Source organism: Streptomyces sp. TAA040, from assembly GCF_000424845.1.
Genome location: NZ_AUKR01000009.1, coordinates 171,369 through 222,664 on the forward strand (window position 1 = coordinate 171,369; position 51,296 = coordinate 222,664).

At 72.5% G+C, this 51,296-nt stretch carries 44 protein-coding genes and 4 pseudogenes (1 of these 48 only partly in view); 31 read left to right on the forward strand and 17 right to left on the reverse strand.

The features are described from left to right. The 4 genes from H300_RS0109935 to H300_RS0109950 form a co-directional block, all read left to right on the forward strand. Positions 1 to 597, forward strand: the 3' portion of a protein-coding gene (locus H300_RS0109935) for a 5-(carboxyamino)imidazole ribonucleotide synthase (protein ID WP_028427317.1). The gene continues 594 nt to the left of window position 1, outside the view; the window shows 597 of its 1,191 coding nt (coding positions 595–1,191); the start codon falls outside the window, past its left edge; it ends in the stop codon at positions 595 to 597. Further along, the gene (gene purE / locus H300_RS0109940; RefSeq protein WP_028427318.1) at positions 594 to 1,130 is read left to right on the forward strand and encodes a 5-(carboxyamino)imidazole ribonucleotide mutase; all 537 of its coding nucleotides are present in this window, start codon (positions 594 to 596) and stop codon (positions 1,128 to 1,130) included. The genes H300_RS0109935 and purE overlap by 4 nt, the downstream gene beginning before the upstream one ends. A 5-nt stretch (positions 1,131 to 1,135) precedes the next feature. Further along, positions 1,136 to 2,326 (forward strand): dipeptidase, encoded by a 1,191-nt coding sequence (locus H300_RS0109945; protein ID WP_028427319.1) that lies wholly within the window; start codon positions 1,136 to 1,138, stop codon positions 2,324 to 2,326. 148 nt (positions 2,327 to 2,474) lie between these two features. Continuing rightward, a complete protein-coding gene (locus H300_RS0109950) occupies positions 2,475 to 3,365 on the forward strand; it encodes a serine hydrolase (RefSeq protein WP_051269854.1) in 891 nt (296 codons plus the stop codon). A gap of 66 nt (positions 3,366 to 3,431) precedes the next feature. Here H300_RS0109950 and H300_RS30005 read toward each other — a convergent pair. Beyond that, a pseudogene (locus H300_RS30005) lies at positions 3,432 to 3,684 on the reverse strand (multicopper oxidase domain-containing protein); the annotation flags it as partial. Between H300_RS30005 and H300_RS26040 the strand changes: the two are divergent. The 4 genes and pseudogenes from H300_RS26040 (at position 3,674) to H300_RS26050 (ending at position 6,336) form a co-directional block, all read left to right on the forward strand. Further along, positions 3,674 to 4,120 (forward strand): hypothetical protein, encoded by a 447-nt coding sequence (locus tag H300_RS26040; RefSeq protein ID WP_199779166.1) that lies wholly within the window; start codon positions 3,674 to 3,676, stop codon positions 4,118 to 4,120. The pseudogene H300_RS30005 and the gene H300_RS26040 overlap by 11 nt on opposite strands. After that, a pseudogene (locus H300_RS26045) lies at positions 4,117 to 4,850 on the forward strand (ABC transporter ATP-binding protein). The gene H300_RS26040 and the pseudogene H300_RS26045 overlap by 4 nt, the downstream one beginning before the upstream one ends. A gap of 160 nt (positions 4,851 to 5,010) precedes the next feature. Then, positions 5,011 to 5,139: a hypothetical protein gene (locus tag H300_RS32330; protein WP_486583681.1), complete on the forward strand. Its 129-nt coding sequence runs from the start codon at positions 5,011 to 5,013 to the stop codon at positions 5,137 to 5,139. 6 nt (positions 5,140 to 5,145) lie between these two features. Then, entirely contained in the window at positions 5,146 to 6,336 is a 1,191-nt protein-coding gene (locus H300_RS26050; protein ID WP_078515862.1) for a methyltransferase domain-containing protein, read from the forward strand. 214 nt (positions 6,337 to 6,550) lie between these two features. On the opposite strand, the gene H300_RS0109975 is transcribed toward H300_RS26050, so the two are convergent. Then, the gene (locus H300_RS0109975; RefSeq protein WP_028427321.1) at positions 6,551 to 7,723 is read right to left on the reverse strand and encodes an acyl-CoA dehydrogenase family protein; all 1,173 of its coding nucleotides are present in this window, start codon (positions 7,721 to 7,723) and stop codon (positions 6,551 to 6,553) included. Between the two features lie 185 nt (positions 7,724 to 7,908). Here H300_RS0109975 and H300_RS0109980 point away from each other — a divergent pair, with 185 nt between their 5' ends. Next, positions 7,909 to 9,249: a UDP-glucose dehydrogenase family protein gene (locus tag H300_RS0109980; protein ID WP_028427322.1), complete on the forward strand. Its 1,341-nt coding sequence runs from the start codon at positions 7,909 to 7,911 to the stop codon at positions 9,247 to 9,249. Positions 9,250 to 9,380: 131 nt separating this feature from the next. On the opposite strand, the gene H300_RS26055 is transcribed toward H300_RS0109980, so the two are convergent. Then, a complete protein-coding gene (locus H300_RS26055) occupies positions 9,381 to 9,770 on the reverse strand; it encodes a hypothetical protein (protein WP_037979744.1) in 390 nt (129 codons plus the stop codon). 201 nt (positions 9,771 to 9,971) lie between these two features. Further along, positions 9,972 to 10,163 (reverse strand): annotated as a pseudogene (locus H300_RS32335) (hypothetical protein); the annotation flags it as partial. 178 nt (positions 10,164 to 10,341) lie between these two features. Here H300_RS32335 and H300_RS0109990 point away from each other — a divergent pair. The 4 genes and pseudogenes from H300_RS0109990 to H300_RS30015 form a co-directional block, all read left to right on the forward strand. Continuing rightward, the gene (locus H300_RS0109990) at positions 10,342 to 10,743 is read left to right on the forward strand and encodes a VOC family protein (protein WP_028427323.1); all 402 of its coding nucleotides are present in this window, start codon (positions 10,342 to 10,344) and stop codon (positions 10,741 to 10,743) included. Positions 10,744 to 11,021: 278 nt separating this feature from the next. Next, positions 11,022 to 11,240 (forward strand): hypothetical protein, encoded by a 219-nt coding sequence (locus tag H300_RS0109995; protein ID WP_028427324.1) that lies wholly within the window; start codon positions 11,022 to 11,024, stop codon positions 11,238 to 11,240. Between the two features lie 360 nt (positions 11,241 to 11,600). Further along, entirely contained in the window at positions 11,601 to 11,981 is a 381-nt protein-coding gene (locus H300_RS26060; RefSeq protein ID WP_051269858.1) for a peptidase inhibitor family I36 protein, read from the forward strand. A 171-nt stretch (positions 11,982 to 12,152) separates the two neighbouring features. Continuing rightward, positions 12,153 to 12,311: pseudogene (locus H300_RS30015) on the forward strand (IS5/IS1182 family transposase); the annotation flags it as partial. A gap of 52 nt (positions 12,312 to 12,363) precedes the next feature. Here the strand turns inward: H300_RS30015 and H300_RS0110010 are convergent. The 3 genes from H300_RS0110010 to H300_RS0110020 form a co-directional block, all read right to left on the reverse strand. Continuing rightward, positions 12,364 to 13,101 carry a class I SAM-dependent methyltransferase gene (locus H300_RS0110010; RefSeq protein WP_028427325.1) on the reverse strand — a complete coding sequence of 246 codons (738 nt, stop codon included), beginning with the start codon at positions 13,099 to 13,101 and terminating at the stop codon, positions 12,364 to 12,366. Between the two features lie 162 nt (positions 13,102 to 13,263). Next, positions 13,264 to 13,572: a hypothetical protein gene (locus tag H300_RS0110015; RefSeq protein ID WP_028427326.1), complete on the reverse strand. Its 309-nt coding sequence runs from the start codon at positions 13,570 to 13,572 to the stop codon at positions 13,264 to 13,266. Between the two features lie 212 nt (positions 13,573 to 13,784). Continuing rightward, positions 13,785 to 15,047 (reverse strand): LCP family protein, encoded by a 1,263-nt coding sequence (locus tag H300_RS0110020; protein ID WP_199779161.1) that lies wholly within the window; start codon positions 15,045 to 15,047, stop codon positions 13,785 to 13,787. Between the two features lie 126 nt (positions 15,048 to 15,173). On the opposite strand from H300_RS0110020, the gene H300_RS0110025 reads away from it, so the two are divergent. Together H300_RS0110025 and H300_RS0110035 are read left to right on the forward strand one after the other, a co-directional pair. Continuing rightward, on the forward strand, positions 15,174 to 15,713 hold the full coding sequence (locus tag H300_RS0110025) for an acyl-CoA thioesterase (protein ID WP_028427328.1): 540 nt from the start codon (positions 15,174 to 15,176) through the stop codon (positions 15,711 to 15,713). Positions 15,714 to 15,947: 234 nt separating this feature from the next. Next, entirely contained in the window at positions 15,948 to 17,150 is a 1,203-nt protein-coding gene (locus tag H300_RS0110035) for a methyltransferase domain-containing protein (protein WP_486583682.1), read from the forward strand. A 51-nt stretch (positions 17,151 to 17,201) separates the two neighbouring features. Here the strand turns inward: H300_RS0110035 and H300_RS0110040 are convergent, their stop codons facing one another. Further along, positions 17,202 to 18,743, reverse strand: a complete 1,542-nt coding sequence (locus H300_RS0110040; protein ID WP_078515874.1) for an LCP family protein — start codon at positions 18,741 to 18,743, stop codon at positions 17,202 to 17,204. Between the two features lie 165 nt (positions 18,744 to 18,908). On the opposite strand from H300_RS0110040, the gene H300_RS0110045 reads away from it, so the two are divergent. Next, positions 18,909 to 19,904 carry a glycosyltransferase family 2 protein gene (locus H300_RS0110045; protein ID WP_028427331.1) on the forward strand — a complete coding sequence of 332 codons (996 nt, stop codon included), beginning with the start codon at positions 18,909 to 18,911 and terminating at the stop codon, positions 19,902 to 19,904. A 54-nt stretch (positions 19,905 to 19,958) separates the two neighbouring features. Here H300_RS0110045 and H300_RS0110050 read toward each other — a convergent pair whose 3' ends face one another. From H300_RS0110050 to H300_RS0110065, 4 genes are all read right to left on the reverse strand, one after another. Beyond that, positions 19,959 to 21,425 carry an LCP family protein gene (locus H300_RS0110050; protein WP_486583683.1) on the reverse strand — a complete coding sequence of 489 codons (1,467 nt, stop codon included), beginning with the start codon at positions 21,423 to 21,425 and terminating at the stop codon, positions 19,959 to 19,961. Positions 21,426 to 21,638: 213 nt separating this feature from the next. Continuing rightward, entirely contained in the window at positions 21,639 to 23,369 is a 1,731-nt protein-coding gene (locus H300_RS0110055) for an LCP family protein (RefSeq protein ID WP_028427333.1), read from the reverse strand. A gap of 207 nt (positions 23,370 to 23,576) precedes the next feature. Then, a complete protein-coding gene (locus H300_RS26065; RefSeq protein ID WP_051269861.1) occupies positions 23,577 to 24,827 on the reverse strand; it encodes an LCP family protein in 1,251 nt (416 codons plus the stop codon). 192 nt (positions 24,828 to 25,019) lie between these two features. Then, entirely contained in the window at positions 25,020 to 25,772 is a 753-nt protein-coding gene (locus H300_RS0110065) for a TIGR03089 family protein (protein ID WP_028427334.1), read from the reverse strand. Positions 25,773 to 25,910: 138 nt separating this feature from the next. On the opposite strand from H300_RS0110065, the gene H300_RS0110070 reads away from it, so the two are divergent. The 3 genes from H300_RS0110070 to H300_RS0110080 all read left to right on the forward strand — a co-directional run bounded on the left by H300_RS0110070 (position 25,911) and on the right by H300_RS0110080 (position 29,605). After that, positions 25,911 to 27,362, forward strand: a complete 1,452-nt coding sequence (locus tag H300_RS0110070; protein WP_028427335.1) for a peptidoglycan recognition protein family protein — start codon at positions 25,911 to 25,913, stop codon at positions 27,360 to 27,362. Between the two features lie 204 nt (positions 27,363 to 27,566). After that, positions 27,567 to 28,646 carry a mannose-1-phosphate guanylyltransferase gene (manB, locus tag H300_RS0110075; RefSeq protein WP_028427336.1) on the forward strand — a complete coding sequence of 360 codons (1,080 nt, stop codon included), beginning with the start codon at positions 27,567 to 27,569 and terminating at the stop codon, positions 28,644 to 28,646. A gap of 50 nt (positions 28,647 to 28,696) precedes the next feature. Beyond that, positions 28,697 to 29,605 (forward strand): DNA-3-methyladenine glycosylase, encoded by a 909-nt coding sequence (locus tag H300_RS0110080; protein WP_028427337.1) that lies wholly within the window; start codon positions 28,697 to 28,699, stop codon positions 29,603 to 29,605. Positions 29,606 to 29,668: 63 nt separating this feature from the next. On the opposite strand, the gene H300_RS0110085 is transcribed toward H300_RS0110080, so the two are convergent. Genes H300_RS0110085 through H300_RS26070 form a run of 3 tightly spaced genes read right to left on the reverse strand, consistent with a single transcriptional unit; the run spans position 29,669 to position 32,593 of the window. After that, positions 29,669 to 31,072, reverse strand: coding sequence for a coenzyme F420-0:L-glutamate ligase (locus tag H300_RS0110085; protein ID WP_028427338.1), 1,404 nt, complete (start codon positions 31,070 to 31,072; stop codon positions 29,669 to 29,671). Continuing rightward, a complete protein-coding gene (cofD, locus tag H300_RS0110090) occupies positions 31,069 to 32,034 on the reverse strand; it encodes a 2-phospho-L-lactate transferase (RefSeq protein WP_028427339.1) in 966 nt (321 codons plus the stop codon). Before cofD ends, H300_RS0110085 begins: the two co-directional genes overlap by 4 nt. Before the next feature lie 13 nt (positions 32,035 to 32,047). Then, positions 32,048 to 32,593, reverse strand: coding sequence for a cysteine dioxygenase (locus H300_RS26070; protein ID WP_051269863.1), 546 nt, complete (start codon positions 32,591 to 32,593; stop codon positions 32,048 to 32,050). Between the two features lie 744 nt (positions 32,594 to 33,337). Between H300_RS26070 and H300_RS0110100 the strand changes: the two genes are divergently transcribed. From H300_RS0110100 to H300_RS0110110, 3 genes are all read left to right on the forward strand, one after another. Next, positions 33,338 to 33,601 (forward strand): WhiB family transcriptional regulator, encoded by a 264-nt coding sequence (locus H300_RS0110100; RefSeq protein ID WP_028427340.1) that lies wholly within the window; start codon positions 33,338 to 33,340, stop codon positions 33,599 to 33,601. Positions 33,602 to 33,919: 318 nt separating this feature from the next. Further along, entirely contained in the window at positions 33,920 to 37,690 is a 3,771-nt protein-coding gene (locus H300_RS26075) for a glycosyltransferase family 2 protein (protein WP_051269865.1), read from the forward strand. A 2-nt stretch (positions 37,691 to 37,692) separates the two neighbouring features. Then, entirely contained in the window at positions 37,693 to 39,225 is a 1,533-nt protein-coding gene (locus H300_RS0110110; protein WP_028427341.1) for a DUF5719 family protein, read from the forward strand. 113 nt (positions 39,226 to 39,338) lie between these two features. Here the strand turns inward: H300_RS0110110 and H300_RS0110115 are convergent, their stop codons facing one another. Further along, entirely contained in the window at positions 39,339 to 39,812 is a 474-nt protein-coding gene (locus H300_RS0110115) for a metallopeptidase family protein (RefSeq protein ID WP_078515865.1), read from the reverse strand. Between the two features lie 310 nt (positions 39,813 to 40,122). Here H300_RS0110115 and H300_RS0110120 point away from each other — a divergent pair, with 310 nt between their 5' ends. From H300_RS0110120 to H300_RS0110155, 8 genes are all read left to right on the forward strand, one after another. Beyond that, positions 40,123 to 40,506: a DUF3499 domain-containing protein gene (locus tag H300_RS0110120; RefSeq protein WP_028427343.1), complete on the forward strand. Its 384-nt coding sequence runs from the start codon at positions 40,123 to 40,125 to the stop codon at positions 40,504 to 40,506. 81 nt (positions 40,507 to 40,587) lie between these two features. Next, entirely contained in the window at positions 40,588 to 41,946 is a 1,359-nt protein-coding gene (locus tag H300_RS0110125; protein WP_028427344.1) for a phosphomannomutase/phosphoglucomutase, read from the forward strand. 135 nt (positions 41,947 to 42,081) lie between these two features. Then, complete coding sequence (locus H300_RS0110130; RefSeq protein ID WP_028427345.1) at positions 42,082 to 42,279, forward strand: Trm112 family protein; 198 nt, start codon at positions 42,082 to 42,084, stop codon at positions 42,277 to 42,279. 28 nt (positions 42,280 to 42,307) lie between these two features. Next, positions 42,308 to 43,462, forward strand: coding sequence for an SIS domain-containing protein (locus H300_RS0110135; protein WP_028427346.1), 1,155 nt, complete (start codon positions 42,308 to 42,310; stop codon positions 43,460 to 43,462). A gap of 114 nt (positions 43,463 to 43,576) precedes the next feature. Continuing rightward, on the forward strand, positions 43,577 to 44,776 hold the full coding sequence (manA, locus tag H300_RS0110140; protein WP_028427347.1) for a mannose-6-phosphate isomerase, class I: 1,200 nt from the start codon (positions 43,577 to 43,579) through the stop codon (positions 44,774 to 44,776). Positions 44,777 to 44,839: 63 nt separating this feature from the next. Next, complete coding sequence (locus tag H300_RS0110145; RefSeq protein WP_028427348.1) at positions 44,840 to 45,766, forward strand: cation diffusion facilitator family transporter; 927 nt, start codon at positions 44,840 to 44,842, stop codon at positions 45,764 to 45,766. A gap of 476 nt (positions 45,767 to 46,242) precedes the next feature. Next, a complete protein-coding gene (ahcY, locus tag H300_RS0110150; RefSeq protein WP_028427349.1) occupies positions 46,243 to 47,700 on the forward strand; it encodes an adenosylhomocysteinase in 1,458 nt (485 codons plus the stop codon). A 169-nt stretch (positions 47,701 to 47,869) separates the two neighbouring features. Further along, a complete protein-coding gene (locus H300_RS0110155; protein WP_028427350.1) occupies positions 47,870 to 48,484 on the forward strand; it encodes a hypothetical protein in 615 nt (204 codons plus the stop codon). A gap of 138 nt (positions 48,485 to 48,622) precedes the next feature. Here the strand turns inward: H300_RS0110155 and H300_RS0110160 are convergent, their stop codons facing one another. Then, the gene (locus tag H300_RS0110160; RefSeq protein ID WP_028427351.1) at positions 48,623 to 49,555 is read right to left on the reverse strand and encodes an RDD family protein; all 933 of its coding nucleotides are present in this window, start codon (positions 49,553 to 49,555) and stop codon (positions 48,623 to 48,625) included. 172 nt (positions 49,556 to 49,727) lie between these two features. On the opposite strand from H300_RS0110160, the gene H300_RS0110165 reads away from it, so the two are divergent. Continuing rightward, a complete protein-coding gene (locus H300_RS0110165; protein ID WP_028427352.1) occupies positions 49,728 to 50,735 on the forward strand; it encodes a stage II sporulation protein M in 1,008 nt (335 codons plus the stop codon). Positions 50,736 to 51,296 lie beyond the last annotated feature (561 nt).

The following is a 51,296-nucleotide window of genomic DNA, read 5'->3' on the forward strand; positions in this document are numbered from 1 at the left end:
TTCGTCCGCGAGCTGGCCGCCAACGTCGTCCGCTCTCCGCACGGCCAGGCCGTCGCCTACCCGGTGGTGGAGTCGGTCCAGGTCGACGGCGTCTGTGACACGGTGATCGCCCCCGCGCCCGGACTCGACCCGGAGCGCGCCGCCGCCGCCCAGCAACTGGCGCTGCGGATCGCCGAAGAACTCGACGTCGTCGGCCACCTCGCCGTCGAGTTGTTCGAGACCCGCGAGGGACGGGTGCTGGTCAACGAACTCGCGATGCGCCCGCACAACTCCGGGCACTGGACCCAGGACGGCGCCGTCACCTCGCAGTTCGCCAATCACCTGCGCGCCGTGCTCGACCTGCCGCTCGGCGACCCGCGCCCTCGCGCCCGCTGGACGGTCATGGCCAACGTGCTCGGCGGCGACTACCCCAACATGTACGCCGCGTACCTGCACTGCATGGCCCGCGACCCGGCACTGAAGATCCACATGTACGGCAAGGACGTGAAGCCCGGCCGCAAGGTGGGCCACGTCAACACGTGCGGCGACGACCTGGACGAGGTGCGCGAGCGCGCCCGGCACGCCGCCGACTACCTGCGAGGGACGATCACCGTATGACCGCTGCCGACTCCGCGCCCCTGGTGGGCATCGTGATGGGCTCCGACTCCGACTGGCCCGTGATGGAGGCGGCTGCCCAGGCGCTGGACGAGTTCGAGATCCCCTACGAGGTGGACGTGGTCTCCGCCCACCGGATGCCGCGGGAGATGCTCGCCTACGGTGAGGAGGCCACCGGACGCGGCCTCCGGTCGATCGTCGCCGGCGCGGGCGGCGCGGCCCACCTGCCGGGGATGCTCGCCTCCGTGACGCCGCTGCCGGTGATCGGCGTGCCCGTGCCGCTCAAGCACCTCGACGGCATGGACTCGCTGCTGTCCATCGTGCAGATGCCGGCCGGTGTCCCGGTGGCCACCGTCTCGGTGGGCGGCGCCCGCAACGCGGGCCTGCTGGCCGCCCGGATGCTCGCCGCCCACGACGAGGCGCTCGGCGAGCGGATGCGGCTGTTCCAGGAAGAGCTCAAGGACCAGGCGGGCGAGAAGGGCAAGCGGCTGCGGAACAAGGTGACCGGCGGGGCCGGGTTCGGGTTCGGGGGCTGACGGGCATGGCCGACCGACTCGACGAGGCCCGCCGGCTGCTCGCCGCCCACCCGGTGGTGGACGGCCACAACGACCTGCCCTGGGCGCTGCGGGAGCAGGTCCGCTACGACCTGGACCGGCGCGACATCGCCACCGACCAGTCCGCCCACCTGCACACCGACCTCCCCCGGCTGCGGGCCGGTGGTGTCGGTGCGCAGTTCTGGTCGGTGTACGTGCGCACCGACCTCACCGGGGACGCGGCCGTCAGCGCCTGCCTGGAGCAGATCGACGTGGTGCGCGAACTGGCCGCCCGCTACCCGCAGGACCTCGAACTCGCCTTCACCGCCGATGACATGACCGGCGCCCGGGAGCGCGGCCGGATCGCCTCGCTGATGGGGGCCGAGGGCGGCCACTCCATCAACAACTCCCTGGCCACCCTGCGCGCGCTGCACCGGCTGGGCGTCCGCTACATGACGCTCACCCACAACGACACCATCGACTGGGCCGACTCCGCGACCGACGAGCCGCGGCACGGCGGACTCAGCCCGTTCGGCGTCGAGGTCGTCCGGGAGATGAACCGGGTCGGCATGCTCGTGGACCTCTCGCACGTCGCCGCGACGACCATGCGCGACGCCCTGCGGGCGACCGAGGCGCCGGTGGTGTTCTCGCACTCTTCCTCCCGCGCGGTCTGCGACCATCCGCGCAACATCCCGGACGACGTCCTGGCGGAGCTGCCCGCCAACGGCGGGATCGCGATGGCCACCTTCGTCCCGAAGTTCATCCTGCCCGCGGCCGTGGAGTGGACCCGGCGGGCGGACGAGAACATGCGCGCCCACGGACTGCACCACCTCGACACCACCGAGGCCGCGAGGAAGGTCCACGCCGCCTTCGAGGCGGAGCACCCCCGCCCGGTCGCCACCGCCGCCACCGTCGCCGACCACCTGGACCACATGCGGGAGGTCGCCGGCATCGACCACCTGGGCATCGGCGGCGATTTCGACGGCACCGCGTTCCTGCCCGCCGACCTGGACAGCGTGGCGGGGTACCCGCACCTGATCGCCGAACTGCTCGACCGGCGCTGGTCCGAGGCCGACCTGGCGAAGCTGACCTGGCACAACGCCGTCCGCGTCCTCCGGGACGCCGAGTCGGTCGCCGCCGGGCTCCGGCCGCTGCGCGCCCCCTCGCACGCCACTCTCGACAGCACCGCTTCCGCCTAGCTCTCCCGGCGGCGGACGCCGACCCGCGGGCTCCGGCCGCCGCCGCGCAAGTCGGCGGTTCCGGCGTACATCCTTCGGGCCGCTTCGGGTGTCCTACTCTCCAGCGGCGCTCCGCCGGACCGCGCCACCGGGCAGTGGGGGACACCACGTGCACATCGCCATCAACGACGTTCTGCGTATTCCTCTGGTCGTGGTCACCGCGGGGGCGGTGGTCGCGGTCGGGGCCGTCACCGGCCCCGCGCACGCCGCCGCACTGCCCAAGCCGAAGATCGCGGCCAAGGGCGGTTTCACGATGGACAGCGGCACCGGGCGGACCCTGTTCACCAAGGCCGCGGACACCCGCCGTTCCACCGGTTCCACCACCAAGATCATGACGGCTCGGGTGGTGCTGGGGCGGAAGAACCTCGACCTGAAAGCCAAGGTCACCGTCCAGAAGGCCTACAGCGACTACATCGTCGCGAAGACGGCGTCCTCGGCTCGGCTGATCGTCGGCGACAAGGTGACGGTGCGCCAACTGCTGTACGGACTGATGCTTCCCTCCGGTTGCGACGCGGCGTACGCGCTGGCCGACACATTCGGCAGCGGCTCGACCCGGGCCGCCCGGGTGAAGTCCTTCATCGGCAAGATGAACAGCACGGCCAAGAGCCTCGGGCTGAAGAACACCCGCTTCGACTCGTTCGACGGCATCGGCAACGGCTCCAACTACTCGACGCCGCGCGACCTCACCAGGCTTGCTGCCGACGCCATGAAGTACTCCACCTTCCGCACCGTCGTGAAGACGAAGTCGACCAAGCAGAAAGTCACCACGAAGAGCGGCGGCTACCGGTACATGGCGTGGAAGAACACCAACACACTGCTCGGCGGCTACTCCGGCGCGACCGGCGTCAAGACCGGCTCCGGACCGACCTCCAAGTACTGCCTGGTGTTCGCCGCGACCCGCAAAGGCCGCACGGTCGTCGGCACCGTGCTCGCCTCCACGTCGGCGGGCAACCGGACGGCGGACGCGAAGAAGCTCCTGGACCACGGCTTCAGGAAGTGACCCACCGTACGCGGGCGGGCTGTTCGCCCGGCCCGCTTACGGTGCGGCGTGCTCACGCCGTCCCGCTCACCCGTGGTCGTGGTGCGCGGGGTCGGCGGCCGGGTCGGCGTCACCGTCCCCGCTGCCGCCGTGCGAGTGGTGGGGTTCGTAGCCGGGAACGGTGCCGTCCTCGCGGGCCACCAGCAAGAGACCGGCCATGCCCATGTCGGAGTGGCTCTGCACATGGCAGTGGACATCCAGGCCCGGCGCCCACCCCCTCCCCGGCGACGATCTGGAAGCCGAACGAGTCGGCCGGGCCGGTGATCTTGTTGTCCACGACGTGGCCGTTGCTCGTCGTCGGAGTCCTGGCGCACTGCCTGGACTCGCGACTGGCGGCGGCCGAGGTCTCCGGCATCCGTCCCGTCCGGCTCCTCGACGCCGGGATGGTCTGCGGCACCCTGTGCGAGGTCCTGCCTGTCACGCTGACGGCGGGCGCCGTACTGGACTCCGGGACCATCGAGCAGGCCGGACGGAACACTCTCTTCCTCAGTGGGCTGATGCTGTGCGGCCGGGCCTTCGTGGGACGCTCCGCCGTCGTCCTGCCGACGGCCTGGGTCTTCCTCGTCATCTTCCTGGGTCGCCGCACCGGCACCGACTACCACCCGTGGGCCGTCACCGGCGAGCCCGCGGCGGCGCCGCACGCCCTGCTCGCCGCTCTCCTCGTCTTCGCCGCCGGTCTGCTGCTCCAAGCCCGCACAGCAAGGAACGACCCGTGACCATCGAACTGACCTCCTGCACCTACCGTTACAAGCGCAAGCACCTGCCCGTCCTCGACGACTTCTCCTACGCGCTGCCCGAAGGGCTGACGATCCTCCTCGGCCCCAACGGGGCGGGGAAGTCGACACTGCTGAAGATCGCCGCCTCCGTCCTCGAACCCCGGTCGGGGACAGTCCGGTTCGGGAGCCTCCCGCCCTCCTCGTCGGAGTACCGCAGGCAGATCGCCTGGATGCCGCAGCACATCACCGCCATGCCCTCCCTCACGGTGCGCGAGTACGTGGCGTACGTCGGCTGGCTCAAGGGGATGCCGCGCAGGGACGCCTGGGAGCGGTCCGCACGTGCGCTGGAGCGGCTGGAGCTGACGGACAAGGCGAACGTCCGCACCCACCGGGTCTCCGGCGCCAGTTGCGCCGGGTCGGGGTGGCCGCCGCGCTCGTCCACGACGCGGAGGTGCTGCTGCTGGACGAACCGACTGCCGGGATGGATCCCCGACAGCGACGCCTTTTCCGGGACATCCTCACCGGCCTCAGGGACGAGGTGCGCATCCTGCTCGCCACGCACGACGTCGCCGACCTGGCCGAGGAGGCGGACCACGTGAGCGTCCTGGACGCCGGCCGCCTCCTGTACTCGGGCGACACCGCGGGCTTCCTCGCCCACGCCCCCGCGGGGACTGCCCCGGGCCGGACTGCCGAAGGCGCCCACGCCGCCCTCCTGGAGACCGCGGGCTGACAGGCCGGAAGGGGGTTGCTCTCGGAGGAAGGGGCGTGGTGCCCCGTGGAGGCGCCCCTTGACGACGCGACCACCCTGAGTGAATATAGTGTCACGCAGTGCAGTTCATCGCGTTCGTCGGGAGCGGCCATCAACGCTGCCCCGCACCCACCACAGGAAGGTGAGTGAGCTCGGCATGAGCAAGAAGGGCGGAGGCCACTCGGGCAAGCCCGACACCTCCAGCAGCGACGGCCACCGGGAGAAGCCACCGGCGCAGACGAAGCCGTACGAGCCGCCCCCGGAGAAGTGAGAACGGATGACCACCCAGCAGCACCTCCTTCGCACCCTGCTGGCGAAGGGCGCGCTGCCGGCCGAGTGGCGGGACACCGTGGCGGCGGTGGACCGCGCCCTGTTCATCCCCGGGCTGACCGAGCACGCCGACCTCGCCCAGGATCCGGAAGCGTGGAGGCGGAGCGTCTACGCGGACAGCCCGGTGGTGACCCAGGTCAACGACGGCCAGCCCGTCGCCGGCAACGCGTTCCGGCTCCGCACGTCCTCCTCGTCGATGCCCTCGATCATGCTCGACATGCTCGGTTTGCTCGACGTCCGGGAAGGGCACCGCGTTCTGGAGGTCGGGACCGGGACGGGGTACAACGCGGCGTGGCTCTCCCACCGGCTGGGCGAGACCCGTGTGGCCAGCGTGGAAGTGGACGCAGCGGTGCTGGCGGCCGCGAACGGGAGCCTGGCCCGAGCGGGTTACCACCCCACGACGATCCTCGGCAACGGACGCGACGGACACGCGCCTGGTGCACCGTACGACCGGATCATCTGCACCTGCACCATGCGGGACATCCCGCAGGCGTGGTTGGCGCAGTGCCCGAACGGTCGGATCGTGACGCCCTGGGGGAGCAGCTTCCACAGCGGGTCGTTCGTGACCCTCGACGTGGCGGACGGGGAGGCGCGGGGCGGATTCTCCGGTTCTCCGGCCTTCATGTGGGACCGCACGCACCGCGGTGGGGCCGGACGCATCTCGGACCTTTACCACGGGGAGCAGGGGCGGAAGGGGGCCACGGACATCGCACCCCAGAACGTCATCCAGGACGATCCGGCGTTCTTCACCGGCCTGACCCTCACCGACGTGTGGTTCCGGTGGTGCGAGGCGGATGACGACAGCGGAGAGGCCACCCTGTGGTTGTTCGCCGACGAGGGGACGTCCTGGGCGACGGTGGAGTACGTCCCGGACGCGGACAGCTACGAGGTGGAGCAGTACGGGCCGCGCTCGCTGTGGGACGAGGTGCGTTCCGCGTTCCTGCGGTGGCACGCGTCGGGGAGGCCGGAACGGTCCCGCTGCGAACTCTCGGTCGACAGCACGGGGCAGCGGGTGCGAGTGCTCGGCACCCGAGGCCCCACTGAGCGCCCGGCGTCCGGATCGAGCCGCAACACCCCCGGCCCGAGCGGTGGCCCGTGCCTGCCTGTGCCGAGTCCCGGTGTCGGATCCCGCGGATAGCGTCTCTGGTGGTGGCGCGCTTCCGGACCGGACGGCGCCCCGCCGCCGAACACGCCCACGGAGAGATCCCCATGAAGACCCTGCCGGACACGAATCCGCCGGCAACGGCGTCTTCCGGTGCTTCTGACCCGGGTGGCAGCCGTTGCAGGCGCGCCACCGTCCCCGCGTGCGCAGAGAACGCCCCTGCCGGGTGCGGCAGGGGCGTTCTGCGTGCTCACGGCAGGTTGCGTGCCATGACGATGCGCTGGACCTGGTTGGTGCCCTCGTAGATCTGCGTGATCTTCGCGTCCCGCATCATCCGCTCGACCGGGTAGTCGCGGGTGTAGCCGTAGCCGCCGAGGAGCTGGACGGCGTCGGTGGTGATCTCCATCGCCGCGTCCGAGGCGTAGCACTTGGCCGCCGCGCCGAAGAAGGTCAGGTCCTCCTTGCCGCCGCCGAGCGTGATCCGCTCGGACTTCGCGGCGGCGGAGTAGGTGAGCTGACGGGCGGCCTCCAGCTTCATCGCCATGTCGGCGAGCATGAACTGGACGCCCTGGAAGTCGCCGATCGGCTTCCCGAACTGCTTGCGCTCTGTCACGTAGCCCTTGGCGTAGTCGAGCGCCCCCTGGGCGATGCCGAGGGCCTGGGCCGCGATGGTGATCCGGGTGTGGTCCAGGGTCAGCATGGCGGTGGCGAAGCCGCTGCCCTCTGCACCGATCATGCGGTCGGCCGGGATGCGGACGTTGTCAAGGTAGACCTCGCGGGTGGGGGACCCCTTGATGCCGAGCTTCTTCTCCGGGGCGCCGAAGGAGACGCCCTCGTCGCCCTTCTCCACCACGAAGGCGCTGATGCCCTTCGTGCGGGCGTCCGGGTCGGTGACGGCCATCACCGTGTAGTACTCCGAGACGCCGGCGTTGGTGATCCAGCGCTTGACGCCGTTGAGGACCCAGGAGTCGCCGTCGCGCACCGCGCGGGTCTTCATGCCGCCCGCGTCGGAACCGGCGTCCGGCTCGCTGAGGCAGTAGGAGAACATCCCCTGGCCCTTGGCCAGCGGGCCCAGGTAGCGCTTCTTCAGCTCCTCGTTCCCGGACAGGATCACCGGCAGCGAGCCCAGCTTGTTGACGGCCGGGATCAGGGAGGAGGACGCGCAGACCCGGGCGACCTCCTCGATGAGGATGCAGGTGGCCAGGGCGTCCGCGCCTGCGCCGCCGTAGGCCTCGGGCACGTGCACGGCGTGCAGGTCGTTGGCGGTCAGCGCGTCCAGGGCCTCCTGGGGGAAGCGTGCCTCCTCGTCCACCTCCGCGGCGTGCGGCGCGATCTTCGCCTCGGCGAGCGCACGCACCGACTCCCGGAGCATGTCGTGCTCCTCGGACGGCCGGTACAGGTCGAATTCTGCGGCTCCCGCCACGGTGGCTCACTCCCCTGAAGTGGTTCCGTTGCTGACTTCCCTGCTAACTACCGTTAAGTAACCCAATTCTAGGGGTTGCCGGCCGCGCAGGATACGTGAGCTTGCCGACAGCCGCCGGATTCCTTCGCCGACCGGCCCGGATATGCTGCGCGGGCAGCAGCCCGACACCCCCAGGAGTGCTCTCGATGGCCCCCAAGATCACCGTGATCGGCACCGGATACCTCGGCGCCACCCACGCCGCGGCGATGGCCGAGCTGGGGTTCGAGGTGCTCGGCCTGGACGTCGTCCCGGAGAAAGTCGAGGTGCTCTCCCACGGCCGGGTCCCGATGTACGAGCCGGGGCTGGAGGAGCTGCTCGGGCGGCACGTCGCCGGTCTGCCCGGTGCCTCCGGCCGGCTGCGCTTCACCACCTCCTACGCCGAGGTCGCCGCCTTCGGCGACGTGCACTTCGTCTGCGTGAACACCCCGCAGCGGCACGGCGAGTACGCCTGCGACATGAGCTACGTCGAGTCCGCCGTCGACTCACTGGCCCCGCTGCTGGAGCGTCCGGCGCTGGTCGTCGGCAAATCCACCGTCCCCGTCGGCAGCGCCGACCGGCTGGCCGCCCGGATCGCCGAGCTGGCCCCGGTCGGCGCGGACGCGGAGCTGGCCTGGAACCCGGAGTTCCTGCGCGAGGGCTTCGCCGTCAAGGACACCCTGCACCCGGACCGGATCGTCGCCGGGGTGCGCTCGGACCACGCCGAGAAGCTGCTCCGCGAGGTCTACGCGACGCCGCTCGCCGAGGGCTCCCCGTTCGTCGTCACCGACTTCCCGACCGCCGAACTGGTCAAGACCGCCGCCAATTCCTTCCTGGCCACCAAGATCTCGTTCATCAACGCGATGGCCGAGGTCTGCGAGGCCGCCGACGGGGACGTGGTGAAGCTGGCCGAGGCGATCGGGCACGACGACCGGATCGGCCGCAAGTTCCTGCGCGCCGGGATCGGCTTCGGCGGCGGCTGCCTACCGAAGGACATCCGCGCGTTCATGGCCCGGGCCGGTGAACTCGGCGCGGACCAGGCGCTCACCTTCCTCCGCGAGGTCGACTCCATCAACATGCGCCGCCGCGCGCACATGGTCGAGCTGACCCGGAACGCCGTCGGAGGCGGACTGCTGGGCAAGCGCGTCGCCGTCCTCGGTGCCACCTTCAAGCCCGACTCGGATGACGTACGGGACTCGCCCGCGCTGAACGTCGCCGGGCAACTCCACCTCCAGGGCGCCCAGGTCACCGTGTACGACCCCAAGGGCATGGACAACGCCCGCGCACTCTTCCCCACCCTCGGCTACGCCGACTCGGTGGCGGAGGCGCTGCGCGGGGCCGACGTCGTGCTCCATCTGACCGAGTGGGCCGAGTTCCGTGAGCTGGACGCCGAGGTGCTGGGCGAGGTGGTCGCCGAGCGTCACCTCCTGGACGGCCGCAACGTCCTGGACCCGGAGTTGTGGCGCAAGGCCGGCTGGAGGTTCCGCGCCCTGGGCCGCCCCACCGCCTGAGCCTGGGACCGGAGGCGTCGAGGCCGAGGCCGGGGCCAGCGCAAGCCGACGGGACGGCACGACGGCCTCGGCCAGCGTGACGGTTGTCGCACCATCGCCCCCGAACGCCTCGACGACGTACCGCCCGCGGCTCACCGGCCGCACGGGCCCTCCTCCGGGCCCAGTAGGTGGCGCAACCGCTCAGCCGCCGTGTCCACGGCGGCCGGCTCGCCCGCGCGTACCCGCTCACCGGCGGCGAGCGCCGAGTCCAGCGCGGCGAAGAACCGCGCGCGGCGCGCCGGGTCCTTCTCGATCGCCTGCAACTCGGCGAAGGGCGAGGGCCGCGAGGCCGGTGGGGGAGCCTGTCGGGAGGCAGGCCGGGAGGTGGGTCGGGAAGCACGACGGTCGAGGGCAGCCCCGGACGCGCCGGGCGGGCGGACCAGCCACAGAACCGCCGCGACGCCGGTCGCGGCACTGACCAGCGCTCCCGCTCCGGCACCAAGCCCGAACGCGAGGACGAGCGCCGCGTCCCGCCGACTCACGAGGTCCTCCGGATCGCACGGCGCATCGTGTTCGGCTCGTTGACCCGCTCACGCAGACGCCGCAACGCAGCGGAATCCTCGTCGTCCCCGGCGCCCTCCGGCGAGCGGCGGCACCAAGGGCACGCGCAGGGCGGGTAGCGCAGCGGGTTGAACCCGGGGAACCCCGGCTCCGACTCGTTCGCACCGGCCCCCGCACGTGCCCGTGCACCCGAGCGCCTGTTGATGGCGCCGGAGCAGCACCCGGCAGTCGGCGGCCTTGCTGTAGTCAGGCTCGGAGTTGGCGACGGCTTCGGCCAACTCCAGTTCCCAGCACCGCCGGCACGCGGCCGGTGCGTCGGGCTCCGGAACCGTCGTCCGCCCCTGCCCTGCGGAGGGATCGCTCTTCTCGGCCACGGATACTGCCTCTCTGTAGTCATTCCACTACGCAGGCGGCTCGGCGTGGCTTACGGTCGAGAGGTTCGTGGCGGGCGTCAAGGCGGGGGAGTTCGGGGCCGCTTGACGGGGCGGCCCAGGCCAACCCGGGCCGGGCTAACCTGCGCAGGACCGCACCGTCTTCGGAAGGACCCCTGCCATGGCCCGGATCACGATGGGTCTCACCGTGCTGGACTGCCCCGACCCCCATGCGCTCGCCGCCTTCTATGCCGCCGTGCTGGACTGGCCGGTGACGCCGCCGCCCGAGACGCTCGAAGCGGGCCCGGACTCGCCGGACTGGGTGGAACTGAGCGGTCCGCACGGCCGTACGCTCGCCTTTCAGCGCTGCGAGGGCCACCGGCCGCCGGACTGGCCGTCCACCGAGGTCCCGCAGCAGTTGCACCTGGACCTCAATGTCGCTCCCGAGGAGATGGACGAGGCCGAGCGGCAGGTGCTGGGGCTCGGTGCCCGGCTGCTGGAGGGCGACGACGGCGGAAAGCGCGACTTCCGGGTCTACGCGGACCCTGCCGGGCACCCGTTCTGCCTCTGTACCTGCCCCTGAGGGCGTACACCTTCGCCCTGGCCCTCCGCCGGTCCTGTTGTTCCGAGGCAAAGGGCGGAGTTTCCCGGCGAACAAGGGGGAAATCGCCATGAAAGCGCCGCGTGTGATCCTCGTACTTCTCATGCTGGCCGCCGCATGCGTCATTCTGGCTCAACTCCTGGAAGGTCTGGCCCCCTTCCTCTGGTTGGGCTCTCTGGTGTGTCTGGTTGCCGCACTTTCACTAGGCTTCCCAGGTGACTGGTCACGACGGCGTGTGACCTGTGACGATGCGGTGCGGAGTGATCTCCACGATCCGCTGGATTGATCTTGCCACTCCCGCTCTGCCGCCGCAGCCCTCGTACGAGGAGCTGGCCGGGCTGGTCGTGGAGCTCAGGCTGCTGGTGACCGCGCAGGCGGCGGCGATCGAGCGGCTTGAGGCGCGGATCGTCGAGCAGGACGCCGAGATCGCGGAGTTGAAGCGACGACTTGCCGCCGACTCGCACAACTCCTCGCGGTAGTGGCCCTCAGACAGGCGCAGGGAAAGCCACTGGTGAACGGGGCGGCCCCAGGGTCTGACGGGGATGGGTCGCACGATCGGGGTCGGGCGCAGTCCGGCGCTCACGGTGCGCATGTCCTCGCTCTCGCGCACCGGCGCAGCGCCGGTGCGCGAGAGGCGCTGTTCGGGGCGTGACGTCACCCGTTCAGGTCGAGTGCCGGTTTTCCCTTTGTATCCTGCACGCCCTGTTTGCAGGGGGAGAAAGCTTTTTCCGCGAACTGGGACACTCTGGGGCGGTATGGCCCAAAAGTGAATGACGCTTCTATTCTTCCGTCGGGCCCGTGGAACCGAATGCGCGGGCAACCGAAAGACGGAGAAGAGCATGTCGCACATCAGAAGTGCCGCCTCGCGCCTGTGGAGCGCCGCGGCTGTCCTGGCAGTCGTCGTGGGGACGGCCTCGCTGACCGCGCAGCCGGTGGTCGCCGACCCGAACCAGTGCCCGTCCGGATCGTTCTGTGTCTGGGAGCAGTCCAGCTACCGGGGCGACTTCCGGCACTACACCGGGTCGAACCCCAACGTCGGCAACTACATGAACGACCGTATGACCTCGTACTGGAACCGCACCGGTAAGACGGTCGCCGTCTACGAGCACGGCAACTACGTCGGATGCATGTTCTCGATCCGTCCGGGCAGGTCCGACGCGGCGGTGCCCTCGCACTTCAACGACAAGATGACCTCCCTCCGCGTCGGCCGGGGCTGCTGAAACTCCCGGGAAAAGCGGTGATCACCCGCCCCCTACGGCGGTTCAGCCGTAGGGGCGCCCATGAGGCCTCTGAGAACTCCTCATGACATGACCTTCAAGGTGGTGGGGTCACTCCGAGGCCGACTGCCCACCGGGATCGCCGGAAAGCATGTGCCGTAGGAACTCGGCTTCGGCTCGGGTCTGTGCGCGCAACGCTGGGTCGTGGAGCGAGCATTCGCCCGCCTGCACTGGTTCCGCCGCCTGCGGATCCGCTGGGAGATCCGCGACGACCTCCACGAAGCCTTCCTCGCCCTCGGATGCACACTGATCTGCTGGCGGCGCCTGAACTCCCGAGAGGAGTCCAAGACAGGCACGGTCAACGTCGACGGGCCGGTGGCCGGCCTCAGGCCGGCTTGCGCCACACGGAGACGTGCTTCGCGGAGTCCTGGGTGAACGGAGACCCGTCCCATCCCGCGACACGACGTTCCAGCTCGAGCCCGGCGATCCGCGCCGTCAGGTCGAGCTCCGCCGGCCAGGCGTACCGGTGCCGGGAGTTCTCGCGGCGGTAGAGGTCGCCGTCGTCGCGGGTGAAGTGGTGCGAGACGAGCATCTGCTCGACCAGGTCGAAGGTGTCGAAGCCGAGATGCCGCTGGGACACGTCGAACGGCACCGCGACCTGGCCGGGCGGCAGGAGCCGCAACGGCGGCACACCCAACTCGATGACGAACCGGCCGCCGGGCTCCAGATGCCGTGCGGCGTTGCGGAAGCACTCGACCTGCTCGTCCTGCGTGAGCAGGTTCGTCATGGTGTTGTAGACGAGGTAGACCAGAGTGAACTCGCCCGAGACGACGGTGGTGGACATGTCCCCGATGACTACCGGGAGGGTGCTCTCGTCCACCTTGCGCCGCAGCACCGCTGCCATGTGCTCGGACAGTTCGATGCCCACCACCGGCACGCCGCGTTCCCGGAGCGGGACCCCCACCCGTCCGGTTCCGATGGCGAACTCCAGCGCCCGGCCGTCTCCGGCGAACTCGGCGAGGAAGGCGAGGGTCGGTCCGAGAACGGCAGCCGAGGACGCTTCGGCTGCCTCGGCGTCGTAGCGGTCGGCGGTCGCGCGGGTCCACAGTTCACTGGTCGTCACGGGTGGCTACTGTGCCGGGTGCCGAGGGGCGCTGTCGACGCGCTTGGGTCTCCGCGACACAGCATGAACCGCCCACGACTCGTCGTCGCCTTGCCGAGGCGTCGGCCGAACCGCCCCGCACCCCGGATCATCAGCCCCGGACCGGTCCGACCACCTTGAAGATCATTTCGTCAGGAGTTCCAAGGGCTGTCCAGCTGCTTTGCCGCGTGCCGCGTGCCGCGGAATCGGGAGTCTCGCGGAGGCGAACACCGCGGCACCCGCCGCGATGCCGTGCCAGAGGCCGATCAGGGAGACGGCCCCGCCGGCTGCCGCCCCGGCGGCGGGGGCCAGCACTGTCGGGTGCCGGAGCGCCGCCCGGTCGAGGGCCTGCGGATCGGACGCGAACCGGCGCCAGGCGAGCGGCACCAGGTACGCCAGCCACGCGCCGAGGACGATCGCGTACAGAGCGTTCGACAGCACGTCCTCCATCATTCTGCTTCCCCCTCCTCGTGGCCCGCCCCCCGTGTGTCTCTATCCGGCCTGCCCTGCCCGGCTCTCCCGCCGCCCCCCCCGCACGCACCGATGCCCGCCACCGCGCGGTGCGGTGACGGGCATCGGCCCGGCTCGGACGGGCGCGCCGGCGTCCCGGTGGTCCCGCGACGGGCGCGGGCGGTCGGCGGGTGACGGTAGCCGTGGGCAGGCGGTCAGTTGCCCTTGACGGTGACCTTCTCGTCGTTCCTGAGTTCCTTCATGAGCTGCTCGACCTTCGGCATGTCCCACTTGAGCGCGCTCTGCCCGCCGGGCGCGGCGAACGGCCCGGAGATCGGCATGTTCATCTGGGTGCCGTCGCCGCCGGTCAGGCCCTTCATCGCCCAGAACATCGAGGCCAGGTTGAACAGGCCCATGTCCTCGTCGACGATCAGCGAGTCCAGGCCGGAGCCCAGCGTCGGGTAGAGCTTGAAGGGGTTCAGGATCGTGCCCGGGGTGGCGCTCTCGTTGGCCAGCGCGGCGAGGAACTTCTGCTGGTTCTGGGTCCGGCCCAGGTCGCCGCCCTCGGCGTTGTACCGGTTGCGCACGAAGGCCAGCGACTCGGCGCCGTCCAGGTCGTGGCAGCCCTCGGCGAAGTCGGCGCCGGAGTTCTTGTCCTTGATCGCCTTGTCGAAGCACATCTCCACGCCGCCCAGGGAGTCCACCAGGTTGGCGAAGCCGCCGAAACCGATCTCGGCGTAGTGGTCGATCTTGAGGCCGGTGTTGAACTCGATCGTCCGCACCAGCAGCTCCGGGCCCTGGATGGAGAAGGCGGCGTTCAGTTTCTGCTGCTGGGCCGGGATGCGGTTGCCCGACTCGGAGCCGGTGAACTCCGGGATCGTCACCCACGAGTCGCGGGGGAGGCTGATCATGGAGTTCCCGTTGGACCCGACGTGCAGGATCATCATCGAGTCGGTGCGCTTGCCGCCGGTGGAGCCGGTGCGCAGCCGGTCCTGGTCCTCGTCGGAGAGGCCCTCGCGGCTGTCGGATCCCACGATCAGGTAGTTCGTGCCCTCGCCGGCCTCGGGGCGTTCCTCGACCTTGCTGAGGTCCACCTCGCGGCGCATCTTCGAGTCGGCCCAGAAGTACGTGCCGACCAGGGTGGTCAGCAGCACCACGACGAGGACGATGACGCCGGTCTTGAACCGGCCTCCTCGGCTCCGTCCGGGACGTCCGCCCTGCCCGGCGACCGGTGGCGGACCGCTGTAACCGCCGCCGCCCCGGCCGTAGCCGTCGTCGTAGCCGTTCCCGCCGGGGTGCCGGCCGTAGGCGTCGGCGTGCGGGTCGTACCCGCCCCTGGACTGCGCGGGCACCGGGGCGCCGCCCCGGTCCACGGTGGGCATGACGCGGGCGCTCTCCGGGCGCGGGGCGCCGGCGCCACGTCCGTAGCGGTCCCCGCCCCTGCCGTTGTCGGTCCACCCATCGGGCCAGTCAGTCATGAAGGCAGTGTGCCTGGTGGAGGGGGCGGGCTGACAGAGCAGGCGGGGAAGCGCAGCAGGGCTGTTGCAGAGCTGAAGCATTTCGGCGCCGCTCACGGGCTTCGGGGCGGACCTTAAGGTGGGGCTATGACCGATCTCGTCACCCCTGCCCGGATAAGCGAGCCGCAGGGAAAGCCCACCGCGGCCTCGCGCACCACGCTCAGCCACATCATGAACCACGGCGACACCAACCTGCTCGGCACCGTCCACGGCGGGGTGATCATGAAGCTGGTGGACGACGCGGCGGGGGCGGTCGCGGGCCGGCACTCCGGCGGACCGGCCGTCACGGCCTCGATGGACGAGATGGCGTTCCTCTCCCCGGTCCGGGTGGGCGACCTCGTCCACGTGCACGCGCAGTGCAACTGGACGGGGCGCACGTCGCTGGAGATCGGCGTACGCGTCATGGCGGAGCGCTGGAACGAGTCGACGCCCGCGCAGCAGGTCGGCTCGGCGTACCTGGTGTTCGCCGCCGTGGACGAGGACGGGAAACCGCGCAGCGTGCCGCCGGTGATCCCGGAGACGGAGCGGGACCGGCGGCGGTTCCAGGAGGCGCAGATCAGGCGGACGCACCGGCTCGCCCGTCGTCGCGCCATCCGGGACCTGCGCGAGCGGCGCCAGGCGGACTGACCCCGCCGCACCCGTGTCTGAGGGGTGGCCCAGATCTCGGTCTTTACTGTGTGTCGCTACTCTGTCACACTTGGTGCATGGCATCAGGTGCCGGGTACCGACTCACGAGGGGGCTCTCATGGGGACCGAGGGCGGAAATCCGCAGGACGACAGCGACTCCGGCAACAAGCACGGGGGCGGCGGCTCCGACGAGGGCGGCAACACCTCGGACGGGCGGGGCCCGGCGGACGGCGGGTGACCGCGTCCCACCCACTCTGCGACGCGGAGGAGACCGGTCCGGAACGACTGGCCTCTGAACTGGCCTCCGAACTGCTGGCCAAGGGCGCGCTGTCCTCCGACTGGCTGGCGGCCTGCAGAGCCGTCCGGCGGGATGCCTTCGTTCCCGACAGGCTGTGGCCGGGAACGGCGGGCGGAAATCGTCAGGGCGAGCTGATCGACCGGCACACGGACCCGGCGCTGTGGTGGGAGAAGGTCTACAGCGACATCCCCCTCACGACGCAGTGGGACGACGGTGCGTACACGGGCACCGGCAGGGGCCGGGCACCGACCTCGTCCAGTTCGATGCCGACGATGGTGTTCTCGATGCTGGACGCCCTGGCTGCGGAGCCCGGGAACCGGGTGTTGGAGGTCGGCACGGGAACGGGGTGGAATGCCGCCCTGCTCGCGCACCGGCTCGGTCCGGAGAACGTCGTGACGGTCGAGGTCGACCCGGCCGTCGCGGAGGAGGCCCGGCGCCGCTTCTCCGCGCGCGGGACCGCCCCGCTGTCCGTCGTCCGTGACGGTGCGCAGGGGCACCCGGAGGAGGCGCCGTACGACCGGGTCGTCGCGACGTGCGGGATCACGCGTTTCCCCTGGGCGTGGGTCGAGCAGTGCCGCCCCGGCGGGATCGTCGTCGCTCCCTGGGGGCCGCTCTACGGCGGGCAGGCCCTCGCCCGGCTGACCGTGGGCGAGGACGGTGTCGCGTCCGGTCCGTTCGTGAGGTCGTCGGCGTTCATGCGCCTGCGGGATCAGCGCAACGCGCTCCCGCCGACGGACTCCTTTCCGGGCGCCGACCGGTGGCCGGCCGACGGTGACAGGAGCATGTCCGGGCTCTCACCCGAGGACATCGGTGACTGGCACCACATGTTCACGCTCGGCGTGCAGGTGCCCGACCTGTTCTGCCGCGTCACACGGGGCACGGGCGGTGCGTACCGGCTGTGGCTGTTCGCCGCCGGCGGATCGTCGTGGGCGACGGCCGACTTCGAGGAGGACCGCACCGCTTTCGCGGTCGTGCAGCGCGGGCCGCGCCGTCTGTGGGCCGAGGCCGAGGCCGTCATGTCCTGGTGGCGCGAGCAGGGCGAGCCGCGGTTCGCGCGGTACGGGCTGACGGTCACGCCGCGGGGCGAACGGGTCTGGCTCGACTCCCCGGACAATCCGGTGCCCGTCCGTCTGCCGTAGGCCTGCGCGGGGTCCCTCCCACCGCCCCGCCGAGGGACAGGAGGAGGCGGGTCAGGAGGAGCCGGGGCAGGTGACCTCGTCGCCGGTGACGGCCGGGGCGCCGCCCTCCAGGGCCTGCGCGTCGAGCGCCGGCGCTCCCTCGCGCACCGGCTGCACCCGGCGGAAGTCCTCACCGAGGACGATCTTCATCAGCGGTCCCTGCCCCTCCACCTTCCGGAGCTTCGCCCGGGGGAGTGCGGCGGCCAGCGAGTGGGCCGAGCGGTCCCAGCGCGGGTCGTACGAGATCACGGTCCGCTCGACGTCGCTCTGCTCGGCGTTGCCCGGGATGCCCGTGGTGTCGAAGCCGGTGGCGCGCAACTGCTTGTCGGCGCGGTGGCCGAGGCCCGCGGTCCCGGTGCCGTTGTCGACCTGGACCCTGATGTTCCGCGGCGCCACCTCCACGGGTGTGCCGCGGCGCTTCCCCGGCTCCCCGTCCGGCTTCCCGCCGCTGCCGTCGCCGCCCTCGTCCCCGTCGCCGGAGCCCGCCTTCTCCGCCGCCAGGGGGCGGTCCTCCCGCAGCTTGGTGAAGAGCTTCTCCGCGGCCCCGCGGTCCCACGTCACCGTCTCGCCCACTCCGGGCACCTCGTGTTCGGCCTTCGCGATCGGCACCGTGGTGAACTCCGAGGACGACGGGCGGAAGCCCTGCATCGCCCGGCCGAGCGCCATCAGTTCGTCGTTGCCGAAGCCCTGGTCAGCGCGTACCGATCCGAGCGCGGCGCTGCTGACCTGCTGGAGCTTGGCGGGGTTCATCAGCACACCGCTGCTGGTGGCCCGGTCGATCAGCGAGGCGACGAAGCGCTGCTGGCGCTGCATGCGCCCCAGGTCGGCGGCGCCGTCCACGTAGCGGGCGCGGACGTACTGGAGCGCCTCACCGCCGTTCAGCCGGGTGGTGCCGGCGGGCAGGTCGAGGCCGGAGTAGCTGTCCTTGAGCGGGCGCACGGTGCACACCGGGACGCCGCCCAGGGCGTCCACCGTGCCCATGAAGCTGGTGAAGTCCACCTCCAGGTAGTGGTGGATGTGCACGCCCGTCATCTGCTCCACCGTCCGGACGGTGAGCTTCGGGCCGCCGTGTGCGTAGGCCGCGTTCAGCTTCTGCTTCGAGGCCTTGTGCAGTTCGCCGGTCGGCCCGTCGGTGTGCGCGGGCAGGGTGGTCAGCGAGTCCCGGGGCAGGCTCACCACGCTCGCCCGGTCGGCGCCCTCCGACAGGTGCACCAGCATCAGGGTGTCGGTGCACCGGCAGGGTGCGCCGCCGAGGTGGTACGCCTCCTTGTCCGCGGCCGAGAGAGCGTCCCGGTTGTCGACCCCGGCCACCAGGAAGTTGCGTCCCTTTCCCGCGTCCGGGCGGTCCCCGAGGCCTTCGAACGGGTCCACGCGGTCGATGCCGGAGCCCGCCGTGCTCAGCGCCACGTGCCCGAATCCGCTTACCGCGAGCACCACCGCCGCCGTCGCGGTGCTCACCCGCAGTCCCCATCTCGGGGACCGACGGGCGGAGCGGCGCGGGGGTGCGCCGGGTCGCGACTGCTGCCGTGGTGCCGGGCGGGAGGGTCGGGGCAAGGAGAACACCTCTGCACGTGGGTGCACGGACGGGGCACGTTCCTGGCACCGTAGGCCGGTAGGATCGGCTGCCCGCGGCCGCCGTGCGGAGTTGTCCCCCGTTCGCGGTAACGTGATCGGGTGACCCCTGCCGCAGACCCGTTCCCCTCGGTGCCCGACGTCTCCGTGATCATGCCGGTCCTCAACGAGGAGCGCTATCTGCGGACCTCGGTCCGGCACATCCTGGAACAGGACTACTCCGGTGAGCTGGAGGTGGTGATCGCGCTCGGACCGTCCACCGACGACACCGACCGCATCGCCGCCGAACTCGTCGCGGAGACCGCGTCCGGCAGCCGCCGGGTGCGGACGGTCGCCAACCCGACGGGCCGGACGCCGGCCGGACTGAACGCGGCGATCGAGGCGTCCTCGCACCCGGTGGTCGTCCGGGTCGACGGCCACGGGATGCTCTCGCCGGGCTACATCGCCACCGCAGTCCGGTTGCTGGCCGAGACCGGCGCCGCGAACGTCGGCGGCATCATGCACGCCGAGGGCGAGAACGACTGGGAGCGCGCGGTCGCCGCCGCCATGACCTCGCGGATCGGGGTGGGCAACGCCGCCTTCCACACCGGTGGCGCGGCCGGTGAGGCGGAGACCGTCTACCTCGGGGTCTTCCGGCGCGAGGTCCTGGAGCAGCAGGGCGGTTACAACGAGGAGTTCATCCGCGCGCAGGACTGGGAGCTGAACTTCCGGATTCGCGGCGCCGGAGGGCGCATCTGGTTCTCGCCGGAGCTGCTGGTGTCCTACCGGCCGCGCCCGAGCGTCGCCGCGCTCGCCACCCAGTACCGCAACTACGGGCGGTGGCGGCACGTTGTCGCCCGCTACCACGCGGGCTCGATCAACCTGCGCTATCTGGCGCCGCCGACGGCGGTGGTGGCGCTCGCCGCCGGTGCGGTGGCGGGGGTGACGCTGACACCGTGGGCCTTCCTGCTGCCCGGCGGCTACCTGGCCGCGATCACCGTCGGATCGCTGCCGGCCGGTAGGGGCCTGTCGCTGGCCGCCCGGGTCCGTATCCCCCTGGCGCTGGCGACGATGCACATGTCCTGGGGCTGGGGGTACCTGACCAGCCCACGCAAGCTGGCTGGTCAGGTCATCGCCAGCCGACGGGAGCCCGTCGCCCGCTGAGCCGCCCGCGACGGACCGCCGTGCCGCCCGCCTCCGGGAGGCGGGAGCGGCCGTTCACCAGGTGTGGGCGGGGTTCACGTTCATGCAGGCCGAGTCGTCCTCGCCGTTGAGGCCCTCCAGGCTCTCCGGGGGCTTGTTGCCGCCCGAGCTGCCGCCTTCCGTGTCCTCGGCGGCGGCACCCCCGGTGCCGCTCTCGGCATCGGGGTAGTCCGTGCCCTGCCGCCAGTCCGCTCCGACCACGAGTGTGATGCCGGTCTCGTCGCCCGCCTGATTGACGAGCCGCTCCGGCAGGCCCAGCGACTCGGCGACCGCCAGTGCGTCGCCGCGCAGGTCGGGACGGGCGTACGTCACCTCGGTGTCCCACTGCGAACGCGGGGTCGCGTCGGCGGCTGCCCGGGTGAAGCCGTCCTGCTGGAGCCGGGCACTGATCGCCGCGGCCCTTCCGCTGACGGGGGCCTGGACGGAGGTGCCGGTGCCGTTCATCACGTGCAGGTCGATCTCCGCCTTCGCGGCGGGCGGATCGCTGGGTTCGCCGCTCTCCCCCGCGTCCTTCTCCTCGTCCTCGCCGTCGAGCGCGACGTCGTGCCGGAGGAGGGAGAAGACCTGCTCGGCGTCGCCCTCCTTGGGCAGCACATACGCCCCGTCCTGGCTGTACACCCAGGGCATCGTCGCCATCGTGATCCGCTTCGCGGGGACCTGGTTGAGGTCGGCGGTGAGGTCGTAGAGCTTCTTGACGGTGTCCAGCCCGTTGTCCACGGTGAGCGCCTCGGTGGCCTCCTCGGCCAGGGAGCGCAGCTTGTTCGGGTTGCTCAGCTTGGTGCCGGCCTTGAGCTCCCGGACCATCGCGTTCATGTACATGTGCTGGGCCTTGGCCCGGCCCAGGTCGCTGCCGTCCTCGAAGCCGTGCCGGGTGCGCAGCCACTGCAGGGCCTGCTCGCCGGTGACCTTGTGCTCTCCCTCGGTGAGCCGGAGGCCGGACCGTTCGTCGTACACGTTGGCGTCCACACAGACCGGTACGCCGCCGACGGCGTCGGCCATCGAGACGACGCCGGCGAAGTCGACCATCATGAAGTGGTCGATGGGCACCCCGGTGAGTTCCTCCCAGGTGGCGACGGTGCAGCCGGGGCCGCCGTTCTGCAGGCTCGCGTTGATCTTGTCGGTGCGCTGCTCGTACACGTCGCCGGAGTCCGGGTCCGTGCACTTGGGGATCGTCACCCGGGTGTCCCGGGGTATGGAGAGCACGGAGAGACTGCTGCGGTCGGCCGCGACGTGCACCAGCATCTGCACGTCCGCCAGCGGCGGCCTGCCCCGGTCGGTCCGTGAGCCGCCCAGATCGACGTTGGCATCCGAGTTCCGGCTGTCCGATCCCAGCAGCAGGATGTTCATCGGGCGCTGGCCGGCCGCGTTGGGCTTGCTCTGGTCGAGCTTGGTGTCGCCGAGGTGCAGTTCGTCCTTGGTGAGTTTTCCGTTGAGGTGTTCGTAGTACAGGTAGCCCGCGGCAGCGGTGCCGAGTATCAGCACCGCCAGGACGAGGGCGCCCCAGCGCAGTGGTCGCCGCCGTTTCGGTGCCGGGTCCGAGGTCTCGCCCCCGCCCCCCGACGGATTTCCGGGCGTGCGGTCCTCGGAGGCCCGCTGCCCCGGGGCCCGCCGTGCGCCCGGCGACGGGCGCCCCTCGGCACCGTCAATGGTCTGAGGTCGCACAGGACCCTCCCCCGTGTGCCGTAGCGGTCCGTCTCACTCGGCGCACACGTTCTTGTCTCCACCGTTGATGTTCTGCACGTCGTCGGGCAGCTTGTCCGGGGCCTCGACCGGCGTCCCGGGTGCGGCGAAGTCAGAGCCCAGGACCAGCCTCATCGGCGTGTCCCCCGCGTCCTGCGACTGCTTCTTCAGTGCCGACTCCGGCAGCCCCATCATCTCCGTGAGGGTCGCGGCCTGGTCGGCCTGGTCGGCCCCGTACTCCAGTGTGGTCTGCTCCTGCTCCTGGTCCGCGTTGCCGGCGTTGGTGGAAAGCGGCACGCTCTCCTCGTTCTGGAGCCAGGTGACGGTCGACTGTGCCGCGCCGATCGGGCCGCCGCCGTTGAGGACGTCGACGCGTACCTCGGAGGCCGGGGCGTCGGCGACCTGCTCGGTCTCCTTCTTCTCGTCCTTGCCGTCCTCGGCGAGCGACTTGTCGGCCTGCAGCATCCTCAGCATCGGCTGGGCCTTGGCCTCGTCCAGGACGACGGTCGCCCGCACCGCCTCGTTCGGGTTGTCGACCACCGGGAGGGTCGCGAAGGTGATGTCGGACGGGTTGACCGCCTGCAGGTCCCGCGCCAGGTTGGCCAGCTTCGACACCTCGCCGATACCGGTGTCCACGGTCAGCGCCTGGGTGGCCGCCTGCGCGATGTCCAGCAGCTTCGTCGGGCTCGTCAGGGTGTCGCTGGACTTCATCTTGCGGAACATCGAGCTGAGGAACTGCTGCTGGAGCTCGATCCGGCTCAGATCGCTCCCGAAACCGACGGAGTCCCGGGTCCGGACGAAGGCGAGTGCCTGCTCCCCCTCCAGCACGTGCGTGCCGGCGCTGAGTTGAAGGTGCGACTTCTCGTCGTCGATGTCCTTGGCGACGCAGACCTCGACCCCGCCGACGGCGGACGAGAGCGTCTTCACCGCGTCGAAGTCGGCCATCATGAAGTGGTTGACCTCCAGCCCGGTGAGCTCCTGCACGGCCCGCCAGGTGCACCCCGGGTCGCGGCCGTGCTGGCCGAGGCTCTCGTTGAAGCGGACGCCCTGCTCGGCGGGGATGGTCTTCTCGGAGCCGTCCTCCAGCTTGGTCGTGCACTCCGGGATGTCGGTGACGAGGTCCCGGGGGATGCTGAGCGCCGTCGCGTGGGAGCGGTCCTTCGAGACGTGCAGCAGCAGAGTGGTGTCCGCGTGCCCGACGCTGTCGTTGTCGCCGTAGCCCGCATTGCCCTCACCGGTGCGGGCGTCCGTGCCGATGAGCAGGATGTTGACCGGACCGTCGGTGGTGGGGCCGTTGTCGATGCCGACGTCGACCTTGTCGATGTTGCTGTTGAGATCCTGGTACACCCAGTACACGACGCCGCCCCCGGCGATCAGCAGGAAGGCCAGCGCGCCGCTGCCCCAGACCAGCGCCTTCTTCCTGCCCGTCTTCCCGCCGCCCCGCGTCCTGCGCCGGCTGCTGCGGGAGCCGCCGGACGGCTCCGACCGACGGGAGCGCTGCCCGGGGACACGCTCCCCGCCGTCGCCGGTACGCGGCCGGGGCCGCGCCGGTGATCCGCGGGTCTCCGAGGCGGTGGTGCGCGCCTCCCTCCGGGGCCCCGGGGGCCCCGTCCTGCCACCTGTCGGGCCTGCCGGTTCGGCGGCCGCTGGGTCGAGACGCAGCTCGTAGCTGCCGGTGTCCGGGTTGAACACCCATTGATCGGCGGGATCGATGTCTCCCGCGTGCCCACGGCCTGGCGCGTTCACGTCGAGTGAGTCCTCCGTTGTGCCGGGCTGCGCTTCTCCCCTCGGAGCGCAACGGGCAGTCGGACGGTCGGTTGACCGCTCACACTATCCGTCTGCTTCGGCGGCAAGCCACGGGCAGTGACACATTCCACGTCAAGATCTGTTCGATTCACACCGGTTCTGCACATGAGTGCTGCCGGCGGCACTGCCGTGATCACGTTCGCCTGCTCACCCGCAACTCTCCGTAGTGATGTCCGCGGAGAAGTCCGGGGTCCCTGCCGGCGAGGCGGACGTGTCCCCGGACGCGTCGCCCGCTGTGTCTCCGGTCCCGCCGTCGGTCGGGGTGGCGTCGGGGGAGGGGCTCGCGCTCCCGTCCCCGCCGGAGCCCTCCCCGCCGTCGCCCTCCGGCACGATCGGACGGTCCTCGCGGAGCAGCGCGAAGAGCTGGTCCGCCTCCGGCTGCACCAGCTCGTCCCGGTTCGGGTTCTGGACATACGGTTGGCGGGGGACGGTGAGGAAGCTGACGTCCTCGGACGGCAGTTCCCGTACGCTCCGCACCAGGTCGTACAGCTCCGAAAGGGAGTTGAGGCCCTCGTCCGCGGTGATGGCGGAGGTGGCGGCGTCCAGCACCGGGTAGAGCTTGGCCGGGTTCATCAGGACGCCGTTGCTCTGCACCTTGTGGAACAGCGAGGCCAGGAACTCCTGCTGCCGGGTCATCCGCTCGGTGTCGCTGCCGTCCCCGATGCTGTAGCGGGCGCGGACGTAGCCGAGCGACTCCTCGCCGTCCAGGGTCTGCCGGCCGGCCGGCAGACCCAACTGGGCGTCGGGGTCGGAGACCGGCGCGTCCAGGCAGACCTCGACACCGCCGAGCGCGTCCACGATCCGGGTGAAGCCCGTGAAGTCGACCACCACGTGGTGGTCGATGCGGATGCCGGTGAGCCGCTCCAGCGTGCGGATGGTGCAGGCCGGGCCGCCGAACTGGAACGCCCAGTTGAACTGGGCGAACTGCTCCTTGGTGCGGGTGCCGTCCGGGCGGGTGCAGTCGGGGATCTCCACCATCAGGTCCCGGGGGACGGAGACCGCGGTGGCGTCCTCCCGGTCCGCCGACAGGTGCAGCAGGATCGTGGTGTCGGAGCGGGCGGTGCCGCTGTCCTGGCCGTACTCCTCGTTGCCGTCCGCGCGGGAGTCCGAACCGAGCAGGAGGATGTTCCGCGCCTCGTGCACGGCCGCTTCGGGCCGCTCCTCCTCGTGGCGCTCCAGTTCCTCCGCGGTGTCGGTGTCGGTGGTGATGTTGCCGTCGAGCTGTCGGTAGACCGCCCAGCCCGCACCGGCTGTCACCAGGACCACCAGGGCGAGTCCGGCCGCCGTCCAGAGCACCCAGTGCCGCCGCAGTGCTGCGGTGAGCCGCTTCCCGCGGCTCGGCCCGGGCTCGTTCGGGGACGGTGCCTCGCCCCCGGTGCCGGCGTCGGTTTCGGTCACACTGCTTCCATTCTTGACTCCCGGGCGAGGTGTGTGTTCAGGAAGCGTACGCATGTACGGCTCCTGCTTCCCGTGAGACAGCTGTGGCATGCCCGAGGTTGCGTTCGGCGCGCCACGCCTCGGCGGAAACACCTCGGCGAAGCCGCAGGGCACGTGTGACAAGGGTGTCGCACCGGCTGCCGGACGTGCGCCTCAGGCGGCCGTATGGGTGATCCGCTCGCTCTCCCGACGGGCGGCGAGTGAGGCGTCGTCGAGTCGCTCGGCGTTCCGGCACAGCACCACGGAGGAGCCCGCGGCCAGCGGGGCGTAGAGCCCGTGCGACAGGCCGGTCCAGTCGCCGTACCCCCGCAGACTCAGGAGCCGGGAGTCCGCACCCAGCCCGAATGCGGCGGCGTCCCGTGCGGCACGGGTCACCACCTCGGCCCCGGAGAGCTCCTCGCCCCCCACGGCCAGCGCCGGCGCCTCCGGGTCGACGGGCGTGTACGGGGTGAAGCGGTCGCCCTGGCCGGGCACCTCCACGGCGTAGTCCAGGAACCCGGACGGCGGCTGCGCGAAGCGGCCGCCGAGCGGCCGCAGAGCCAGTGCGATCCGCTCGCCGGAGCACGCCGCGGCGGCCTCCAGCGTGTCGGGTCCGCTGACCACGAGGTCGGCCGCGGCGGGGTCGCCGTCCGGCACGGCCACCACTCCGGTGGAGGAGCAGGCGAGCAGCCAGACGGCGCTCTGCCAGTGGGCGGGGAGCAGCAGTGCGAGCCGGTCGCCCGGTTCGGCGGACAGCTCGTCCTGGAGCAGGTTGGCCGTCTTCGCCACCCAATTGGAGAAGGTGGCGACCGAGAGTTCCACCCGCTCCCCGGTGGCGTCGTCGTAGTAGGTGGTCAGGGGCCGGGCCGGGTCGGTGGCCAGGGCGGATCGCAGCAGGTCGGCAGGGGTGCGGTCGGCAGCGTTCATGGGGCCAGGGTACGGCCGTGACCGCGGGCGGGTGGACGCCGCCCGGGGGTCGGGGGCGGCCGTTGAGGGGCCATCAGGGCGACACCTCGTCAGGTGAGCGTTAGACAGATTATTTAGCGTATGTCCAGAATGATCGGTATGCGTGGAATCATTGCTTCCTCGATCGGTGTCGTCTGTTCGGCCGTTCTGACGGTGCCGCTGGCCATGCCGGCGAACGCCGCTCCCGCTCCCGAAGCGGTCAGCTCGGACCGGACCACGGACACCGCCGCCCGTCCCGCCGGTACCCAGTCGTTGCCGCTCGACACGATCCGCCCGTCCAAGCGCTCCGGCGCCGCGTCGCAGCAGCCTTCGCGCGCCGCACCCGAGGCCCGGCTCCCGGCCCGCGAGGTCCGGCCCTTCTCCCTGCTCGGGGTCGTCTGGGACGACTCCACGCAGCACCTGCACGGCGAGGTGGAGGTGCGCACCCGGGCAGCCGGCGGTTCCGGCTGGTCCGACTGGCAGCGGCTGGAGCCGCACAGCGAGGACGCGCCCGACCCGGACTCCGCCGAGCACCGCGGCGGAACGGCCCGCGGTGCCACCGCGCCGCTGTGGGTCGGGGACTCCGACGGCGTGCAGGCCCGCGTACGCACCACCGAGCACGAGGCGGGCCACGAGGGCGAGGCGGGCCACGGGACCGGGGCCCTGCCGGACGGGCTGCGGGTCGAACTCGTCGACCCGGGCACCGAACCGGAGCAGGACACCGGTGCCGGCGCCGGGCCGCAGCCGGGCGCGCCGCGCGCCGCGGCACCGCCGGAGCTGAGCCCGGAGGAGACCGACAGCGGCGCCGCGAACGAGGGCCTGGCGCCCCTCGGCGCCGACGAGATCCCCGCGCTGGACAAGGCGGAGACCGAGCAGGAGCTCCCCGGCTTCGGCGCCGGGCCCACCGGCACGGGAGCGGTCACCGGCACCGGGGCCGCGGACGCTGTGCGTGCGGCGCAGGCCCGGCCCTTCGTGGGCCCCCGCCCCGGGATCGTGACCCGGAAGGGCTGGAAGGCGAACGAGGGGCTCCGGGAGAGCCGGTTCCTCTACACCGGCGCGCTCAAGGCCGCCTTCGTGCACCACACCGCGGCGAGCAACAACTACACCTGCGGGCAGGCTCCCTCGATCATCCGCAGCATCTACCGCTACCACGTCAACAGCCTGGGCTGGCGGGACATCGGCTACAACTTCCTCATCGACAAGTGCGGCCGCATCTACGAGGGACGTGCCGGAGGTGTGGCCAAAGCCGTGATGGGCGCCCACACCTACGGGTTCAACACCCGCAGCATGGGCGTGGCGGTACTCGGCTCCTACGGCAGCACCAAGCCACCGAAGGCAGCGGTGGACGCGGTCGCCAAGATCACCGCCTGGAAGCTGGGCCTGTTCGGGGTGAACCCGAACACCACCACCACGCTCGTCTCCGGCGGCGGCAAGTACAAGAAGGGGAGCACGGTGCGGATGAAGACCATCGCGGGGCACCGGGACGGGTTCGCCACCGAGTGCCCCGGCGCCCAGCTCTACGGAAACCTGGGCAGCGCCCGCAGCATCTCGGCCCGCCTCCAGGGCCGTTGACCGCCCTGTCGTCCGCCGGTACGCCGCGCCCCTCGCCGGAGGGCCGCGGCGCCGACTCCCGCCCCTCCGAGCAGCACGGCGAGACACCGCACACGGTCGTGGGCCCCGGGCAACCCGGCCCGGGGCCCACGACGTCCACGTCTGCGTACACTGGCCGCCGTCCGGAACGACCAGGCGCGGCCCCGGCAGGAAGCAGAGACGACGGTGACGGAAGCGATCCTCCTGGTCGGAGGCAAGGGCACCCGGCTGCGCCCCCTGACGGTGCACACCCCCAAGCCGATGGTCCCGGCGGCAGGCGTGCCCTTTCTCACCCACCAGCTCGCCCGGGCCCGGGCCGCCGGCATCGAGCACATCGTGCTCGCCACCTCGTACCTCGCCGAGGTCTTCGAGCCGTACTTCGGGGACGGCTCGGCCCTGGGACTGCACCTGGAGTACGTCACCGAGAAGGAGCCGCTCGGGACCGGCGGCGCGATCCGCAACGTGGCGGACCGGCTCGGCAGCGGACCCGGTGACCCGGTGCTGGTCTTCAACGGCGACATCCTCACCGGCCTGGACATCCGGGCCCTGGTCGCCACCCACCGGAAAAGCGGAGCGGACGTCTCGCTGCACCTCACCCGGGTCCCCGACCCGAGGGCCTTCGGACTCGTCCCCACCGACGAGCACGGCCGGGTGACCGCCTTCCTGGAGAAGCCGCAGACCCCCGACGAGATCGTCACCGACCAGATCAACGCCGGCGCGTACGTCTTCGACTGCTCGGTCATCGACCGCATCCCCGCCGACCGCGCGGTCTCGGTGGAGCGTGAGACCTTCCCCGGACTGCTCGCCGAAGGGGCCCGCCTCCAGGGCATGGTCGACTCGACCTACTGGCTCGACCTCGGCACGCCCCAGGCCTTCGTCCGCGGCTCCGCCGACCTGGTGCTCGGCCGTGCGCCCTCCCCCGCCGTGCCGGGCCGCTGCGGGGACCGGCTCGTCGGGGACGGGGCGGAGGTGGCCCCGGACGCGAAGCTCAGCGGCGGCACCGCGGTCGGCGCCGGCGCCCGGATCGGCCCGGGCGCCCGGGTGGACGGCAGTACCGTCCTCGACGGCGCGGTGATCGGGACGGGCGCGGAGGTGCGCGACTCGTTCGTCGGCGCGGGAGCCGCCATCGGTGCCCGGAGCGTCCTGGACGGTGCGGTCATCGGCGACGGTGCCCGGATCGGCCCGGACAACGAGCTCAGCGGCGGTATCCGGATCTGGTGCGACGCGGTGATCCCGGCCGCCGCCATCCGCTTCTCCGCCCCCTGAGCAGCCGCCCCTCGGCCGGGGGCCGGGGCGGGAGTCGGTACGCTGCCGGGATGTCCGCCCCCGTCACCCGCCGCTGGACACCGCCCGGCGCCTACGACCTGCTCGGCAGTGTGCGGGTGCTCCAGCGCGGCCCGCACGATCCCGCCTGCCGGATGGCGGACGGCGCCGTCTGGCGCACCGGGCGCACCCCGCAAGGGCCGATGACGCTGCGCCTCGCGAGGTCCGGCGGCGCCGTCGAGGCCACCGGCTGGGGCCGGGGCGCCGCCTGGGCCCTGGACCGGCTGCCCGCGCTGCTCGGAGCGGACGACGATCCCGCCGGGTTCGTCCCGCACCACCGGGTGGTGCGGGATTCCCACCGCCGCAACCCGGGGCTGCGGCTCGTCCGCACCGGCCTGGTGCTGGAGTCGCTGGTCCCGGCCGTGCTGGAGCAGAAGGTGACCGCCGTCGAGGCCTACCGCGCCTGGCGGCTGCTGCTGCACCGCCACGGCGAGCCGGCGCCGGGACCGGCACCCGGGATGCGGGTGCTGCCCGACGCGTACGGCTGGCGGAGGATTCCCTCCTGGGAGTGGCACCGCGCGGGTGTGGACGCCAAGCGCTCCTCGGCGATCCTCCGTGTGTGCCGGGTGGCGCCCCGGATGGAGGAGGCGGCCGGAATGGAGCTGCCGGCCGCGCTGCGCAGACTCCAGGCGGTGGACGGCATCGGGCCATGGACCGCGGCGGAGACGCTCCAGCGCGCCACCGGCGACCCGGACGCGCTCACCGTCGGGGACCTCCACCTCCCGGGCACGGTCGGCTACGCACTCACCGGGCAGCGCGGCCTGGACGACGCCGCGATGCTGGAACTGCTGGCGCCGTACGCGGGGCAGCGGCACCGCGCGGCCCGTCTGATCCTGGCCTCCGGCCGCGTTCCGCCGCGCCGCGCCCCGCGCTTCCCGGTGGGGGACATCGCCCGGCTGTGAGCCGTGCTCCGGGACGGGCCGCGGGCCCGTCCCGCTCCGCCCGCCCGGCGAGGTGCGGCGCCCTCAGCGGACGACGAGGAAGTCCTCGCTGCTGCGTTCGGGCCGCGGTCGCGGTGGCGCAGCCGGGTGGCCGACGGCAACCGCTCCCATCGGGTCCCAGTCCGCCGGCAGCTCCAGCACCTCGCGCACCAGCTCGCGGCAGAACATCGTGGACGACACCCAGGCGGAGCCCAGACGCTCGCCGGCCAGGGCGATCAGCAGGTTCTGCACCCCCGCCCCCGCGGCGACCACGAACATCTCGCGCTCCGCCGCAGCGCGCCGCGCGTCCGGGTAGTCGTGCGCGCCCGCGGCGACCAGGCAGGGGACGACGAGGTACGGCGCGTTCCGCAGCACGTCACCGCGGCGCACCCGCTTCGCGATGCTCTCCTCGCTGCGGCCGTCCGCCCGCAGGTCGGCGACCCAGGCCCCCCGCATCGCGTCCAGCAGCCGCAACCGAGCGGACTCCGACTCCAGCAGCACGAAGCGCCAGGGAGTGGTGTGGTGCGGGGCAGGCGCGGTCACGGCGAGGGCGACGGCCCGGCGGACCGCGTCGCCGTCCACCGGCTCACCGGTGAACTCCCGTACGGTGCGCCGATGAGCGACGGCCTCCCGGACGGCCTCCGAGGTGCCCAGCCGGAACATGTCGTCGGCGGCCGGCCGGATCAGCGCGCTCGCGCCCCGGTCGGTGCCGGGCACCGAGGCCGGGTCCTCCGTCTCCGTGTCCTCGTCCGCGCCTCCCGCGTCCTCGGCCCGGTCGTCGTCGAGGGCGATCACGTGCTGGGGGAGGCCGCGCAGCACGGCGACCGGGAGCCCGTCCGCCTTGCCCTTGACCAGCTCGCCCGCCGCGGCCAGTTCGTCGGCGACGGCGGTGACCGAGACGCCCAGCGGGTTGCCGTGGGTGTCGGTGGTGCCGCGCAGGTCCTCGACCACCCGTACGCCGGCCGCGCCGATCGCGACGTCGGTCTGGCCGACGCGCCAGGGGCGGCCGAAGGTGTCGGTCACCACGACGCCGACCTCGACACCGAGCAGCTCGCGGATGCCGTCGCGCAGCCGCCGGGCCGAGGCGTCCGGGTCCTCGGGGAGCAGCAGGACGGTGTTCGGCGGGGTGTTGGAGGCGTCCACTCCGGCGGCGGCCATCACCAGTCCGTGCCGGCTCTCCACCACACGGGCGCGCCCGCGGCGGGCGACGACCCGTACCGTCTCGGCTTCGATCGCCGCCTCGCGGTCGGCCCCGGGCAGCACCCGGCCCTCGGACTTGCTCACGATCTTGGACGTGACCAGCAGTAGGTCGCCGTGGGCCAGACCGTCCGTGCCGGGCGCGGTCGCCGCGTCCGCGACCAGCCCGGCCAGGTCGTCGCCCGGCTGCACCTCGGGCATGCCGGGCAGCGCCCACACCCGGTACGCCCGGGGGGAGCCGCCGCCGCTCATGTGCGCACCTCATCGGCGAGGGCGAGCGCCTGCCCGGCCATGGCGGCGGTGGCGTCGACGTCGGTCATCATCAGCGGCACCGCCCGGCAGCGGATGCCCGCGGACTCGACCTCGGCGACCGCGTCCTCGTCCTCGGTGTCGACCAGCCAGCCGTCCAGCAGCCCGGAGCCGTAGTGGCCCGCGACGGCAGCGGCGGTGGTCGGGACGCCGACGGCGGCGAGCATCCGGTCGGCCATGCCGTGCACCGGGGCGTCGCCGACGATCGGGGACAGCCCCACGACGGGCACTCCCGCGTCGGCGATCGCCTCGCGGACGCCGGGCACGGCCAGCACCGAGCCGATGCTGACCACCGGGTTGGACGGCGGGAAGAGGATCACGTCCGCGCCGGCGATCGCCTCCAGCACACCGGGCGCCGGCTTCGCGGCCTCGGCACCCACGGGTACGACGGCGTGGGCGGGCACGGACGCCTGTAGCCGCACCCAGTACTCCTGGAAGTGCACCGCCTTGCGGCCTTCGCCCTCCTCGGAGTCGATGAGCACGTGCGTCTCGACCCGGTCGTCGGTCATCGGCAGCAGGGTCACCCCGGGCTGCCAGCGTCGGCACAGCGCCGCGGTCACCGCGCTCAGCGGGTAGCCGGCGGCGATCATGCGGGTGCGCACGATGTGGGTGGCGAAGTCGCGGTCGCCCAGCCCGAACCACTCCGGGCCCATGCCGTAGGCGGCGAGTTCCTCCTTGACCGTGAAGGTCTCGTCCGCACGGCCCCAGCCCTGCGCGGGGTGGATGCCGCCGCCGAGCGTGTACATCACGGTGTCCAGGTCGGGGCAGACCTTCAGGCCGAAGAGGTGGATGTCGTCACCGGTGTTGCCGACGACCGTGATGTCCGCGTCCTGCGCGGCCTGCTTGAGGCCGCGCAGGAAACGGGCGCCGCCGACGCCGCCGGCCAGAACCACAATGCGCTGCATGCGGAACAGTCTCTCAGTTGCCGCGGGCGGCAGGCGCGGCGGTCGTCGGTGCCGGTGCAGGCGCAGGTGCAGGCGCCGCCGGGACGCCGTCCGGTTGCTCCCGGGGCGGGCGCATCGGCATCGACGTCAGGCCGGGGAAGTAGAGGTGGAGGCTGACGGCGGGCTCCAGGGCGTCGTTGACCGTCTCGTGCACGTGGCCGGGCCCGAGGAAGCGCTGGGCGCCCGCGGCCAGCAACCGGTCGCCGCGCGCGGTCCGTTCGGTGAGCGTGCCCGCCAGCACGGTCACGACTCCGGAGGACGGGCCGTGGTGGTGGGTTCCGCTCCGTTGGCCCGGCAGCCAGCTCAGCAGCCACACCTCGTACCCCGGGCCGGTGCGCAGCCGGTGGTACCAGCGGGTGGTGGCGTCGTAGCGGACGAGCGGCTCCCAGGCGGCGCGGTCGGCCGCGAGGGTCCGGGAGAGCCCGGCGAAGCCGGCCAGGGTCCGGGGGTGGCGGGGTGCGGGGGCGAGCAGGTGCGGGAGGGCGAGCGGGTCTCCGGCGATCTCGACGTCGCTGTTCACAGGGGTCCTCGGGAGGAGTGCGGGCGGTGGCGGTCGGCGCGGTACGGCGGGGGCGGGGCGCGGTCCGGATGCGGTCCGGTGCGTTCCGGGGCGCGCAGGTGGGCGCGGAGGTGACCCGGCCGGGTCCCGGTGCGGGGGACCGACGGCGGGGAGGGGCGGCGGAGGCGGGGGCCTCAACGCCTCAACAGCAGCGGCTGCGGCAACAGATGCAGCGGACTCCGGCAGCACCAAGGGCCCCGCGGGGGCGGGACGAGCTGAGCGCGGGAGTCGCTGACATGCCGCCCAGGAGACCCCGCCGACGGGACCGTTGTCAACTGGTTGTCCTGATTGGCGGCATTCATTCACCTCATACGGTGGTTCCGATCATCGAAAGGTTTGTACCCCTGGATGAAGGGATACCTGCGGCATCAACCGGGCACACGAACGCTGTTGCTCGTCTGTGATCACTTTGTGATCACGGTCGTTCCGGGGTGCCCTGCGCAACACGGGGTGCCGCGGCTGCGTCGCTCCGGACGGGCTTCGCGGGACTCCGTGGACCGGAGTCCGGTCGGAGCGTTGTGAGCGTTCGTGGCGTTTTGAACACTTAAAGCAGGTCCTTGGTTCCGCAGAGTGAATAACGGGCTCAACAGCAGATCTCGGCTTGACTGGCGCGTATCGGCACACTTGTAATTCCACTCGTGTCGTTTCGGCGGCAATCATCACGACGGCATCACGGGGACATAAAGACCGACGAGGGGCGCGCACATGACCGAGCTGTTCCAGCAACTGCTGGTCGAAGAGGCGGAAGAGGAGTTCGGTTGGCAGGAGCGTGCGCTCTGCGCCCAGACCGACCCCGAGTCGTTCTTCCCCGAGAAGGGCGGATCGACCCGGGAGGCCAAGAAGGTCTGCCTCTCCTGTGAAGTCCGCTCCGAATGCCTGGAGTACGCGCTCGCCAACGACGAGCGGTTCGGCATCTGGGGCGGGCTCTCCGAGCGGGAGAGGCGGCGGCTGAAGAAGGCCGCCATGTGACGGTCCGTCCGGCCCCTGCGACCCTTTTCGGCCGACCCTGACGAAGGCGGTCCCGAGGGCCGGGGCGGTCGCCCCGGGTGCCGGTGGCGGGCGCGGCGGTGCACCGGCCGGTCACGGTCGGGAGTCCCGTGCCGGGTCGCGGGCCCGCGGAGCGCAAACCCGGTGAAACCCGGGCGTCAGCGGCACGTCGGCGGCAGCACTGCCGGCAGGCGTCAGCGCGGTGCCGACCGACCCCATTAGTGTGGGGCACCGTCCGAGACGCGGGGCGTTCGCTCGCCGTGCGTCCACCGCCTCCCACCGACCGGGGCCCGTAGCTCGATGTCCGTGCACAGCCACTCGGCGGCCCAGTACGAGCAGGCCGCTCCCGAGTTCCCCCAGCACGTCGTGACCGCCGTGCTGATCACCCACGACGGCGAGCGCTGGCTGCCCGACGCCCTCGCCGGACTGGTCGGTCAGCTCCGGCCGGTGCAGGACGTCATCGCCGCCGACACCGGCAGTGCCGACGCCTCCGCCCAGCTGGTCGGCGAGTCCCTCGGCCCCGACCGGGTACTGCACCTGGCCCGCCGCACCGGCTTCGGCACCGCCGTCGCCGAAGCGGCCGGGACCGCACCGGTGATGACCCCCGACGACCTGGCGTATCTCAAGCGCCCCAGCGGCTGGGACCCGGTCAGCCGCACCTGGCACGACGACGCCTACGACCTCCCGGAACTCCCGCACGGCGAACCCGTGCACTGGCTCTGGCTGCTCCACGACGACTGCGCCCCCGAACCCGACGCCCTGCTGGAACTGCTCCGGGTCGCCGACGCGGGCTCCTCCGTCGCCGTCGTCGGGCCCAAGCTCCGCAGCTGGTACAACAATCGCCAACTCCTCGAAGCCGGCGTCTCGATCGCGAACAGCGGCCGCCGCTGGACCGGCCTGGACCGCAAGGAGCAGGACCAGGGCCAGCACGACCACGTCCGCCCGGTGCTCTCGGTGTCCACCGCGGGCATGCTCGTCCGCCGCGACGTCTTCGAGCAGCTGGGCGGCTTCGACCGCCGACTGCCTTTGATGCGCGACGACGTCGACCTCTGCTGGCGCGCCCAGCGCGCGGGCCACCGGGTCCTCGTCGCCCCCGCCGCCCAGGTGCGGCACGCCGAGGCGTCCGCCCGCGAGCGGCGCCCCATCGACTGCGCCGGGCGCACCGTGGTCGGCCCGCACCGCGTCGACAAGGCGGGAGCCGCCTACACGCTGCTCGCCAACGCCCGCGGGCGGGCCCTGCCCTGGGTGCTGCTGCGGCTGCTGCTCGGCACCGTGCTGCGCACCCTGGCCTACCTGGTGGGCAAGGTCCCCGGCCAGGCGCTGGACGAGATCACCGGACTGTCCAGGACGCTGCTGCGCCCCGGACTGATCTTCGGCGCACGGCGCAGGCGCGGCGGCTCCGCCACCGTCGAAGCCGCCGACCTCACACCCCTCTTCCCGCCGCCCGGTGCCACCGTCCGGGCCACCGTCGAGCAGGTCGTGCAGAACCTCGGCGGCGGCAACGAGGCGGACCAGGCCGCCGGCGGACGGCACGGCGCGGTGGAGACCGGGCCCGGCGGTGACGACGCCGACTACCTGGAGGTCGAGCAGTTCGTCCGGCTCAAGCGCATCGCGCGCAAGCCCGGACCGGTCCTCTTCGCCCTCCTCCTGGTCGTGTCGCTCGTCGCCTGCCGCGCACTGCTCGGCGGCGGCGCCCTCGCCGGCGGTGCGCTGCTGCCCGCCCCCGCCGAGGCCGCCGACCTCTGGGCGCGCTACGCCGAGGCCTGGCACCCGGTGGGAATCGGCACGACCGACGCGGCGCCCCCCTACCTGGCGGTGCTCGCCGGACTGGCCGCCCTGCTGGTGGGCAACACCGGCCCCATGATGACCGTGCTCCTGGTCTGCTCCGTCCCGCTGGCCGGGATCAGCGCCTACTTCGCCTCACGCCCGCTGGTCACCTCCCGGCTGCTCCGGGCCTGGGGGAGCATCGCCTACGCCTTCCTCCCCGCGGTCACCGGCGCCCTCGCCGCCGGGCAGGTCGGCACCGCGGTGCTCGCCGTACTGCTGCCGCTGATGGCCCGGGCAGCGATCGCCGCGTCCGGACTCGCCGCCCCGTCGGCCGCGCCGGGCTGGCGCGGGGTCTGGGCGTACGCGCTGCTGCTCACCCTCACCACCGCCTTCACCCCGATCGTCTGGCCGCTCACCGCCGTACTCGCCGCCGCGCTGCTGGTGCGACGGCTGCGCCGGCGCGAACACCCCGGCGCCCACCTGCTGCGGGCCGCCGTCCTGCTGGCCACGCCACTGGTGCTCCTGGCTCCGTGGTCGCTCACGCTGCTCACCTCCCCGTCGGCCTTCCTCCAGCAGGCCGGACTGCCCCTGGACACCGCACCCGCCGGCGCCCTCGACCTCCTCACCCTCCATCCCGGCGGTCCCGGCGCCGGCACCGGCACCGGCATCCTGCTGGGCGGCCTGCTGCTCGCGGCGCTTGCCGCCCTGCTCCGCCCGGAACGACGGCTCGCACTCGGCGTCGCCTGGGTCACGGCCCTCGCCGGTCTGCTGTTCGCGGCACTCGCCAACGCGGGCTCCGCCTGGTCGGGTCCCGCCACCCTGGTCTACGGACTCGGTCTCCTCGCGGCGGCGGCGCTCGGTGGCGAGGGGGCCCGCGGACGGGTCGCGGCGTCCAGCTTCGGCTGGCGGCAGCCGGTGGCGGTGCTGATCGCGGGAGCCGCGGCGCTCGCCCCGCTCGTCGCCGCCGTGGGGTGGATGATCTCCGGCGCGCACGGCCTGTTGGAGCGCCGCGACCCGGTGCAGGTCCCGGCCTTCGTGGCCGAGGAGGCCGCCACCGAGGACCGGCCGCGCACCCTGGTGCTCGACGGCAGTTCCGCCGCGGACGTCCGGTACACCCTCGTGCGCGGCTCGGGCGTCCGGCTGGGCGACGGCGACGTGGCCCGCACGGCCGGCGCCGACAGCCGGCTCGACGAGGTGGTGGCCGACCTGGTCGCCGGTTCCGGCGCCGACCAGACCGACCAGCTCGGCGGCTACGGGGTGCGCTACGTCTTCGTGAAGGACGGCGCCCCCCGCGGCATGGTCCGGGTGCTGAACGGCACCCCCGGCCTGGAGCGGCTCAGCGAGCAGGCCGGCGGCGAGCTGTGGCGGGTGGACGGGGAGATCTCCCGCGCCGTGCTGCTGGCCCCCGAGGGCGGCGACGCGGAGCCGGTCGCCGTGGCCGCGGGACCGGTCGAGGTGCGCGCCCCGGTGCCCGCGGGGCCGCAGGGCCGCACCCTGCGGCTGGCGGACGCCGCCGCGGAGGGCTGGAAGGCGACCCAGAACGGGAAGCCGCTGGAGCCGGTCACGCTCGACGGCTGGGCCCAGGGCTTCACGCTGGCCCCCGAGGCCGGTCCGTTGGTCGTCACGTACGAGACGCCGACGCTGCGGACCGTCTGGCTGTGGACGCAGGGCTTCCTGCTCCTGGTCGTCCTCGTCCTGGCCCTGCCGGGCCGCCGCAAGGAGAACGACGACGACCTGCCGGAGGCCGCCGCCCCCGCCGTCCCGGCCGAGCCGGTGACCGGCGAGGGACGCCGGGCCCGTCGGCTGCGCGCGGCGCAGGAGGCCCAGGGGGCCGCTGCCGACGGGGAGACGGCGGGGGAGCCGGAGGAGGACTCCGGTGACCGTCGGGCCCCGGAACCGGTACCCGCCGCCCAGGGCTATGACGGCCAGGCGTACGCCGAACCGGGCCAGGGCTATGACGGCCAGGCGTACGCCGAACCGGGCCAGGGCTATGACGGCCAGGCGTACGCCGAACCGGGCCAGGGCTATGACGGCCAGGGCTACGACCCGCAGGTGGCCGGTCCGTACGGCGGCTACGGCAGGGACCCGTACCCGCAGGGCCCCTACCCGCCCGGCCCCTACACCCCGGGCGACCCGGGCGACCCGAACGGCCCCGGGATTCCCGCGCAGCAGGGCGCGCAGGGCTGGGACGGTGCGCAGTACGCAGCGCCGTACGACCACGGCGGCGCCTGGGACGGCCGGACGGAGCAGGACGACAGGGACGGCCGTAACGGCACGACGTACGACAACCGGAGCCAGCAGTGAGCCTGAACCGCACCACCCTCGGCCTGCTGTCGGCGGTGACCGCGCTGGCCGCGCTCACCGGGGTCGCCCAGCTCACCGCGCCGGACGGAACGGCGGCGGGCAGCGCCGCGGAGACCGAGCGGCTGCCGGTGGAGCAGTCCACCCTGGTGTGCCCGCAACCGGCCGGCTCCGAGGTCGGGGAGACCGTCCACACGGCCTTCACGCCGGAATCCGACCTCATCCGGGACTCCGACGGGAAGGGCGCCGCCGCGCTGCTGCCGGCCGCTGACACCCTGGAGGGCGGCGGCAACACCGAAGACGGGTCCGACGTGGAGTCCGAGGACGCGAAGGAGGGGGAGGAGCCCCGGCTGCCGCTCACCGAGCCGGGCGTCCCCGTCGTGGCGGAGGACGACAGTGGGGAGCTGCCCGCGCTCACCGGTACCGCGACCGGCCCGCTGGCCCCCGGCTGGACCGTCCAGCAGACGACCGCGATCAGCTCGGGCGCCGGCCGCGGACTGCACGGGGTCAGCTGCTCGGCGCCCGACACCGACTTCTGGTTCGCCGGGGTCAGCACCGCCGAGGAACGGAACGACTACGTCCACCTGACCAACCCGGACAGTGCGGCGGCGATCGTGGACCTCGCGTTCCACGGGAAGGACGGCGCGATCGAGTCCGACAGCGGCACCGGCATCAACGTCCCCGGACGATCGACGGTCGCGGTGCTGCTCTCCACACTGACCCCGGAACCGGTCGTCAACCCGGTGCTCCACGTCGGCGTACGGGCCGGCCGGATCGGGGCCCAGGTGCAGGCGCTGGACGACGACCTGGGCGGCGACTGGATCGCGTCCGCCGCGGCCCCGTCGGAGACGCTCGTACTGCCGGGCATCCCGGCCGACGCCGAGGAGGTGCGGCTCGTCGCCTTCGCCCCCGGTGAGCGGGATGCCGAACTGGACGTGAAGCTCGCCGGACCGACGAGTTCCATCTCACCGGCCGGCCAGGAGACGCTGAACGTCAAGAGCGGCATGGTCACCGCCGTGGACCTCGGCGACCTGACGAAGGGGGAGCCCGGATCGCTGGTGCTGACCGCCGCCGAGGGGCGGGAGCCCGCTCCGGTGGTGGCCGGCCTGCGGGTCCTCCGGGGTACGGGCGACGACCAGGAGTCGGCGTTCATTCCCGCGGTGTCCGCGGTGACCGATCGGGCCACGGCGGTCGGCAACGGCGACGGGGACGCCGCGCTCTCGCTGGCCGCCCCGGACGGGGCGGCCGAGGTACGGGTCACAGCCTCCGCGGGCAGCGGTGGCGGCGAACCGGCGAGCAAGAGCTACCAGCTCAAGGCGGGCACCACCACGCTGGTGGAGGACCTGGCGCCCGAGGGCGGCGAGGGCCGCTTCGCGTGGACGGTGGAGCGGCTCTCCGGCGGGCCGGTGCACGCCTCCCGGATGCTCCGGACCGACGAGGACGACGTCCCGGCGTTCACCGTCCAGGTGCTGCCCGACGACCGGGGCGTCGTCCAGGTGCCGGAGGCCCGGCAGGACCTCGGGGTGCTCGGCGACTGACCGGCGGCGGACGGACGCCCGTCGGCCGCCGTCGAGTGCCGCCGGGCCTCTGTCCGACGCCGGGGCGTCGCGGACGTCCGGAGCGCCTCGGTGACCGGAGCAGCGGGGCGGGCTCAGTCCCGGCCGTAGCGGGGATCGACGGATTCGGGCGAGAGGCCGAGAAGTTCGGCCACCTGCTCCACCACGACCTCGTGCACCAGCAGCGCCCGTTCGTCCCGGCTCCTGGCGCGCAACTCCACCGGGCGGCGGAAGACGATGACGCAGTCCGGCCGGTCGCCGCGGGCCGGGACCAGTGCACCCAGCGGGACCGTGCCGCAGAGAGCCTCCCAGCCGTCGGTGCCGTCCCGGGCGGGTGCCGGGTGCGGAACGTCCTGCACAGCGAAGTCCACCCCGGACAGCTGCGGCCACTGGTGCTCCAGCCGCTCGGCGGAGTCCCGCACCAGGTCGTCGAAGGACTCGGCACGGCTGATCGCCAGCGGGACCTGCGGCGGCGCGACCGGTCCGCGCATCCCGCGTCCGTGGCGGTCGCGGCGGCGCTGCCGCGGCGTGCCGCCCTCGGGCCGGTGGGGTGGTACGGCGTTGCTCATCGTCTGTCGAGACTAGCGGGCCCGGCCGCCTTGGGCCGCCCGGCCGTCGCCATCGGGGCCGTCGGTTGCCGCTCCGGCAGCCGGAGCGGCAACCGACGGGCCGGTAGGAGCAGTACGCGGCCGTCCGGGGGTACGCCGGTTGCGCCCCGCCCGGTTCCCTTCGCGGGAGGCAGTGACGTTTCTTCGTCACGGCCCGGGGCACTGCGCGGCCGCAGCGGCCCGGCGTACCGGGCAAACCGTGACGACACGGCCGAGTGATGCCGCACCGCGTCGTCGCAGCCCGTTCGAAGGTGAGGTACCGTCCACCATCGTGAGTCCTGTACGTCGCTGTTCGCGCACCGCGTGCGGCCGCCCCGCCGTGGCGACGCTGACGTACGTCTATGCGGACTCGACCGCCGTCCTCGGCCCGCTGGCGACCCACGCCGAGCCGCACTGCTACGACCTGTGCTCCGAGCACTCCTCCCGGCTCACCGCGCCGCGCGGCTGGGAGGTCGTACGCCTCGCCGTCGACGCCGGCCCGGCGCAGCCCAGCGGTGATGACCTCGAAGCGCTGGCAGACGCCGTCCGGGAGGCCGCCCGCGTCCCTCGGCGCCGGCCTGCCCCGGCAGAGGCCCCGCCCGCCGGGCGCGAGATCGACCCGATGGAGGTCGCCCGGCGCGGGCACCTGCGGGTGCTGCGCTCGCCGGACTCCTGAGCTGCTTCCCGAGCCGCCCGGCGCCCGCCGACCGGTGCGGGTAGGTTTGACCTTCCGGACGTACTCCAGGAGGGGTGGCCTGTGCCTGACTTGTCGCAGATCGTGAAGGCGTACGACGTGCGGGGCGTGGTCCCCGACCAGTGGGACGAGCACCTCGCGGAGCTGTTCGGAGCCGCCTTCGTGGAGGTCACCGGTGCCCCCGCGGTCACCATCGGCCACGACATGCGGCCCTCCTCGCCCGGGCTGGCCGGGGCCTTCGCCCGCGGCGCGGCCGGACGCGGCGCCGACGTCACCGAGATCGGCCTGTGCTCGACCGACCAGCTCTACTACGCCAGCGGGCACCTCGACATGCCCGGCGCGATGTTCACCGCCAGCCACAACCCGGCCCGCTACAACGGCATCAAGATGTGCCGTGCCGGAGCGGCCCCGGTCGGGCAGGACACCGGGCTCGCCGAGATCCGCGCCCTGGTCGAGGAGTGGGCCGACGGCGGGCCGCCCGCCATCACCGCCGCCGAGGGCCGCATCGTCCGGCAGGACGTGCTGGCCGACTACGCCGGGTACCTGCGCGGACTGGTCGACCTCGGCGGCATCCGCCCGCTGAAGGTGGTCGTAGACGCGGGCAACGGCATGGGCGGGCACACCGTCCCCACCGTGTTCGAGGGGCTGCCGCTCACGCTGGACGCGATGTACTTCGAACTGGACGGCAGCTTCCCCAACCACGAGGCCAACCCGCTGGATCCGGCCAACATCGTGGACCTCCAGAAGCGGGTCCGCGAGGTCGGTGCCGACCTCGGGCTGGCCTTCGACGGTGACGCCGACCGCTGCTTCGTGATCGACGAGCGCGGCGAGCCGGTCTCCCCGTCCGCGATCACGGCCCTGGTCGCGGCCCGGGAGCTGACCAAGCACGGCGGCGGCACCGTGATCCACAACTGCATCACCTCGTGGTCGGTGCCGGAGGTCGTCAGGGAGTCCGGCGGCACACCGGTCCGCACCCGGGTGGGCCACTCCTTCATCAAGGGCGAGATGGCAGCCACCGGCGCGATCTTCGGTGGTGAGCACTCGGCGCACTACTACTTCCGCGACTTCTGGAACGCCGACACCGGCATGCTCGCCGCGATGCACGTGCTCGCCGCGCTCGGCGGCCAGCAGGGCACCCTCTCCGACCTGGTCTCCGTCTACGACCGGTACGCCGCCTCCGGCGAGATCAACAGCACCGTCGACGACCAGGCCGCACGGGCCGCCGCAGTCGAGGAGGCCTTCGCGGGCCGCGCGGGCGTCGAGCTCGACCACCTGGACGGCCTCACCGTCACCGCGGCCGACTGGTGGTTCAACCTCCGGGCCTCCAACACCGAGCCGCTCCTGCGGCTGAACGTCGAGGCCCGCGGGACCGACGACATGACCCGGGTGCGCGACGAGGTGCTCGCGCTCATCCGCGACTGAGCCGCCGTCCCGCCCCGGGTCGCTGTCACGCTCCGGCCCCGCCGAGCCCGCGCGGCGGGGCCGGACGCGGCGCACACCCGCGGTGCCGCGGCGGTAGGCTGACCACGATCGACGACCCCACCCCGGAGGGACACCATGCCGCTCGAAGCCGGTCTCCTGGAGATCCTCGCCTGCCCGGCGTGCCACGCGCCCCTCCGCGAGGAGTCGGCCGCCGCCGACTCCGGCGCCGACAGCGAACTGCGCTGCACCGGCGGCGAGGACTGCCGCCTGACGTACCCCGTACGGGACGGCATCCCGGTGCTGCTCGTCGACGAGGCGCGCCGCCCGGCCTGACCCGAGCGGCGGAAAGAGGAGCAGGGCCATGCTGGACGAGTTCTTTCTCGACGACGCCGACGCTCTCGCGGCATCCGACCGGTACGGCCGCCTGCGCGGCGCCGCGCAGGCCGGGGCCCGCTCCCGCACGGCCCTGCGGAACGCCGAGGAGTCCGGACTGGCCGACCTCTGCCCCGACGGAAAGCCGCGCGCCCTGCTGGTCGCGGGTCCGGGCCCGTCCGCCGACTGCGTCGCCGACCTGCTCGCCGCTGTCACCGGCGGCTCGGTGCCCGTCTCCGTCGTCCGCCCCACCGGCGCGGACACCGGCGCCGTCCGCTGGGCGCTGCCCGGCTGGGCCGGCCCCCTCGACCTCCTGCTGCTGCTCACCCCCGACGGCACCGAGCCGGGTCTGGGCGCCCTGGTGGAGCAGGCCTTCCGGCGCGGCGCCGCCGTCGTCTCCGTCGCCCCCGCCCGGAGCCCCCTGAGCGGTGAGGTCACCGCGGCCCACGGCCTCGCCGTCCCCTTCGCCGCAGCCCCCGGCGGCTCGTCCGGGACACCGGCGTCCGCCGCACGGGAGCCGGCCGCCCCCGGCGCGCTCTGGGCGTTGCTCACCCCGCTGCTGATGCTCACCGACCGGCTGGGCCTCAGCCGCACCCCGCCCGAGGCCCTGGCGGCACTGGCCGACCGGCTGGACGAGGTCGCCGGCCGATGCGGACCGGCCGTCCCCCTCTACACCAACCCGGCCAAGACCCTGGCCGTCGAGCTCGGCGAGACCCTTCCGCTGCTCTGGAGCGAGGGCCCGGTCGCCGGCGCGGCCGTGCGGCACTTCGGCACCGTGCTGGCGGGCCTGGCCGGACGTCCCGCCGTGCCCGCCGAACTGCCCGCGGCCCTCGTCTCGCACGCGGCGCTGCTGAGCGGAGCCTTCGGCGCGCCGGACCCGCTCGCGGTCGCCGACGACTTCTTCCGCGACCGGGCCGAGGAAGCCCCCGCGCTGCGGGCCCGCGTGGTGCTGCTCAGGGACGGCCCGCCCGGGCGGGACTCGCCGGCGCCCGCCGCCCGCGACCTCGCCCACAGCCGGGACGCCGCCCTCAGCGAGCTGCAGGCGGCGGACGGCAGCAGCGTGCTGGAGGCCGCCGCCGAACTCATCGGCACCGCCGACTTCGCCGCCGTCTATCTGACCCTCGCCTCCGGCGGAGCCGGCTGAGCCCGCCGGGCACCGCTCCGCACGCCCTACCGCGTCCGCGGTCCCGACCGGCCCCCCCGTCGTCCGCACGCCCCACTTCCGCACGCCCCGCACGCACCACCGAAGGATCGCCCGATGGACCGCCTCGCGAACACAGTGCGCCCCTACGCCTGGGGCTCGACCACCGCCCTGCCCAAACTGCTCGGTACCGAGCCGACCGGTGAGCCGCAGGCCGAGCTGTGGATGGGCGCCCACCCCGGTGCCCCGTCCCGCGTCGAGCGGGGCGACGGACCCCGCCCGCTGACCGAGGTGATCGCCGCCGACCCCGAACGCGAACTCGGCACGTCCTCGGTGACGGCCTTCGGCCCGTCCCTGCCCTTCCTCTTCAAGGTCCTCGCCGTCGGCTCCCCGCTGTCCCTCCAGGTGCACCCCGACCCGGACCAGGCCCGGCGGGGCCACGCAGCGGAGGAAGCCGCGGGTGTACCGCTCGACGCGCCGCACCGCACTTACAAGGACACCCACCACAAGCCCGAACTCATCTGCGCCCTCACCGAGTTCGAGGGGCTCTGCGGCTTCCGGCACCCGGACGAGTCCGCCACCCTGTTCGCCGCACTCGACATCGACGGCCTCAAGCCGTACGTGGACCTGCTGCGCGCCCACCCGGCCGGCGCAGCCCTGCGCCAGGTGCTCACCGCGGTGCTCTCCGGCGACCGGGAAGCCGTCGCCGGAACCGTCACCGAGGCGGTGGCCGCCGCCGAGCGCCTGGCCGCCGAACCCGGCCCGTACCGCGCGGCGTACGCCGCCTGCGCTGCCGCCGCCCACCACCACCCGGGCGACCCCGGCTTCCTCGCCGCGCTGCTCCTCAACCACGTGACCCTGCAACCGGGGGAGGCGCTGTACCTGGGCGCCGGCGTGCCTCACGCCTACCTCGGCGGCCTCGGGGTCGAACTCATGGCCAACTCCGACAACGTGCTGCGCTGCGGCTTCACCCCGAAGCACGTGGACGTCCCCGAACTGCTGCGCGTCGTCCGCTTCGAGCCCGGTGAGCCGGGCGTGCTGCGGCCGGAGGCCGGCGCGGACGGATCCGAGGTGTACAGCACCCCCGCCCGGGAGTTCCAGCTCTCCCGCCACGTCCTGGCGCCGGGCGCCCGGTCCGGCGCGCTTCCCGCCGGCGCTCCGCAGATCGTGCTCTGCACGAGCGGGAGCCTGCGCCTCATCGACGACGAGGGCACCGAACTCGTACTGGAGAAGGGCGAGTCCGTGTTCGTTCCCGCCACCGGCACCCTACGGCCGAGCGGTGACGGTACGCTCTTCCGCGCCACTGTCGGAGTCTGACCCGAGGGGCCGCACGGAGCCACTCGGGCGCGTGCGCTGACACGTCGGAAGGGACCCGCCTCCATGAGCGCAACAGGCGGTACGAAAGCCATTGTCGCCGCCCTCGTCGCGAACTTCGCCATCGCGGTGGCCAAGTTCGTCGCCTGGGCGTTCAGCGGTTCGTCGTCGATGCTCGCCGAGGGCGTCCACTCGCTGGCCGACTCGGGCAACCAGGGGCTGCTGCTCCTGGGCGGCCGCAGGGCCAAGCGCGAGGCCAGCGACGAGCACCCCTTCGGCTACGGTCGGGAGCGCTACATCTACAGCTTCCTCGTGGCGATCGTGCTCTTCTCCATCGGCGGGGTCTTCGCCCTGTACGAGGGCTACGAGAAGATCCAGCACCCGCACGAGCTGACCCACTGGTACTGGCCCGTCGGCGTCCTGGTCTTCGCCATCGTGGCGGAGGTCTTCTCCTTCCGGACCGCCATCGGGGAATCCAACCAGGTGCGCGGCTCGCTTACCTGGGTGCAGTTCGTCCGCCGGGCCAAGGCGCCGGAGCTTCCCGTCGTCCTGCTGGAGGACCTCGGTGCCCTCGTCGGGCTGGTGCTCGCCCTGCTCGGGGTCGGCCTCACCCTGCTCACCGGCGAACCGGTCTGGGACGGCATCGGCACCATGTGCATCGGTGTGCTGCTGGTGACGATCGCGATCATCCTCGCCGCGGAGACCAAGTCGCTGCTCCTGGGCGAGTCCGCCGACGTCTCCGAGCTGGGCAGGATCCGCGAGGCGATGGTGGACGGCGAGAGCGTCACCGCCATCATCCACATGCGGACGCTGCACCTCGGTCCCGAGGAGCTGCTCGTCGCCGCCAAGATCGCCGTCCCCGGAGACGACTCGGCCGTCCAGGTGGCCCGTGCGATCGACGCCGCCGAGGCCCGGGTCCGCGAGGCGGTCCCCATCGCGCGGGTGATCTACCTCGAACCCGACATCCCCCGCTTCGGCGTCCTCCGCCCCTGACCCCCCAACGGCCAGCGGCGCCGGAGCAGCCGACGTCCCGAGGAGGTGCGACCCGCTTCCGATGCCGTGCGGTCCGCTCCCTGACGCCGTACGACCGGCCCCGGGGAGCGGACCGCACGGCATCGGCTATCGCCCCGATCGCCCCGGTAGGGCCGCTTTCCTCACCGGGACGCTGGCCGAAAATCACCCCGCACGCGTGCTGCGGGGCTCACCTGCCGGCCCAACGGGTGGGGGGTCAAGGTGTAGATTCGAAGGGCACAGACGTCGCTGCTGATGGCGGTCGGGCGAGCTCCGGGAAGCCGGGGCCACCGAGGGAGAGAGGGCCTCCGACGGACTGCGCTGCGGCAAGGGCACCGGTGTGTCCGTAGGGTGCGCCGGGTGGGTCGACCTCCCGGCGGCGCCCGGGGTGCGCACTCCCGCCACCGCCGCAGAACAGCCAGCCGTACACCCTCGTCCCAGATCCGAGGAGCAATCGCATGACGACGCCTGACACCGCACAGGACTTCAAGGTCGCCGACCTCTCGCTGGCCGCCTACGGCCGCAAGGAGATCAAGCTCGCCGAGCACGAGATGCCGGGACTGATGGCGATCCGCGCCGAGTACGCCGCGACCCAGCCGCTCGCCGGCGCCCGGGTCATGGGCTCGCTGCACATGACGGTCCAGACCGCCGTGCTGATCGAGACCCTGGTCGCGCTCGGCGCGGAGGTGCGCTGGGCCTCCTGCAACATCTACTCCACGCAGGACCACGCCGCCGCCGCGGTCGCGGTCGGTCCGGACGGCACCGCGTCCGACCCGCGGGGCATCCCGGTGTTCGCCTGGAAGGGCGAAACCCTCGACGAGTACTGGTGGTGCACGGAGCAGGCCCTGACCTGGCCGAACGCCGAGACCGGCGGCCCGAACATGATCCTCGACGACGGCGGCGACGCCACCCTGCTCGTCCACAAGGGCGTCGAGTACGAGAAGGACGGCAAGGTCCCGGACGTCTCGACCGCCGAGAGTGAGGAGCACCGGGCCATCCTGGAGCTGCTGACCCGCACGCTGGGCGAGGCACCGCAGAAGTGGACCCGGCTGGCGTCCGAGATCCGCGGCGTGACGGAGGAGACCACCACCGGCGTCCACCGCCTCTACGAGATGCACCGCGACGGCACCCTGCTGTTCCCCGCGATCAACGTGAACGACGCGGTGACCAAGTCGAAGTTCGACAACAAGTACGGCTGCCGCCACTCGCTGATCGACGGCATCAACCGCGCCACCGATGTGCTCATCGGCGGCAAGACCGCCGTGGTCTGCGGCTACGGGGACGTCGGCAAGGGTTGCGCGGAGTCGCTCCGCGGCCAGGGCGCCCGGGTCGTCATCACCGAGATCGACCCGATCTGCGCACTCCAGGCGGCCATGGACGGCTACCAGGTGGTGCGGCTGGACGACGTCGTCGAGACGGCCGACATCTTCATCACCACCACCGGCAACCGCGACATCATCATGGCCTCCGACATGGCCCGGATGAAGCACCAGGCGATCGTCGGCAACATCGGCCACTTCGACAACGAGATCGACATGGCCGGCCTGGCCGCGATCCCCGGCGTGGTCAAGGACGAGGTCAAGCCGCAGGTCCACACCTGGACCTTCGCCGAGGGCAAGGTCCTGATCGTCCTCTCCGAGGGCCGGCTCCTCAATCTGGGCAACGCGACCGGCCACCCGTCGTTCGTGATGTCCAACTCCTTCGCCAACCAGACGATCGCCCAGGTCGAGCTCTTCACCAAGCCGCAGGAGTACCCGACGGACGTCTACGTGCTGCCGAAGCACCTGGACGAGAAGGTCGCGCGGCTGCATCTGGAGGCGCTCGGTGCCCGGCTCACCGAGCTGCGCCCCGAGCAGGCCGCCTACATCGGCGTTCCGGTCGAGGGCCCCTACAAGTCCGACCTCTACCGCTACTGAGCCGTACTCGCCCCCACCGAGCTCGCGTCACCGGCGTTTGGTGCCCGCCCCGAGAGGTGCGGGCACCGGACGCCCGGACGCGGCCGTGCCCGGTTCCGTGCCCCCTCCGGGGAGCGGGCCGGGCACGGCCGCGTCCGGCTCCGCACGTGTCCGAAGAACTGGGACCCGCATGCCCCGAGGCCGCTACTCGCACCACGACACCCACGACGGCACCCCGCTGGGGGAGGAGCATTTCCAGTGCGCGCCCGGCCCCTCCGGCTGGCGGTACGTCTCGCAGCTCACCACTCCCGACGGCGCCCCGGCCGGATCCGTCGACCTCACCCTCGACGGCCTCGGCCGCCCGCTGAGGCTGGCCCTCGCGGCCGGCGGCTGGCAGGTGCGCGGCGCCGCCCTCGACGGTGTCACCTGGGTGCGCACCGACCCGGGTGGCGATCGCGCGCAGGAGGCCAACGCTCCCGCGCAGGCCTTCACCGGTGCCTCCCCGGCATTCCTGATCGCCACCGCATTTCTGCTGCGTCCCGCGCTCTCGGCGCCGGCGACACGGGTGCGGCTGGTCGCCGTGAACCCGCCCGTCCTCGCCGCCCGCACCCTCGACCAGTCCTGGGAGCTGCTGGAACAGGTGCCGCACGACACCGACGGCGGACCGCTGCGGGTGGACGGCTACCGGGTGACCGACCTGGAGACGGGCGAGCAGGCTGCCGTCCACCTGGCCGGCGACGTGGTCCTGGCTGCCCCGGGCATCGAGCTGGAGGAACTTGAGTCCCCGCCCTCCGCCCTCCCCTGACCCCCAGGGCACGAGCGCTCGCGGATGTGGTCGGCCGTGCAGGGCAGATCGGGGACGGGGAGTCGGGCCGAGGAGCGCGAGGGCGGACGGTTCCCCCGGCGCACTCCCCGAGCGCGGGGAGTGCGCCGGGCGCGTGCGTCAGGAGGGCGGGGTGAAACCGCCGCCGCCGGCAGGCGGAGGGTGTTCCGAGGGCGGGTCCGCGGGCGCCGCCTCGGCCGGGGCCGCCACCTCCTGGAAGCCCTCCTCCGGCGCTCCGGGGTACGCGCCTGGCACGGCGGGAGGCGCGAGTGCGCCGGAGCCGTGTGCCGGAGCCGTCAGGAAGGGAGGGGCGTGGGCCCGGCGCGTATCCCTGGCCTGCCGCTCGGCCAGCACGCCCGTCAGGTAGCCGAGGGCCGGGAGGCCTCCCGGTGGTGGTGTCCCGGTGTACGCGGCCACGTCCGAACCGAGGCGCTCCGCCATCGACCGGCTGGTGTCCGGATCGAGCTGGGCGCTGCGCATCAGGTACTGCCGCACGGCGAGCCACAGGGCGTCCGGTATGCGGGAGAGGTCCAGCCCGCGGAGGTAGCTCTCCAGCCAGGGTGGCGGCGCGGGCATGGCCACCGACTCCTCCGCGGCGTTCCGCTCCCGTACGACCAGGGTTCCGGCGAAGACGTCGCCCAGCCGCCGGCCGCGGTCGGAGACGATCGAGGAGACGCAGGCCACCGCACCGAGACTGAGCTGGATCTCGACGAACCCGAGAAGGCTGCGCACCAGCGCGTGCCGGAAGCGGATCGGCCCGCCGTCCTCCCGGACCACCCGCAGCCCGAGCGCGAGTTTGCCCGGCGAACGGCCGTGGGTCAGCGTCTCCACCGCCGCGGGGACGCCCATCAGCGTCAGCACCAGCAGCGCCACCGACACCGCCGCCGTCGCCGCACTGTCCAGCCCGGACACCGCGGTCACGAGAAGCAGCAACAGCAGCAGGTAGCAGGACCACAGGAGCAGCAGGTCGACGCAGATGGCCAGCGCCCGGCTCGCCACCCGGGCCGGCCGCAGGCCCAGCACCACCGCGTCACCCGTCACCAGTTCGCTCACCCGGCACCTCTTCCTCTGCTGTCCGCTGTCCGCTGTCCGCTGTCCGCGTCTGCTGCCTGACGGCGTCCGCCCGCTGCTGCCCACTGTCCACCGTTCCGAAGGTGGCACTCACGGGCCAGTCTGCCGACCGGGACCGGCCGACCGCCACGCAGCCGTCTGCGAAGCTCTTCCCATGGATCTCGACGTGTTCGTCTCCGCGCACCGTGGCGAATGGGAACGCCTGGAGGAGCTGCTGCGGCGCCGTCGACGGCTGTCCGGTACCGAGGTCGACGAGCTGGTGGCGCTCTACCAGCGCACCTCGACCCACCTGTCGCAGGTACGGTCCAGCGTCCCGGACCCCGGCCTGATCGGCCGGCTCACGACACTCGTCGCCCGGGCGCGCAGCGCCGTCACCGGCCCGCGCCGTTCGTCCTGGCGGGACGCGGGGCGGTTCTTCGCCGCCGGATTCCCGGCCGCGGTGTACCGGACCAGGCACTGGTGGGTTCCGACCGCCGTCCTCTCCGCCCTGGTCGCGGCGGTCATCGGCTGGTGGATCGGCGCGCACCCGGACGTCCAGTCCGCGCTGGGGGCTCCGCAGGAGCTGCGGGAGATGACCCGGCCCGGCGGGCAGTACGAGGCGTACTACTCCAGCAGTCCCGCCGCCTCCTTCGCCGCCCAGGTGTGGACGAACAACGCCCAGGCGGTCGCGATCTGCCTCATCTGCGGCGCACTGCTCGGCATCCCGGTCCTGTGGGTCCTGTTGCTCAACATGACCAACCTCGGGGTGGGGTTCGGGCTGATGGGATCCGCGGGGCGCCTGGACGTGTTCCTGGGGCTGGTCATCCCGCACGGATTGCTCGAACTGACCGCAGTCTTCGTCGCCGCGGGTACCGGGCTGCGGCTGGGGTGGACGCTGATCGACCCGGGCCGGCGGACGCGGCGCAACGCGCTCTCCCAGGAGGGCCGGGCGGCGATCGGCATGGCAATCGGACTCGCTGCCGTGCTCTTCGTCTCCGGGGTGATCGAAGGGTTCGTCACCCCCTCCGGGCTGCCGACCTGGGCCCGGATCGCCATCGGAGTCCTGGCGGAGGTGCTCTTCCTCGTCTATGTCTGGGTACTGGGCGGGAGAGCGGTACGCGCAGGTGAGACAGGGGACGTCGCGGAGGAGGACCGCGCGGCCGAACCGCCTGTCGCGGCCTGATCCCCGGCTTTCGCGCCGGATGTGCATCGCGGTCCGCGGAGCTGCTATTGTCCTCTTCGCCGCACGGAAAACCGTTGACACGGGGGTCCTGCGGCGGTGGATTCGAACGGTTGCCTGGAGTTCGACGAGCTCGGCAGCAACGGTTAGTATCTCTCTCGCCTCGAAATTCGGTTCCGGCCAAATGAAGAGGCGATTCCGAATCACTCGGGAATCAAGCAGCCGATTGGATCGGCCCACATGATTCTGATAGAGTCGGGGACACACCGAAGGGAAGCGCCCGGAGGAGCCTGGGAGGGTTTCGAAGGAAGCGTCCGTTCTTTGAGAACTCAACAGCGTGCCAAAAGTCAACGCCAGATATGTTGATACCCCGTCCGGGGGTGGGTGATTGTGGTTGTCATGGTTGCCCGCCTGTGGATGTGGTTTCTTTGAGTATTGATGAACACAGCGAGGACGCAGTGGATGCGGGGCTTATTCCGGCTTCGTGTTCCGCTCCCTGTGGTGTCTTCATTTTGAAGCATTCATGGAGAGTTTGATCCTGGCTCAGGACGAACGCTGGCGGCG

What these genes read in the sequence shown, in the direction of transcription:
- ahcY (WP_028427349.1), top strand. Translation starts at nt 46,243, where the DNA reads ATGACGACGCCTGACACCGCACAGGACTTCAAGGTCGCCGACCTCTCG.
- H300_RS0110165 (WP_028427352.1), top strand. Translation starts at nt 49,728, where the DNA reads ATGGATCTCGACGTGTTCGTCTCCGCGCACCGTGGCGAATGGGAACGC.
- cofD (WP_028427339.1), bottom strand. Translation starts at nt 32,034, where the DNA reads ATGCAGCGCATTGTGGTTCTGGCCGGCGGCGTCGGCGGCGCCCGTTTC.
- H300_RS0110065 (WP_028427334.1), bottom strand. Translation starts at nt 25,772, where the DNA reads ATGAACGCTGCCGACCGCACCCCTGCCGACCTGCTGCGATCCGCCCTG.
- H300_RS0110085 (WP_028427338.1), bottom strand. Translation starts at nt 31,072, where the DNA reads ATGAGCGGCGGCGGCTCCCCCCGGGCGTACCGGGTGTGGGCGCTGCCC.
- H300_RS0109980 (WP_028427322.1), top strand. Translation starts at nt 7,909, where the DNA reads ATGGCCCCCAAGATCACCGTGATCGGCACCGGATACCTCGGCGCCACC.
- H300_RS26075 (WP_051269865.1), top strand. Translation starts at nt 33,920, where the DNA reads ATGTCCGTGCACAGCCACTCGGCGGCCCAGTACGAGCAGGCCGCTCCC.
- H300_RS0110015 (WP_028427326.1), bottom strand. Translation starts at nt 13,572, where the DNA reads ATGATGGAGGACGTGCTGTCGAACGCTCTGTACGCGATCGTCCTCGGC.
- H300_RS0110025 (WP_028427328.1), top strand. Translation starts at nt 15,174, where the DNA reads ATGACCGATCTCGTCACCCCTGCCCGGATAAGCGAGCCGCAGGGAAAG.
- H300_RS26060 (WP_051269858.1), top strand. Translation starts at nt 11,601, where the DNA reads ATGTCGCACATCAGAAGTGCCGCCTCGCGCCTGTGGAGCGCCGCGGCT.
- H300_RS0110145 (WP_028427348.1), top strand. Translation starts at nt 44,840, where the DNA reads ATGAGCGCAACAGGCGGTACGAAAGCCATTGTCGCCGCCCTCGTCGCG.
- H300_RS0110020 (WP_199779161.1), bottom strand. Translation starts at nt 15,047, where the DNA reads ATGACTGACTGGCCCGATGGGTGGACCGACAACGGCAGGGGCGGGGAC.
- H300_RS0110115 (WP_078515865.1), bottom strand. Translation starts at nt 39,812, where the DNA reads ATGAGCAACGCCGTACCACCCCACCGGCCCGAGGGCGGCACGCCGCGG.
- H300_RS0110155 (WP_028427350.1), top strand. Translation starts at nt 47,870, where the DNA reads ATGCCCCGAGGCCGCTACTCGCACCACGACACCCACGACGGCACCCCG.
- manA (WP_028427347.1), top strand. Translation starts at nt 43,577, where the DNA reads ATGGACCGCCTCGCGAACACAGTGCGCCCCTACGCCTGGGGCTCGACC.
- H300_RS0110135 (WP_028427346.1), top strand. Translation starts at nt 42,308, where the DNA reads ATGCTGGACGAGTTCTTTCTCGACGACGCCGACGCTCTCGCGGCATCC.
- H300_RS0110070 (WP_028427335.1), top strand. Translation starts at nt 25,911, where the DNA reads ATGCGTGGAATCATTGCTTCCTCGATCGGTGTCGTCTGTTCGGCCGTT.
- H300_RS0109945 (WP_028427319.1), top strand. Translation starts at nt 1,136, where the DNA reads ATGGCCGACCGACTCGACGAGGCCCGCCGGCTGCTCGCCGCCCACCCG.
- H300_RS0110130 (WP_028427345.1), top strand. Translation starts at nt 42,082, where the DNA reads ATGCCGCTCGAAGCCGGTCTCCTGGAGATCCTCGCCTGCCCGGCGTGC.
- H300_RS0109990 (WP_028427323.1), top strand. Translation starts at nt 10,342, where the DNA reads ATGGCCCGGATCACGATGGGTCTCACCGTGCTGGACTGCCCCGACCCC.
- purE (WP_028427318.1), top strand. Translation starts at nt 594, where the DNA reads ATGACCGCTGCCGACTCCGCGCCCCTGGTGGGCATCGTGATGGGCTCC.
- H300_RS26050 (WP_078515862.1), top strand. Translation starts at nt 5,146, where the DNA reads ATGACCACCCAGCAGCACCTCCTTCGCACCCTGCTGGCGAAGGGCGCG.
- H300_RS0110100 (WP_028427340.1), top strand. Translation starts at nt 33,338, where the DNA reads ATGACCGAGCTGTTCCAGCAACTGCTGGTCGAAGAGGCGGAAGAGGAG.
- H300_RS0110080 (WP_028427337.1), top strand. Translation starts at nt 28,697, where the DNA reads ATGTCCGCCCCCGTCACCCGCCGCTGGACACCGCCCGGCGCCTACGAC.